This window comes from Novosphingobium chloroacetimidivorans, from assembly GCF_014204535.1.
Classification (GTDB): domain Bacteria; phylum Pseudomonadota; class Alphaproteobacteria; order Sphingomonadales; family Sphingomonadaceae; genus Novosphingobium; species Novosphingobium chloroacetimidivorans.
The window spans coordinates 56,916-111,285 of record NZ_JACHLR010000016.1 but is presented as its reverse complement, the minus strand read 5'-3'; the positions used below and the strand labels follow the sequence as shown (position 1 = coordinate 111,285).

At 68.1% G+C, this 54,370-nt stretch carries 62 protein-coding genes and 2 tRNA genes (2 of these 64 only partly in view); 37 read left to right on the top strand and 27 right to left on the bottom strand.

The window, feature by feature from the left end; all coding sequences use genetic code 11:
- Positions 1-323, top strand: the 3' portion of a protein-coding gene (locus tag HNO88_RS22880) for a DUF2171 domain-containing protein (protein ID WP_184248211.1). Its footprint begins 268 nt before the window's first position; 323 of the gene's 591 nt are visible here — the last part of the coding sequence; its start codon lies off the left edge, out of view; its stop codon occupies positions 321-323.
- A 78-nt stretch (positions 324-401) separates the two neighbouring features.
- Here the strand turns inward: HNO88_RS22880 and HNO88_RS16845 are convergent, their stop codons facing one another.
- Positions 402-776 (bottom strand): DUF4440 domain-containing protein, encoded by a 375-nt coding sequence (locus tag HNO88_RS16845; protein WP_184248208.1) that lies wholly within the window; start codon positions 774-776, stop codon positions 402-404.
- Positions 777-960: 184 nt separating this feature from the next.
- Here HNO88_RS16845 and HNO88_RS16840 point away from each other — a divergent pair, with 184 nt between their 5' ends.
- Positions 961-1,188 carry a DUF2171 domain-containing protein gene (locus HNO88_RS16840; RefSeq protein ID WP_184248205.1) on the top strand — a complete coding sequence of 76 codons (228 nt, stop codon included), beginning with the start codon at positions 961-963 and terminating at the stop codon, positions 1,186-1,188.
- 244 nt (positions 1,189-1,432) lie between these two features.
- Entirely contained in the window at positions 1,433-3,856 is a 2,424-nt protein-coding gene (locus HNO88_RS16835) for a PQQ-dependent dehydrogenase, methanol/ethanol family (protein WP_184248202.1), read from the top strand.
- A gap of 210 nt (positions 3,857-4,066) precedes the next feature.
- Here the strand turns inward: HNO88_RS16835 and HNO88_RS16830 are convergent, their stop codons facing one another.
- The 5 genes from HNO88_RS16830 to HNO88_RS16810 all read right to left on the bottom strand — a co-directional run bounded on the left by HNO88_RS16830 (position 4,067) and on the right by HNO88_RS16810 (position 8,532).
- Entirely contained in the window at positions 4,067-4,246 is a 180-nt protein-coding gene (locus HNO88_RS16830; protein WP_184248199.1) for a hypothetical protein, read from the bottom strand.
- A gap of 39 nt (positions 4,247-4,285) precedes the next feature.
- Entirely contained in the window at positions 4,286-5,368 is a 1,083-nt protein-coding gene (locus HNO88_RS16825; RefSeq protein ID WP_184248196.1) for a DUF1440 domain-containing protein, read from the bottom strand.
- A gap of 190 nt (positions 5,369-5,558) precedes the next feature.
- Positions 5,559-6,368, bottom strand: coding sequence for an SDR family NAD(P)-dependent oxidoreductase (locus HNO88_RS16820; RefSeq protein ID WP_184248193.1), 810 nt, complete (start codon positions 6,366-6,368; stop codon positions 5,559-5,561).
- Between the two features lie 166 nt (positions 6,369-6,534).
- On the bottom strand, positions 6,535-7,287 hold the full coding sequence (locus HNO88_RS16815) for an SDR family oxidoreductase (RefSeq protein ID WP_184248190.1): 753 nt from the start codon (positions 7,285-7,287) through the stop codon (positions 6,535-6,537).
- Between the two features lie 132 nt (positions 7,288-7,419).
- Complete coding sequence (locus HNO88_RS16810; RefSeq protein ID WP_184248187.1) at positions 7,420-8,532, bottom strand: helix-turn-helix transcriptional regulator; 1,113 nt, start codon at positions 8,530-8,532, stop codon at positions 7,420-7,422.
- A gap of 107 nt (positions 8,533-8,639) precedes the next feature.
- Here HNO88_RS16810 and HNO88_RS16805 point away from each other — a divergent pair, with 107 nt between their 5' ends.
- The 6 genes from HNO88_RS16805 (at position 8,640) to HNO88_RS16780 (ending at position 13,583) form a co-directional block, all read left to right on the top strand.
- The gene (locus HNO88_RS16805) at positions 8,640-9,770 is read left to right on the top strand and encodes an LLM class flavin-dependent oxidoreductase (protein ID WP_246381902.1); all 1,131 of its coding nucleotides are present in this window, start codon (positions 8,640-8,642) and stop codon (positions 9,768-9,770) included.
- On the top strand, positions 9,767-10,933 hold the full coding sequence (locus HNO88_RS16800) for a sulfotransferase family protein (protein WP_184248184.1): 1,167 nt from the start codon (positions 9,767-9,769) through the stop codon (positions 10,931-10,933). Before HNO88_RS16805 ends, HNO88_RS16800 begins: the two co-directional genes overlap by 4 nt.
- A 172-nt stretch (positions 10,934-11,105) precedes the next feature.
- On the top strand, positions 11,106-11,912 hold the full coding sequence (locus tag HNO88_RS16795) for a sugar phosphate isomerase/epimerase family protein (RefSeq protein WP_184248181.1): 807 nt from the start codon (positions 11,106-11,108) through the stop codon (positions 11,910-11,912).
- Between the two features lie 2 nt (positions 11,913-11,914).
- Positions 11,915-13,150, top strand: coding sequence for a DUF1214 domain-containing protein (locus HNO88_RS16790; RefSeq protein ID WP_184248178.1), 1,236 nt, complete (start codon positions 11,915-11,917; stop codon positions 13,148-13,150).
- Between the two features lie 82 nt (positions 13,151-13,232).
- A tRNA-Thr gene (locus tag HNO88_RS16785) sits at positions 13,233-13,308 on the top strand.
- A gap of 53 nt (positions 13,309-13,361) precedes the next feature.
- The gene (locus HNO88_RS16780; protein WP_184248174.1) at positions 13,362-13,583 is read left to right on the top strand and encodes a hypothetical protein; all 222 of its coding nucleotides are present in this window, start codon (positions 13,362-13,364) and stop codon (positions 13,581-13,583) included.
- Here the strand turns inward: HNO88_RS16780 and HNO88_RS22875 are convergent.
- The 7 genes from HNO88_RS22875 to HNO88_RS16745 all read right to left on the bottom strand — a co-directional run bounded on the left by HNO88_RS22875 (position 13,580) and on the right by HNO88_RS16745 (position 22,299).
- Positions 13,580-14,731, bottom strand: coding sequence for a sensor histidine kinase (locus HNO88_RS22875; RefSeq protein ID WP_184248171.1), 1,152 nt, complete (start codon positions 14,729-14,731; stop codon positions 13,580-13,582). The two genes, HNO88_RS16780 and HNO88_RS22875, sit on opposite strands and share 4 nt — an antisense overlap.
- Positions 14,728-15,207 (bottom strand): thermonuclease family protein, encoded by a 480-nt coding sequence (locus HNO88_RS16770; protein ID WP_184248168.1) that lies wholly within the window; start codon positions 15,205-15,207, stop codon positions 14,728-14,730. Before HNO88_RS16770 ends, HNO88_RS22875 begins: the two co-directional genes overlap by 4 nt.
- A 246-nt stretch (positions 15,208-15,453) precedes the next feature.
- Positions 15,454-17,205, bottom strand: a complete 1,752-nt coding sequence (locus tag HNO88_RS16765; protein ID WP_184248165.1) for a DEAD/DEAH box helicase — start codon at positions 17,203-17,205, stop codon at positions 15,454-15,456.
- 74 nt (positions 17,206-17,279) lie between these two features.
- Positions 17,280-18,035 (bottom strand): ZIP family metal transporter, encoded by a 756-nt coding sequence (locus HNO88_RS16760; RefSeq protein WP_246381899.1) that lies wholly within the window; start codon positions 18,033-18,035, stop codon positions 17,280-17,282.
- Between the two features lie 43 nt (positions 18,036-18,078).
- Positions 18,079-18,909 carry a glycoside hydrolase family protein gene (locus tag HNO88_RS16755; protein ID WP_221420074.1) on the bottom strand — a complete coding sequence of 277 codons (831 nt, stop codon included), beginning with the start codon at positions 18,907-18,909 and terminating at the stop codon, positions 18,079-18,081.
- A 183-nt stretch (positions 18,910-19,092) separates the two neighbouring features.
- Positions 19,093-21,519, bottom strand: coding sequence for a DUF3772 domain-containing protein (locus tag HNO88_RS16750; RefSeq protein WP_184248160.1), 2,427 nt, complete (start codon positions 21,517-21,519; stop codon positions 19,093-19,095).
- A 60-nt stretch (positions 21,520-21,579) separates the two neighbouring features.
- A complete protein-coding gene (locus tag HNO88_RS16745) occupies positions 21,580-22,299 on the bottom strand; it encodes a Crp/Fnr family transcriptional regulator (protein ID WP_184248157.1) in 720 nt (239 codons plus the stop codon).
- A gap of 308 nt (positions 22,300-22,607) precedes the next feature.
- Here HNO88_RS16745 and HNO88_RS16740 point away from each other — a divergent pair, with 308 nt between their 5' ends.
- The gene (locus HNO88_RS16740) at positions 22,608-23,234 is read left to right on the top strand and encodes a Crp/Fnr family transcriptional regulator (RefSeq protein WP_184248154.1); all 627 of its coding nucleotides are present in this window, start codon (positions 22,608-22,610) and stop codon (positions 23,232-23,234) included.
- Between the two features lie 66 nt (positions 23,235-23,300).
- Positions 23,301-24,077, top strand: a complete 777-nt coding sequence (gene xth, locus HNO88_RS16735; protein WP_184248151.1) for an exodeoxyribonuclease III — start codon at positions 23,301-23,303, stop codon at positions 24,075-24,077.
- A 156-nt stretch (positions 24,078-24,233) separates the two neighbouring features.
- On the opposite strand, the gene HNO88_RS16730 is transcribed toward xth, so the two are convergent.
- Complete coding sequence (locus HNO88_RS16730; RefSeq protein WP_184248148.1) at positions 24,234-24,785, bottom strand: alpha-ketoglutarate-dependent dioxygenase AlkB; 552 nt, start codon at positions 24,783-24,785, stop codon at positions 24,234-24,236.
- 231 nt (positions 24,786-25,016) lie between these two features.
- On the opposite strand from HNO88_RS16730, the gene HNO88_RS16725 reads away from it, so the two are divergent.
- From HNO88_RS16725 to HNO88_RS16710, 4 genes are read left to right on the top strand one after another with little or no spacing between them, the layout of a single operon-like run.
- A complete protein-coding gene (locus HNO88_RS16725; RefSeq protein ID WP_184248145.1) occupies positions 25,017-25,322 on the top strand; it encodes a YggT family protein in 306 nt (101 codons plus the stop codon).
- Positions 25,319-26,224, top strand: coding sequence for a bifunctional methylenetetrahydrofolate dehydrogenase/methenyltetrahydrofolate cyclohydrolase FolD (gene folD / locus HNO88_RS16720; protein ID WP_312857099.1), 906 nt, complete (start codon positions 25,319-25,321; stop codon positions 26,222-26,224). The genes HNO88_RS16725 and folD overlap by 4 nt, the downstream gene beginning before the upstream one ends.
- On the top strand, positions 26,221-26,955 hold the full coding sequence (locus HNO88_RS16715) for a Cif family virulence factor (RefSeq protein WP_312857098.1): 735 nt from the start codon (positions 26,221-26,223) through the stop codon (positions 26,953-26,955). The genes folD and HNO88_RS16715 overlap by 4 nt, the downstream gene beginning before the upstream one ends.
- Entirely contained in the window at positions 26,952-27,602 is a 651-nt protein-coding gene (locus HNO88_RS16710; protein ID WP_184248143.1) for a MarC family protein, read from the top strand. Before HNO88_RS16715 ends, HNO88_RS16710 begins: the two co-directional genes overlap by 4 nt.
- A gap of 40 nt (positions 27,603-27,642) precedes the next feature.
- Here HNO88_RS16710 and HNO88_RS16705 read toward each other — a convergent pair whose 3' ends face one another.
- Entirely contained in the window at positions 27,643-28,257 is a 615-nt protein-coding gene (locus tag HNO88_RS16705) for an LON peptidase substrate-binding domain-containing protein (RefSeq protein ID WP_184248140.1), read from the bottom strand.
- A 4-nt stretch (positions 28,258-28,261) separates the two neighbouring features.
- Entirely contained in the window at positions 28,262-29,161 is a 900-nt protein-coding gene (locus tag HNO88_RS16700) for a tetratricopeptide repeat protein (protein ID WP_184248137.1), read from the bottom strand.
- Between the two features lie 215 nt (positions 29,162-29,376).
- Here HNO88_RS16700 and HNO88_RS16695 point away from each other — a divergent pair.
- Together HNO88_RS16695 and HNO88_RS16690 are read left to right on the top strand one after the other, a co-directional pair.
- Positions 29,377-29,451, top strand: a tRNA-Gly gene (locus HNO88_RS16695).
- Positions 29,452-29,653: 202 nt separating this feature from the next.
- Positions 29,654-29,827, top strand: coding sequence for a hypothetical protein (locus HNO88_RS16690; RefSeq protein WP_184248134.1), 174 nt, complete (start codon positions 29,654-29,656; stop codon positions 29,825-29,827).
- A 32-nt stretch (positions 29,828-29,859) separates the two neighbouring features.
- On the opposite strand, the gene HNO88_RS16685 is transcribed toward HNO88_RS16690, so the two are convergent.
- From HNO88_RS16685 to HNO88_RS16675, 3 genes are all read right to left on the bottom strand, one after another.
- Positions 29,860-30,414 (bottom strand): hypothetical protein, encoded by a 555-nt coding sequence (locus HNO88_RS16685; RefSeq protein ID WP_184248131.1) that lies wholly within the window; start codon positions 30,412-30,414, stop codon positions 29,860-29,862.
- 48 nt (positions 30,415-30,462) lie between these two features.
- Positions 30,463-31,362: an acetylglutamate kinase gene (argB, locus tag HNO88_RS16680; protein ID WP_184248128.1), complete on the bottom strand. Its 900-nt coding sequence runs from the start codon at positions 31,360-31,362 to the stop codon at positions 30,463-30,465.
- An 87-nt stretch (positions 31,363-31,449) separates the two neighbouring features.
- Positions 31,450-32,130 carry a queuosine precursor transporter gene (locus HNO88_RS16675; protein ID WP_184248125.1) on the bottom strand — a complete coding sequence of 227 codons (681 nt, stop codon included), beginning with the start codon at positions 32,128-32,130 and terminating at the stop codon, positions 31,450-31,452.
- Positions 32,131-32,315: 185 nt separating this feature from the next.
- Between HNO88_RS16675 and HNO88_RS16670 the strand changes: the two genes are divergently transcribed.
- Positions 32,316-33,659, top strand: coding sequence for a NupC/NupG family nucleoside CNT transporter (locus tag HNO88_RS16670; RefSeq protein ID WP_184248122.1), 1,344 nt, complete (start codon positions 32,316-32,318; stop codon positions 33,657-33,659).
- Here the strand turns inward: HNO88_RS16670 and HNO88_RS16665 are convergent.
- From HNO88_RS16665 to HNO88_RS16650, 4 genes are all read right to left on the bottom strand, one after another.
- Positions 33,651-34,232: an NADPH-dependent FMN reductase gene (locus HNO88_RS16665; RefSeq protein ID WP_184248119.1), complete on the bottom strand. Its 582-nt coding sequence runs from the start codon at positions 34,230-34,232 to the stop codon at positions 33,651-33,653. The genes HNO88_RS16670 and HNO88_RS16665 overlap by 9 nt on opposite strands.
- A gap of 81 nt (positions 34,233-34,313) precedes the next feature.
- Complete coding sequence (locus HNO88_RS16660; RefSeq protein WP_184248117.1) at positions 34,314-34,583, bottom strand: usg protein; 270 nt, start codon at positions 34,581-34,583, stop codon at positions 34,314-34,316.
- A gap of 69 nt (positions 34,584-34,652) precedes the next feature.
- Positions 34,653-35,183, bottom strand: coding sequence for a nuclear transport factor 2 family protein (locus HNO88_RS16655; RefSeq protein ID WP_184248114.1), 531 nt, complete (start codon positions 35,181-35,183; stop codon positions 34,653-34,655).
- 201 nt (positions 35,184-35,384) lie between these two features.
- Positions 35,385-36,023 (bottom strand): YqaA family protein, encoded by a 639-nt coding sequence (locus HNO88_RS16650; protein ID WP_184248245.1) that lies wholly within the window; start codon positions 36,021-36,023, stop codon positions 35,385-35,387.
- A 192-nt stretch (positions 36,024-36,215) separates the two neighbouring features.
- On the opposite strand from HNO88_RS16650, the gene HNO88_RS16645 reads away from it, so the two are divergent.
- The 19 genes from HNO88_RS16645 (at position 36,216) to HNO88_RS16555 (ending at position 51,566) form a co-directional block, all read left to right on the top strand.
- Complete coding sequence (locus tag HNO88_RS16645; protein ID WP_184248111.1) at positions 36,216-36,692, top strand: hypothetical protein; 477 nt, start codon at positions 36,216-36,218, stop codon at positions 36,690-36,692.
- Positions 36,685-38,010: a DNA-packaging protein gene (locus tag HNO88_RS16640; protein WP_184248107.1), complete on the top strand. Its 1,326-nt coding sequence runs from the start codon at positions 36,685-36,687 to the stop codon at positions 38,008-38,010. Before HNO88_RS16645 ends, HNO88_RS16640 begins: the two co-directional genes overlap by 8 nt.
- A 164-nt stretch (positions 38,011-38,174) precedes the next feature.
- On the top strand, positions 38,175-39,329 hold the full coding sequence (locus tag HNO88_RS16635) for a phage portal protein (RefSeq protein WP_184248104.1): 1,155 nt from the start codon (positions 38,175-38,177) through the stop codon (positions 39,327-39,329).
- Positions 39,323-39,631 carry a DUF6127 family protein gene (locus HNO88_RS16630; protein WP_184248242.1) on the top strand — a complete coding sequence of 103 codons (309 nt, stop codon included), beginning with the start codon at positions 39,323-39,325 and terminating at the stop codon, positions 39,629-39,631. Before HNO88_RS16635 ends, HNO88_RS16630 begins: the two co-directional genes overlap by 7 nt.
- A gap of 2 nt (positions 39,632-39,633) precedes the next feature.
- Positions 39,634-40,029 carry an HK97 family phage prohead protease gene (locus HNO88_RS16625; RefSeq protein WP_184248101.1) on the top strand — a complete coding sequence of 132 codons (396 nt, stop codon included), beginning with the start codon at positions 39,634-39,636 and terminating at the stop codon, positions 40,027-40,029.
- 127 nt (positions 40,030-40,156) lie between these two features.
- Complete coding sequence (locus HNO88_RS16620; RefSeq protein WP_184248098.1) at positions 40,157-41,278, top strand: phage major capsid protein; 1,122 nt, start codon at positions 40,157-40,159, stop codon at positions 41,276-41,278.
- Between the two features lie 156 nt (positions 41,279-41,434).
- Positions 41,435-41,980, top strand: a complete 546-nt coding sequence (locus HNO88_RS16615) for a head-tail connector protein (protein ID WP_184248095.1) — start codon at positions 41,435-41,437, stop codon at positions 41,978-41,980.
- A complete protein-coding gene (locus HNO88_RS16610) occupies positions 41,977-42,132 on the top strand; it encodes a hypothetical protein (protein ID WP_184248092.1) in 156 nt (51 codons plus the stop codon). Before HNO88_RS16615 ends, HNO88_RS16610 begins: the two co-directional genes overlap by 4 nt.
- Before the next feature lie 3 nt (positions 42,133-42,135).
- Positions 42,136-42,525 carry a DUF3168 domain-containing protein gene (locus HNO88_RS16605; RefSeq protein ID WP_184248089.1) on the top strand — a complete coding sequence of 130 codons (390 nt, stop codon included), beginning with the start codon at positions 42,136-42,138 and terminating at the stop codon, positions 42,523-42,525.
- A gap of 28 nt (positions 42,526-42,553) precedes the next feature.
- Complete coding sequence (locus tag HNO88_RS16600) at positions 42,554-42,961, top strand: phage tail tube protein (RefSeq protein ID WP_184248086.1); 408 nt, start codon at positions 42,554-42,556, stop codon at positions 42,959-42,961.
- On the top strand, positions 42,958-43,269 hold the full coding sequence (locus HNO88_RS16595; RefSeq protein ID WP_184248083.1) for a gene transfer agent family protein: 312 nt from the start codon (positions 42,958-42,960) through the stop codon (positions 43,267-43,269). Before HNO88_RS16600 ends, HNO88_RS16595 begins: the two co-directional genes overlap by 4 nt.
- The gene (locus tag HNO88_RS16590; protein WP_184248080.1) at positions 43,266-43,451 is read left to right on the top strand and encodes a phage tail assembly chaperone; all 186 of its coding nucleotides are present in this window, start codon (positions 43,266-43,268) and stop codon (positions 43,449-43,451) included. The genes HNO88_RS16595 and HNO88_RS16590 overlap by 4 nt, the downstream gene beginning before the upstream one ends.
- Positions 43,444-43,992 carry a tail tape measure protein gene (locus HNO88_RS16585; RefSeq protein WP_184248078.1) on the top strand — a complete coding sequence of 183 codons (549 nt, stop codon included), beginning with the start codon at positions 43,444-43,446 and terminating at the stop codon, positions 43,990-43,992. The genes HNO88_RS16590 and HNO88_RS16585 overlap by 8 nt, the downstream gene beginning before the upstream one ends.
- 104 nt (positions 43,993-44,096) lie before the next feature.
- On the top strand, positions 44,097-46,427 hold the full coding sequence (locus HNO88_RS16580; protein ID WP_184248075.1) for a DUF2460 domain-containing protein: 2,331 nt from the start codon (positions 44,097-44,099) through the stop codon (positions 46,425-46,427).
- The gene (locus HNO88_RS16575) at positions 46,424-47,248 is read left to right on the top strand and encodes a phage/gene transfer agent baseplate hub protein (protein ID WP_184248072.1); all 825 of its coding nucleotides are present in this window, start codon (positions 46,424-46,426) and stop codon (positions 47,246-47,248) included. The genes HNO88_RS16580 and HNO88_RS16575 overlap by 4 nt, the downstream gene beginning before the upstream one ends.
- Complete coding sequence (locus HNO88_RS16570) at positions 47,245-47,652, top strand: NlpC/P60 family protein (RefSeq protein WP_184248070.1); 408 nt, start codon at positions 47,245-47,247, stop codon at positions 47,650-47,652. The genes HNO88_RS16575 and HNO88_RS16570 overlap by 4 nt, the downstream gene beginning before the upstream one ends.
- A gap of 12 nt (positions 47,653-47,664) precedes the next feature.
- Complete coding sequence (locus HNO88_RS16565; protein ID WP_184248066.1) at positions 47,665-49,836, top strand: phage tail protein; 2,172 nt, start codon at positions 47,665-47,667, stop codon at positions 49,834-49,836.
- A gap of 23 nt (positions 49,837-49,859) precedes the next feature.
- On the top strand, positions 49,860-50,318 hold the full coding sequence (locus tag HNO88_RS16560) for a DUF2793 domain-containing protein (RefSeq protein WP_184248063.1): 459 nt from the start codon (positions 49,860-49,862) through the stop codon (positions 50,316-50,318).
- A gap of 189 nt (positions 50,319-50,507) precedes the next feature.
- A complete protein-coding gene (locus HNO88_RS16555) occupies positions 50,508-51,566 on the top strand; it encodes an OmpA family protein (RefSeq protein ID WP_184248059.1) in 1,059 nt (352 codons plus the stop codon).
- A 437-nt stretch (positions 51,567-52,003) separates the two neighbouring features.
- Here the strand turns inward: HNO88_RS16555 and queC are convergent, their stop codons facing one another.
- The 4 genes from queC to argF form a co-directional block, all read right to left on the bottom strand.
- Positions 52,004-52,699: a 7-cyano-7-deazaguanine synthase QueC gene (queC, locus tag HNO88_RS16550; RefSeq protein WP_184248056.1), complete on the bottom strand. Its 696-nt coding sequence runs from the start codon at positions 52,697-52,699 to the stop codon at positions 52,004-52,006.
- Between the two features lie 57 nt (positions 52,700-52,756).
- A complete protein-coding gene (locus HNO88_RS16545) occupies positions 52,757-53,173 on the bottom strand; it encodes a DUF3617 domain-containing protein (protein WP_246381894.1) in 417 nt (138 codons plus the stop codon).
- Between the two features lie 134 nt (positions 53,174-53,307).
- Complete coding sequence (gene hslO / locus HNO88_RS16540) at positions 53,308-54,237, bottom strand: Hsp33 family molecular chaperone HslO (RefSeq protein ID WP_184248053.1); 930 nt, start codon at positions 54,235-54,237, stop codon at positions 53,308-53,310.
- A protein-coding gene (argF, locus tag HNO88_RS16535; protein WP_184248050.1) for an ornithine carbamoyltransferase crosses the window boundary here: on the bottom strand, positions 54,216-54,370 show its end. 790 nt of this gene lie beyond the right edge of the window; 155 of the gene's 945 nt are visible here — the last part of the coding sequence; its start codon lies off the right edge, out of view — the gene reads right to left on this strand; its stop codon occupies positions 54,216-54,218. The genes hslO and argF overlap by 22 nt, the downstream gene beginning before the upstream one ends.

Below are 54,370 nucleotides of genomic sequence, written 5' to 3'. Positions count from 1 at the left end.
TCGCGCAGCCCGAGGACGCGCTGGGAGGTCTGGGCCGTCCGACCGAACAGAGCGACAGCGTGGTTGCGGCACCCTCGGACGGTCAGGCATTCCACACCCCATCGGGCACGATCCACGAGGGCATGGCCGTGGTCGACAGCTACGGTCACACGATCGGACTGGTTTCCAGCGTCGATGGCGAGCGCATGCGGCTGTCCTCGACCGATCCGCACGACGACGGTGTCGCCTTTCTGCCGCTCAGCCTGATCGACGGCATCGACGGAGGCCGCGTGCTGCTCGCCGGACGCGGCGATGCCTCTTTCGGAATGCCGTCGGAGAGCTGACCGGCAAGCGCGCAATCCCGATGATCGAGGCCCCGACAGTCCGGTTTCGACCGGCCTGTCGGGGCACTCGCCGGTCGCTCAGGCGTCGGCAGGATCGGCGACGATCACGCCGAGCGGTGTCTGCTGGTGCTGAACTACGTCCCACTCCTCATGGGCCAGGCGCCGCAGCGTGCTGGTGCACACCGCGTGGTAGCTCTTGTCCGCGCGCTTGGCCTGGACGCGATAGGCGATCACGATCAAGCCCTCCTGCGGGCGGCTGACCTGGGTATCGAGGAACTCCACCTCGTCCCACCTGGGCGTATCCTGCACCGCCTTGGTCGCCTGCTCTCCGGTAAAGACGTAAGGCTCGGCAGGTAGACCCATGACGCAGTCCTTGCTGACCCGTTCGCTGTAGACCTGATTTCCACCGGTCCACAGCTCCTTCTCGTACTGCCAGATCCGTGCGTCATCCATGCGATATCTCCGCTTGCGAAAGTACAAGTGCGTCCGAGACAACGTGCCGTGAGCGCCGGCAGGTTCCCTGCCCCCAAGGCCATGCCGCCAGACGTTTTCCAGCTGCGGCAGACACATGGAACGCTGCGCGATGTCGAACCGTTTGTTCGGTGTAGTTAGCAGCAACGAAAGGAGCTTGCAGACAATGTTCGAGAAGCTTCGTGTCAAAGAGCACATGGAAGTGACCGACAATTCCGGTCAGCATGTCGGGACTGTCGACGAGGTCGTCGACGATCGCATCAAGCTGACCAAGTCGGACAGCCAGGATCGGGCGCATCACTTCATCGCGCTCGACCAAATCGACCGGATCGAAGACAACCGTATCTATCTCAAGCAGGGCACCCCCATTCCCCTGGGTGTCGGGTCGGCCTGAGCCACCGATCCGTTCCCCTGCAAGAGCTACCGAGTTTCCTCGCGGCGGTTCCTGCCCCTCCCTGCCGCCGCGCGACGGCCCCGGTGTCCTGACGGATGCCGGGGTTTTCGTTTTGCCTTCCGCTGGTTGGCGGCGTCGGTCTGCCGAGGCGATGTGATACACACCGGCGCGTAAACAGCTTGCCTTCGGCCGTTGGCGCGTTACCGATCGACCCAACACGGTGCGGGGTAGAGGGTCGGTGCATATGGGTGGCAGGATCGGGCGCAAGGTCTGGATCGCTCTGGCGTGCCTGCTTCCGGTGCTCGGCACGGCAGCCTGCAACAAGACGGCGCAGACGATCGAGACCGCCATGGTCGCCGATCCGGACGAGTGGCCCAGCTGGGGCCGTAACGGCTACGAGACGCACTACAGTCCGGTGGACGAGATCACGACCGGCAACGTCGCCGACCTGAAGCTCGCCTGGCACTATGATCTGGAGCCGGGCTTCTCCGCCTCCACTCCGCTGATGGCGGAAGGCAAGGTGTTCATCACCACCGGCCACTCGCACATCCGCGCGTTCGACGCCGCGAGCGGCAAGCCGCTGTGGGAGTACGACGGCGGCACGCGGGAGCGGGCGAAGTCGGCGCTGCAGATGTCCTGGGGCAGCAAGGGCATCGCCTACGACGCCGGCAAGGTGTTCCTGGTCACCACCGACGGCTGGGTCGTCGCGCTCGACGCCAAGACCGGCAAGGAGGCCTGGAAGGTCTACGACTACCCCGACCAGGCGCCGCGCAACTCCAACGGCGCGCCGCGCGTGTTCGGCGGCAAGGTCATCGTCGGCTATGGCGGCGCGGACATCAGCGCGGCGCGCGGCTTCGTCACTGCCTATGACGCCGCGACGGGCAAGCGCGCCTGGCGCTTCTACACGACCCCCGGCGACGAGGTGACCCCGGTCAACCGTCGCGCCGAGGAGATCATGCGCAAGACCTGGCCGAGCGGGTGGAAGAACCCCGACGGCAGCCAGCGCGGCGGCGGCGGCTCGGCCTGGAACGCCTTCAGCTACGATCCGGAGCTGCACCTCGTCTATCTGGGCGTGGGCAACGGCTTTCCCTACAACCAGGACCTGCGCAGCCCTGGCGGCGGCGACAACCTGTTCCTCTCCTCGATCGTCGCGGTCGACGTGAACACCGGCGCCTACAAGTGGCACTATCAGCTCTGCCCCGGCGAGCAGTGGGATTGCACCGCCACCGCGGACATGACGCTGGCCACGCTCAAGATCGACGGCAAGGACCGCAAGGTCCTGATGCAGGCGCCCAAGAACGGGTTCCTCTACGTGCTCGACCGCGCCACCGGAGAGTTCATGTCGGCCGAGAAGATCGCCAAGGTAACTTGGGCCAGCCACATTGACAAGAAGACCGGCCGCCCGGTCGAGAACCCGGGCATCCGCTACAACGGCAAGCCCGGCCTGTTCGAGATGTGGCCGGGGCCGACGGGCGCGCACTCGTGGATGCCGCAGGCCTACAGCCCGCAGACCGGCCTGGTCTATATCCCGGTGCAGGAGCTGCCCGCCCTCATCGGCGAGGGCCAGAAGGGCGGCGGCGAGCTGTCCGCCGGCATGGGCGTGACGCTGATTCCCGAAGTCGAACTGCCCGGCGGCCACAAGAGCTACCTCAAGGCCTGGAACCCGGCGACGCAAAGCGAGGCCTGGAAGGTCGAGCTACCGGGCACCTGGCCCGGTGGCGTGATGGCGACCGCGGGTGGACTGGTCTTCCAGGGCCAGATCGACGGCAGGTTTGTCGCGCGCGATGCCAGGACCGGCAAGGAGCTGTGGTCCTTCAAGGCGCAGAGCCCGATCGTCGGCGCGCCGATCTCGTATCGCGTCAACGGCAAGCAGTACGTGACGGTGATCACCGGCGCCGGCGGCCAGGGCGCAGGAATGCAGACGCTGGGCAACCAGGCCTACCGCACCGACTATCGCTTCCCCCGACATGTGCTGACCTTCGCGATCGGCGGCACGGACACGCTCCCGCCATTCACCCCGCCGGTGCTGACCCCGCCGGCTGACCCGGACTACAAGCCGGATCCCAAGCGCACCCAGGCCGGCTTCATGCTGTTCGCCAGCCGCGCCTGCCTCGTCTGCCACGGCTGGAACGCGGTGGGCGGCGGCGCAGCGCCCGACTTGCGCTACTCGCCGACGATCACCGATGCCGCGACCTTCCGCACGATCATCAAGGACGGCGGGCTGAAGCTGAATGGCATGCCGCCCTTCCCGCAGTTCACCGATACGGAACTGGAAGACCTGCGCTTCTACCTGCGCACCCGCGCGCAGCAGGCGCCGGACGAGCAGCGGGCCTACATGGAGCGCCTGAAGGCCGCCAAGGCGAGCAACGCGAAGCCGCAGGACTTTGCGGGCAAGTGGAACATCGTCATCCAGTCCCCGGTCGGTCCGCAGAAGGCGGTCATGGACCTCAAGGTGCAAGGCAACGTGGTCACCGGCAAGATCACGGCGGAGCAAGGCTCGGTCGATGTCGCGGGCGCGGTCGCCAACGGGCGCGCCAAGTTCAAGGGCAAGGCCAGCATGCCGATGCCGATCACCATCGAGTACGACGTCACGGTCAAGGATGGCGCATTGACGGGCGAGAGCACCAACGGGCCCTTCGGCACCTTCCCGGTAAGCGGCACGCGCTAGAGCGTCGTCACTTACGCCGGCTCCATCTCGCCCTCTCCCCTCAAGGGGAGAGGATAGCGAAGGTTGCCACGCCAGTGGCTACCGCAGCTTGGAGAGGGGTTTCCGACGCTCGAGAGGGCACAAGCCGCTCTGCAACTTCGCCGAGGCTCTCAACGCCAGTCCGGCGCATCCTCTCACCGGCGGCTGAGAGGCCGCCCCACGTCGACCAGCTTAACGGCGCCAGAACGCCAGACGGTCCCGGACCTTGCGCCAGTGGAACACGGCAAAGCCGCCGCCGAACACGCTGCCCGCCATCAGCAGCAGCTTGGCGATGGCGCCGACCGTACCGGTGAGCGCACCGATGGTGACACCCCAGAACAGCTGCGACAGAATGGCGACCAGGGTTCCCATCCCCGCAACATCGGGGAGGAGGCCTGAACAATCAAGGCGTTATGCTGCCAGGGGCAGATCCTGGCGGCTCTGTCGCTGGTTCTCGCGCAGCGCCGCATAGCCAGCCAGTGCCGCCGAACCGAGCAGCGACAAGGCGTCCTCGGCAAAGGCCACCGGGGCATCGCGACCGATCGCGCGGGCCAGCGCGGCTCGGGCCTTGTAGCTGATGTAGGCTCCGGCCAGTGCGCCCGCGGCACCGATCCCGGCTGCCAGCAAGGCACGCCCGGGCCGCGCCGCGGCCGCTCCGGACAAGGCGCCGCCCATGGCGCGGCCGGCGAGGGCTGCGGGGGTGATCCGCGCGGGAATTCCGGGCTGCTTGTCGGCGATGTACTCGCCGATCGCCGCCGCACTCATGATCGCGCCGGTCCACTTGGACGTGAGGAACGACAGCGGCGTGCCTTCCAGGCCAAGGCCGCTGCTCGCCGCCGCCACCGTCACGGCAGCGGGCGGAGTGAACGTGCGCTGGCCATTGGCGAGGCCGAGGAACAGCGGCACCGAGACATCCTCGATCGTGACGCCGGAGCGCTCGCCCCGGCTGTCCAGCACGGCGATCGGGGGCCGGCGGCGCAGGCCCTTGCGCACCGCCTCGGTGACGAGACCGAACACCGCGTGCGAGGCAAAGCCGTAAAGGTGGGTGCGCAAGGTATAGCGCAGCGGCTGGCGGGCGAAGCCGGCGAGCGGCACCGCGATCTGGTCGATCAGCGTGGCGCAGGCGAGGCCGAATGCGAGACCCCGCCACCGGGTCACGCCCGGAGCGGTCTCGGCGAGCGCGCCGTAGGCCGCGCCGACGAGCGTGCCCGTGACATAATGCACCGCCTGGCCACCGACCCGGCGGTCGGCACGGCGCAGATGCACCGAGCCTGCGAGCCGGGCAGCGCTGAGCGCGGCCTGCTCGGTCGCCGGCGGCTTGGATCCCGAAGGCTGGAACAGCGACGCGGAGTAGGTTTGGAACACTTCCATCACCGCCGCACCGGCCAGGCCGGCGAGCGCACCCGCAGCGGCACCATCCGCGACGTCGACGGCGGTGTCGACGGCCGGTCGCGGTTGGGTGAGAGTCTCGCCGGTGCTGGTTTCGAGAAGCATGCGCGTCGTTCCTGTCCTGCCTTGCCGTACGGCTTTCAGGAGAGGGACGTTCGGGATGGACCGCGGGTTCCCGCCATGCGTCGAGACGGCCCATCGGGGCGAGCGTGAGCCGCGGGTGCAGCCCACGCCCAACGCTCCTGCCGGCACCGACCAGGCTCAAGAACCTCGATCGGCCCCGGTGACGAACCCGTCAGCTGCCGTCGGTGTTGACGCTGACGATACCCGGCCGCTCGGCACCCATGCCGGAGAAGCCGATCGAGTAGCCACCGTCCACGGGAAGGATCGTGCCGGTGACATAGGCCGATTCGTCGCTGGCGAAGAACAGCGCGGCATTGGCGATGTCCTGCGCCAGGCCCCAGCGGCCCATCGGGATACCGGCGAGCGTCGGGAAGTCGGCAGGCGGGCGGTCGTGCGTCCTGGATGCCTCGACCAGGCCGGTCCACATCGTGCCGGGCGCGATCGCGTTGATGCGGATGTTCCTGTCCGAATAATCGAGCGCGGCGGTCTTGGTCAGCTGGTTCACGCCGGCCTTGGCGGCGCCATAGACGCTGTGATGCTTCCACCCGACCACGCCCGAGGCCGAAGTGGTGTTCACGATCGAGCCGCCGCCGGTCTTCAACATCGAGAGGATGCCGTACTTCATGCCCAGGAACGCGCCCTTGATGTTGGTCGCGTGCACCGTGTCCCAGGTCTCGACGGTCTGATCCGCCAGCGGCGCCATCGGGCCGCCGAAACCGGCATTGTTGCACAGCACATCGATCTTGCCGAAGGTGTCCTCGGCCTTGGCGATCATCGCCTGCACATCGGCCTCGTTGGAGACGTCGCAGCGGATACCGACCGCGATGTCACCGAGCGAAGCCGCGACTTCGTCCTGCTTGCCCGAGATGTCGGCCAGCACCAGCTTCGCGCCTTCGCGTGCGAACAGCTCCGCCATGGCCTTGCCCATGCCCGATCCGGCGCCGGTGATCACGGCGACTTTGCCTTCCAGCCTTCCGGCCATCGGTCTTCTCCCTTGTCGTTTAGCTACGAGGAAAACTCGTCGTCCCCGCGGAGGCGGGGCCCCCGCTTGTTCTTTGCGCGCATCGCCGTGATCCCAAGAAGCGGGGCCCCCGCCTTCGCGGGGGCGACGGATGATGTGAGTCCGGTCAAGCCGCTGCCACTTGCGCTCAAGCCGTCGTGTCGATCGTCGGGCGGACCGTGATCTCCGAAATGTTCGCGCGGCGTGGCATCGCCATCATGAAGACGATGGTCTCACCGATGTCGCGAGGCTTGACCGCGCCGTCCTTGCTGACGTGCGCGGCGATGGCGGTGCGCCAGTTCGGGTCCTTGATGCCGCCTGCCACTTCGGTCTCGGTCGCGCCGGGCATCAGCGTGGCGACGCGGATGTTCCTGCCGCCCAGTTCCTGGCGCATGCCGTCGGTCATGAAGTTCACCGCGTGCTTGCTGGCCGAGTAGGCGCTGGTCATCGGTCCGCCCTTGCGACCCGCAAGCGAGGAGATGGTGACGATGTCCCCCACTCCTTGCGCCAGCATGTGCGGTACCGCCTCGGCGCAGGTATAGACCGTGCCCATCAGGTTGATGTCCATGACCTGGCGGTAGGTCTCGGTGTCGCAGTTCTCGATCCCGCCGGCCTGCATGATCCCGGCCGAGTTGACGAGGATGTCGATGCGCCCGAACGCCGCGACGGTCCGGGCGACGGCGTTGCGGGCGTCGGCCTCTACCGCCATGTCGCCCGGGATCGCCAGCGCCTTGCCGCCCAGCGCCTCGATCTGCTGCACCAGCCCGGCGAGCCGCTCCGCCCGCCGCGCGGAGATTGCCACAGTCGCGCCTGCCTCGGCCAGGCACAGCGCCGTCGCTTCGCCGATGCCCGAACTGGCCCCGGTGACGAGCGCGACTTTGCCTTCGAGCAGCTTGGACATGGGCAGGTGCATCCTCTCGATTTTTGGCAAGTCGCGTTCGGCGCCTGACCTTTATAAAGTATCCAATCGATGACGTGGCATGCTTAGCGTGTCAATGCTGAGCACGTGTTCAACAGCCCGGCTTGTATACTGTCAGGCGATGGCGAGCACGCTGCGGTGGATGAAGCGCACCAGGTCCGCCTGGCCCCGCGCGCCCGTCTTGGCGTAGATCCGCTTGGAGTAGGTGCGTGCCGACTCCACCGTCAGCCCCAGCTCGCCGGCTGCCTCGGCGATCGACATTCCGCGGCTGAGCGCGAGCGCCAGCCTTGCCTCGCTCGGCGCCAGGTCGAACAGCTGGCCCAGCTGGTCGCAGCGGTCGGCAGAGGACCAGTTGTCGGCATGGACATAAGCGATGATCGCCGGCGCTACGCGCATCGTCCCCATCCGCTCGGCCGAGGCGACCAGCAGCAGGTCCAGCCAGGGCTCGCGACTCAGCACGATCGCCCGTGGCCGCGCCTGGGGGTTGCCGAGCAGGTCGGCGACGGCAGCGACGATCTCCTTGCGAAGCGCCGGGTTGCGCGCGGTCAGCTGCCCGTCCTTGCCCCGCGCCAGCGTCGCGCTCGCCGCAAGCAGCTCGGCGCCGATGTAGTCGGTGTCGAGCACGCGCCCTTCGGCATCGAGCGTGACCCAGCCAAAGCTCATGCGCCGGATCGCCTCGGTCGCCACCGCCGCGCCCATCCGCTCGCGCTCGAGCGCGACATGGCCGCGCATCGCCGCGCGCAGATAGGGCGCAAGATCGACGAGCAGCGCGTCGACGTCGCGGCCGAAATCGCCGGTGCGCCGGGTGATGGTGATCCACCCGCTCACCCCGCCGGGCTCGGCCACGCGGATCATGCGCATGTGGTTCATGCCGCTGGGTTCGAGCAGCTGCGCCAGGAATTCGCGATGCGCCGGATCCTCGAACTGCAGCAGTTCGTCGAGCGCATAGACACTGCCCTCGGCCATGTCGTGATAGGGCATCGGGTCGCGGCGGTAGAGCTCCTCGCGATAATGGCGCGAGACCATCGGCGGCGAAGGTTCGCCGGCATAGAGGTGGATGACGCGCGCCTCGGGCGTGCCGAACGGCAGGGGGCGGAACACCAGGCTGGCATAATCGCCGCGCACCCGTTCCTTCAGCCGCTGCAGGAACACCGACCATGGCGGGCTCTCCACCAGGCCCGCGATCAGCGGCTCCACCAGCGCTGCGGCATCGTCTCCGGAAAGCATGTTCTATCCCCAAATGGGAATTTGCGTTGATGGGGGCCTAGCCCACAACCGGGCCGCGGACAATCGCGCCCGTGAAGAGGTGCGACGACGCAAGAGGATGCCCCACCATGCCGCTGAACATGCCCGTCCAGCCCGCCGCCTTCCTGCGCACCACGCTGCCGCTCGGCATCGACATGGTGGGCGAGTACGATTCCGGCCGCTACCATTCGATCTGGCTGCCCGATCACATGGTCAGCTTCTGGCCGGATTCGATCTGGACGCCCGAGTTCACCGAACTCGCCACGATCAGCCCCAGCCCGCATCGCCATCTGGACGGCATGGCCGTGAGCGCGGCGGCGGCGGTGCTGACGAAGAACACGCCGCTCGCCACCACCGTGATCGACACCGTGCGCCGCCACCCGTCGCTGCTGGCGCAGTCGGCATTGACGATCAGCCATCTGTCCAAGGGCCGGTTCATCCTGGGCCTGGGTTCGGGCGAGCTGGAGAACACGGTGCCCTACGGGTTCGACTTCAAGAAGCCGGTCAGCCGCTTCGAGGAGTCGATCAAGGTCATCAAGCTGCTGTGGCATTCCGACGGCCCGGTCGATTTCGAGGGCGAGTTCTACAGGCTGGAGCACGCCCGCCTCGACACCGAGCTGTATGACGGCAAGGCGCCCGAGATCTGGACAGGTGCGGCAGGGCCCCGCATGCTCGGCATCACCGGACGCGAGGCGGACGGCTGGTGGCCGGCAGGCTCCTACACGCCGGAGGATTTCGCGGCCAAGCTCAAGGCCATCCTCGACGCCGGCGACGCGGTGGGCCGCGACATGAGCCACTTCACCCCGGCGCTGACTCAGATCTGCCTGATCGGCGAAGAGGACGAGATCGACGAGATGCTCACGCAGCCGATGGTCAAGTCGATCATCGCCATGCTCAACGCCAAGGATTTGGCGCAGTTCGGCTACGAGCATCCGATGGGGCCCGACTGGCACGGCATCATGGACTTCGACCCGCATATCCTCACCCGCGAGCGGATGATCCGGTTCTGCAAGGACCTCGACACCCAGATGATCCGCGACATCTTCCCGGTCGGCACCCCCAAGCAGGTCGCCGCCAAGATCAAGGGCTTCATCGACGCCGGCGTGCGCGTCTACAAGCTGATGGAGTACGGCGGCATGGGCGGGCTGCGCTTCAGCGCCAGCTCCGCCGCCAAGGTGCGCGAGACCGAGGACGAGATCCAGAGGCTGGTCGCGGCATGAGCGATCTCGATGCCGCGGCGCTGCTGGCTCGAGCTGAGGCAGACACCGGCTTGTCCGACTGGGCGGACGATACGTTCACGCAGCGCTTCGGGCTAGCGGTGGCGCACATCAACACGATCCCGATGAATGCCGCGGGGCGTGAAGCCGCGGCCGAGAACATCCACTGGCTGCTCACCGATCGGCTCAAGTTCTTTCAGGATCGCAAGGACTACCCGCTCGCCGACGAGGTGATCGAGCGCCCGATGTTCGCCACCGGCGAGCCGCGTTCGGGCACCACGCTGATGCATGCGCTGATGAGCGTCGATCCCGATGCACGCGCGCTGCGCTTCTGGGAAGTCATGCATCCGTCGCCGCCGCCCGGCACCGTGACGGGCGAGGACCCGCGCCGCGCTCTGGCCGACGACGAATGGCGCGAGATCAACACGAAGATGGCCAAGTGGCTGCACTGCCACCCCTACAACGACATGCTCGGCGACGGCCTGCCCGAGGACGAGCGCACCTGGGGCTTCGACTTTCGCGTGATGACGCCGACCGGCTGGTGGCGGGTGCCGATGCAGAACCTCTCGCTGGGCCTGCCGAGCGAGCCGGTGGCGCAATACCGCATCCACAAGGCGATGCTGCAGGCCTTCCAGTACCGGCGACCGAAGAAGTACTGGGTGCTGAAGGGCTTTCACACCATGCGGCTGCAGGCGTTCTTCGACGCCTACCCCGATGCGACGCTGGTGTGGCTGCACCGCGATCCGGTGATGGTCGCGGCGAGTTCGACGATGATGATGTCCGACATCATGGAAGGCATCGTCGGCAAGATCGATCTGGTGAAGGAAGCGCGGCAGCACCTCGATCGCGTCCGCATGTCCAACAAGGTCACCATGAGCAACCCGCTGGTGAACGACCCGCGCATCCACCACGTGCTCTACCATGACTTCGTGCGCGATCCGATCGCCACGGTGCGCGGGTACTACGCGTTCGCCGGCCGCGAGTTCACGCCGCAAGCCGAAGCGGCGATGCGCGACTACCTGGCGAACAACAAGGGCGATCGGCACGGCAAGTTCCACTACTCGACCCAGGTGCTGGTGGATGCAGGCTATGACATCGACGCGCTGAACGAGGAGTTCCGGCCATTCCGCGAGCGGTTCGGCGTGCCGATCGAGGTTCGGACGTGATCCCCTCGTTTGTATCAGCACCGGTAAACCCACACCTCGTCGTCCCCGCGAAGGCGGGGACCCCGCTTGTTCTTTCTGCCCTGTCATGTGGACCAGGAGAAGCGGGGTCCCCGCCTTCGCGGGGACGACGGCAGTTGTGTGCAAAAGGCTTTTACCTCGACAGGCAGCATTGATGCACCCGCGCGTAAGCCTGCACGAAGTCGCCTTCATCGCCGAAGGCACGCGCGCGTTTGCCGAGCACGCGGGCCGCATCGGCGTGCGCAACCTGACGCTCGCAACCGGACCGCTGCTTTCGCTCGGGCCCCCGGCGGTGGCGGCGATCCTCGCGGGAACCGGCACCCGCGCCGCGGCGCTGAACCATGTCTTCGCCGTCCACCCCGACCTGCCGCAGGACCGGGGCGAGGCCGCCCGCCAGCTCACCGCCGCGATCGACGCCGCGGCGCGGCTTGGCGCCGACCGCATCTATCTAATCTCGGGCGGTCGCGGAGTGCTTTCGTGGGAGGCCGCTGCCGAGCGCTTCGCCGAACTGATTGCCCCTTGCGCCGACCACGCTCGGCAGAACGGTGTGACCCTGCTCGTCGAGAACGCCTCGCCGCTCAACGTCGACATCCACCTTGCCCACACGCTGCCCGACGCGATCCGCCTGGCCGAGATCGCCGGCATCGGCGTGTGCATAGAACTCCACGCCTGCTGGATGGAAGGCGCGCTGGACGCCAATCTTGCGCGTGCGATGCCGCTGACCGGCCTCGTGCAAGTGAGCGACTACGTGCTGGGCGACCGCGTCTCGCCCTGCCGGGCGGTGCCGGGCGATGGAGCGATCCCGCTCGAACGCCTGCTCGGCACCGTTCTGGAGTTGGGCTACGAGGGGCTGTTCGACCTCGAACTGGTCGGCCCGCGCATCACTGCGGAGGGCCCGGTAAGCGCCACCACCCGCGCTGCCGAGTACCTGTCCGAACTGCTGACACGATTGGGAGCCTGAGCATGGCCAATGGCGACGGACCTGCCGATGCCGACCTCAAAGCCGCCTGGGAGCGCTTCTGCGACCGGTTGAAGGAGGCCGGCACTTACGCCTTCAAGGACGCCAACCCGCCCGCGCCAATCCACCGCGCCGATGCTTTCCGGTTCCTCACGCAGAACCTGGGCCAGGCCTTCGACCTTGCACTGGAGACGAAGGATCCGGCGTTCCCGCAAGTCCACTACTTCACCACGCCGACGATGAAGCTGGGCGGCGACGTCTCGGACTTCACGTATCGTCAGGCCTGGATCTCGGGCGAGCATACGTATCGCCTGACCGGCCAGCGCGGCACCGCCCGCTGGCTCAACATCACCGTGCAAGGCCCCAAGCCCGACCGGATCCCCGGCACCGACCACCCGCCGCTGCATGAGCCGTTCGGCGACATTCCCGAATGTAACGTGCTCGGCTCGCAATTGGAGACCGACGCGGACGGGTACTTCGAGCTGATCGTCGGTGGTGAGGAAAGACCCGGCAACTGGCTCCCCACCACACCGGGCAGTCGCAAGCTGTTCATCCGCGAGGCCTTCGATGCATGGGGCGAGACGCCGACCCCGCTCACCATCGAACGCCTCGGCATGAAGGAGCCGCGGCCGATGGCCACGCCCGGGCAGATGGTTGACGCTTTCGAATGGGCCGGCGACTTCGTGACCGGACTGATGGCGCAATGGCCCGAGCACTCGTGGATGACCTCTGGCGGCGTCTGCGATCCCAACCAGCGCAACCAGTTTCCCGCCGACAAGTCCGCCGACACCGCCGACGATACCAAGCGCGGCCGCATGGCCGCGCACATGATCTGGCGCCTGCAGCCCGACGAGGCGCTGGTCGTCGAGATGGACTGGCACGACGGCTTCTGGATCTTCGGCATGGGCGGGCCCTTTGTGGGCTCGATGGACTTCCTCCACCGCCCGACCAGCTACACGCCCGCGCGCACCAGGGTGGATGCCGATGGCGTGGTGCGACTGGTGCTGAGCCACGACGATCCCGGTGTGCACAACTGGCTCGACACGCAAGGCTTCAGCGATGGCAACCTGACCTATCGCAACCTGATGAGCCGCAATGCGGCGACGTTCCGGACGAAGCTGGTCCGGCGGTCGGAGCTGATGGCTCACTTGCCCGCGGATACGGCGATGGTCACACCCGAAGAACGCGCGGCCATGCTCCTGGAGCGCTATCGCGCGATCAAGCTGCGCTTCGGGATCTGACCGCCAAGGCGCAGTAAAGTCGCTTGCACAGAATGGCCGGCGCCGGTAAACGCGCCGCCTGCCCCCGGCCCGGCCGAGGCGCGCCGCAGTAGCTCAGCTGGTAGAGCACGACATTCGTAATGTTGGGGTCGGAGGTTCGAGTCCTCTCTGCGGCACCACTTTCTTGGGATTGACGCAACATGGATGTGGCGCAGGTTCGCATGCGGGCCTCGTGACGATCGACCATGCGAACGGCCGGCGAGAGATGATCATGATGACGGCCGACCAGCTTGCCAGTTTCATCGTCGAAAGCATCGACCGGCACGGCCTGCGCGGGCTGATCTACGAGGCGGACGGAATGACCGACGTGGTCGTCCACGGCAAGGTCAACATGCTCGCCGTCGCCCAGGACGTGATCGCCGCGCTGGAGACTCAGTCCCGCCCTGCAAGTTAGGCGGCAGTCGCGATGTGCCTCGCTTGCGAGACAGAGGCAGGCCGCGAAGCCGGTTGCATCTGATCCAGGGGCAGGCGGATGACGGCGCGATAGCCTTCGGTGCAGGGCCCGACCTCGAGCGAGGCGCGCTCGGCGAAGCGGATCGCCAGGCGCTGGCGGATGATGTGCAGGCCGATGCCCTGGCGATCCTGGCTCGTGCGCTCGCCCAAGCTCTCGCCTAGCGAGTTGACCACGCTGAGCACGAGGTCCTCGCTGTCGGCTCGCGCGTCGACCGTCACGCTCGACACACCGCGGCTGCGGGCCACACCGTGCTTGATCGCGTTCTCCACCAGCGGCTGGAGGATGAAGTTGGGCACCGCGACTTGCGCCACCGCCGGGTCCATCGCCACGGACACGCGCAGGTTTTTGCCGAAACGCGCGCTCTCGATGCCGAGGTACGCGCGGATCACTTCGATCTCCTGTGCGACCGGCACGTCGGCCATCGGGTCGGTGCCAAGCGAGCCGCGCAGGAACTCGCACAGGCGCATGATCATCTCCTCGGCCTCGTCCTTGCGGTCGATCAGGACAAGGCTGGAAAGCGAGTTGAGCGCGTTGAACATGAAGTGCGGGTTCAGCTGCAGGCGCAGCGCGGCGGCTTCGGAGCGGGCGGCGGCGGCCTCGGCAGCCGCGGCACGGGCGGCCGCCGAATGCGCGGCGCCGCGCACGTGCATCGCCCAGAGCAGGGTCAGCGACAGGCAGAAGGTCCACAAGTAGAGGATGCCTACGGTCGTGAGCCGCTGCAGGTTGATGTTGAGTGTCCAGACCTGCCACTCCGGGATGAAGTACAGCGAGACCCAGCGCAGCCAATAGAGGTCGAAGGCGGCCTGGACTGCCGTCGCCGCGAGCAGCGCCACCGCTTGCGGCGGCCAGCGTAGCCACGACGGCTGGCGGCGCAGGCGCGCGCGTGCGTAGTGCAACGCCAGCGTCTGCGAGACGCCCAGCGCGAACAGCGGCACGGAGGCGAGCAGGTTCAGCCCCGGCACCGAGCGGCCGAGCAGGTAGGCGATGATGTCGACCAGCAGATAGCCGAAGCCCCAGACCACCAGCACCGGCGCAACGACCGTCCGCTGCAGCGGCGGAGCCTTCCAAGCTGCGGCGCCCCCGCTCACCGGATGACCTTCTTTGGCTGACAGGCGACCAGGCGCCCCTCGGGATCGTACTGCGGCCAGCGCGCGGCCATTCCGCTCTTCAGCATGGCGCAGCTCAGATCGGCACCCTTGGCGTTGCGGCACAAAGCGCCCACCCGCCCGAACGAGGTGGGCCCATAGGACATGCAGTCGAGCCGCCCGGCGGCAAGACGCGTCAGCTCGGCCTTGGCGGCCAGGCCGCTGGCGTCGGGGCACAAGTCGAACTGGTGGCAGGTATCGTCGACCTCGCGCGTCTCGATCCCGCGCAGGCGGATCAGCACCGGCTGGCCGTCACGATCAACTTCGGAGCAGGCGATCGGTCCGTCGCCGTCGTAGACGCTCAGCACGCTGCAGCGGAAACGCTCGCCCGCGGCCGTGTCGACACGCACGGGCGCCATGTCGCGTGCGACATTGAACAGAATGAAAGTAACCGCGCTGACAATGATGACAGCGATCACAACGCCGATGCTGCCAGGACCGCTCGCCGGCCGGGCGCTCCCCACAACAGACACGCGATCACCCCACCTATCGCATTACTTCCCTTGATTGAGCGTATACATGCGCCGGGGTCACGCATCTATAGCGATCAGACAAGCGCGATCAGGTGAGCTTGCACTCTACCGTGGACGAGGGCGCTGTTGCTTTTGCCTGGCCGAGCGCACCGCAAGGCAGAAAGTGCCGCCTTGCCTCAAGTGCAAGGCGCGTCAGCCGCGCTGGCGGGGAGGCCCCTTGCGATGCGGCTTGCCGGAAGCGGGACCACGCGAACCACCGCCGCCACCGTCCCGCGCCGGGCCGCTGCGGTACTGGCGCGCGTTGTGCTTGGCATTCTGGCGCGGCGTCTCGGCCGGACCGCCCTCGGCCTGCTCGATGCGCACGCCGCTCTCGTCCGAGCCATCGGCGCCGGCAGTGCGGGCGACGGCAGCCGCGAACTTGCCGGCCGTGTTGCGCGGGATCTGGAACCAGGTTTCGGTCGCGGCGATGCGGATGGCGCCGATCTCGCCCTTGGTCACGTGGCCGCGGCGGCAGATCAGCGGCAGCACCCAGCGTGGGTCGGCATTCTGGCGGCGACCGATGTCCATGCGGAACCAGACCACGTCCTCGAACCCGGGACGATGCTTGTCGGCTTGCGCGGCCTTGCGCGCCTCGGGCGTGCCTTCGATCAACTCCTCGGGGCTTGGCAGCGCCGAGCGATAGGCACGCACCAGGGCGGCCGCGATATCTTCGGGGCTGCGCTCCGCCAGCAGGCGGGCGCCAAGCTCGCGATCCTCCTCGTCGAACTCGACGGGTGCCAGCAGCGCTTCGAGCGTCCGCTCGCGGTCCTTGGCGCGGATGTCCTCCGGCGTCGGCGCGGAAATCCACTCGGCCTGGACGCGCGCGTCGCGCAGCATGCCTTCGACGCGGCGGCGACGCGGATAGGGCACGATGAGCACGGCGGTGCCCTTCTTGCCCGCGCGTCCGGTGCGGCCCGAGCGGTGCTGCAAAGTCTCGGCATCGCGCGGCAGCTCGACGTGGATCACCAGGCTGAGCGTCGGCAGGTCGATGCCGCGCGCCGCCACGTCGGTGGCGACGCAGACTCGCGCGCGGCGGTCCCGCAAGGCCTGGAGCGCGGCGTTACGCTCGTTCTGGCTGTGCTCGCCCGAGAGCGCGACGGCCTCGAACCCGCGCTCGGTCAGGCTGGCATGGAGGTGGCGCACGTTGTCGCGCGTGGCGCAGAACAGCATCGCCGTGTCCGCTTCGTGCAGGCGCAGCAGGTTGATCGCGGCATGCTCGATGTCGGACGGCGAAACGGTGACCGCCTGATAGGCGATATCGCCGTGGCCACGCTCTTCGCCCACGGTCGAGATGCGCAGGGCGTCGCGCTGGTAGCGCTTGGCGAGTGCGGCGATCGGCTTGGGCATCGTCGCCGAGAACAGCAGCGTGCGGCGCTCGTCCGGAGTGCCGTCCAGGATCTGCTCCAGATCCTCGCGGAAGCCCATGTCGAGCATCTCGTCCGCTTCGTCGAGCACGGCGACGCGCAAGGCCGAGAGGTCGAGCGCGCCACGCTCCAGGTGATCGCGCAGGCGTCCCGGCGTGCCGACGACGACGTGCGCGCCCTGCGCCAGCGCGCGGCGCTCCTTCGAGGGGTCCATGCCGCCGACGCAGAAGGCGATGCGGGCATTGGCGGCGGCATAGAGCCAGCTGAGTTCGCGACTGACCTGCAGCGCCAGTTCGCGCGTAGGGGCGATGATCAGCGCCAGCGGCATGCCCGCAGGCGGCAGCGCGCCATCTGCGAACAGCTGTGCGGCCATGCCCAGGCCAAAGGCGACGGTCTTGCCCGAGCCGGTCTGTGCCGAGACGATGAGGTCACGCCCTTCCGCCTCCGGCTCGAGAACGGCACTCTGGACGGGGGTCAGCGCGGAATAACCGCGCGCGGCGAGCGCTTCGGAAAGAAGCGGGGGAACGGATGATGGTGTCATGAAGAGCGGCTCCATGCGCCTCTAAGCGCCAAGACACAAGGCCCGTGGCCGATTCGACGCTATTCGGGCCTTCCTCAGCCACCCATCTTAGAGAGGATGAACGCCAGCAGGAAGCCCGCCACGGTGATCAGGCCGGAGAATTCGTGCGTCTCTTCGGTCGCCTCGGGAATCATCGTGTCGACGAGCATGGCCAGGATCGCGCCCGCGGCGATCGCGGTCGTGGCGGCGATCACGTCGGGCGTCGCGTCGGCCAGCGTCACGTTGCCGACCAAGGCGGCCAGGCCGGAGAGCACGGCGATGCCGCCCCATACGCCGAAGATGTAGCCCGGCCCATGCCCTGCCCGCTTCATGCCGGCAGCGCTAGACAAGCCTTCGGGCACGTTGGAGAGGAACACTGCGGCAACCGTGACCAGACTGACGCCACCGCCCTCGAGTAGGCTGACGCCGATCACCACCGACTCCGGAATGCCGTCGAGCAGGGCGCCGATGGCGATGGCGAGCCCGGAGCCGCTGTCGGCAGAGGGCTGGCTGCGATCGGGATTGGAGCCGGAGCGCTTGCGGTGCCGAGCACCCGCCCTGGAAACCGCGACATTGGCCAAAGTATAGGCCAGCGCCCCGCCGACGAAGCCCAGCGCCGTCGAATCGAAGCCGCCGCGCTTGTACGCCTCGTCCATCAGATCGAAGGCGACGGCCGAGATCAGCACACCCGATCCGATCGCCATGATCGCGGCGATCAACCGCTGCGGCAGTTGCACGAGGTAGGCGATACCCGCGCCGAGCAACAGCGCCGAGCCGCCGACCATTCCCCAGAAGCCTGCCACCAGCGCCATCGACATCCTGGCGTAAACCGTGGTGCCGCCGATGGCTCCCGCGTCAGCTGCGGCGGATCAGCGCGCGGGCCAGGCGGCGATCCTCCAGCGAGTAGTACAGCCAGATGGCCCCGTCGGCGACCACGACCGATGCAGCGAAGGCGATGTCGGTCGCAGTACGATCGTCGCACGGCGGCGGTGTGATCAGCGGTTCGATCCCGCGCGCGACGACATGCGTGCAGCAGGCATCGAAGGCGACCCAGCCAATCCGCCAGCGCGCATCGCGGGTAGCACCGTTGTAGAACATGACCGGCGTGCTCGGATCGTCGAGCAGCAGCGGCCCGGTCGACAAATGCCAGTCGTCCCAGCTGTTCGCACGGGGCATGAACGGGGTCGGCTGCTCCGTCCAGGGCCCGGCGACATCCTCGCCGACGGCGACGCCGATGCGCGAGGCCTCGTCGGCGGCATATTCGTAGAACAGGCGCCAGCGACCGTCCTCCATCCGCTCGACGGTGGCTTCCTTGGTGTTGCCCTCGGACTTCGACGAGGCCAGCGCGACGCCGCTCTTCGTCAGCCGGTCGAGCGAGGGGCCGGTGGCGTAGGACAGCTCGCCATGCGCATGGTCGGCGAGCACGCCCGAGTAGTAGACGAGGTATCCTTCCTCGCGCCGGACCACCGTGGGATCCTCGACTCCGCCGGCGTCGTGATCGCCGGGGCCGGGTACGATCGAGGGCGCATCGAGCATGGTGAAGGCAAGACCGTCATCGCTCCAGCCGGCCCAGATCACGCCGGTATCGGTGAGCGGCTCGCCCGGCCGCACGACCGCGCGCACCATGATGCCCCAGCGGCCGTCGGGCTCGCGCCAGATGTACGGGCTCATCAAGTCACGGGCCATCAGCGCGGGCGGTCCGCTGAGTGTGACCGTCTCGATCCGCTTGACGTTGAAGTCCAGCTCGACCGGCTGCGCGGCGACGCCCTCCTTCACATGCGGATCGGAAACGGGAGAGCCGTCGATGGTCTGCTGGAGCACCCTGATTTGTTCCTGGGCTTGTAGCTGGTTGCAGCGAGTGAACGCAGGTCAGCCCGGTTTGCTGCCGTCCGGATCGGGCGCGGCGGCGATCCTGTCGAACTCGGCGGGAGCGAGCTCCAACCGTTGCGGCACCGTACCGATGTCGATGTCCTCGCTCCGGAACCGCGCCAGCAGCTTGCGCAGGACGTTGCTGCGCGCGCCGTACGCGTCCCTCGGCGATGCGACATGGGCGAAGCAGTTGAACAGGATGCGCCCATCGGTGATCGCGTCGACGAAAACCTTGGACGCAGGATCGTCTAGAACAGCCGCCTCCTGCGCGAACAGCTCGGTGACGATGGCGATCACGCGCTCGGCGTCGCTCTCCAGCGGCACCGAGAACTGGATCTGGAAGCGGCCCAGCGGGCTCGCCAGCGTCTTGTTGAGCACCGACTTGGTGATCAGCTCCGAGTTGGGAACGATCAGCGTGGAATGGTCCGGCAGCGTAATCTCGGTCGAGCGCACCGAAATGCGCTTCACGTCGCCCTCGTCGGTGCCGACGCGGATCCAGTCGCCGATCTTGATCGGACGCTCGGCCAACAGGATCAGGCCCGAGACGAAGTTCTGGGTGATCGCCTGCAAGCCGAAGCCGATGCCGACCGACAAGGCGGAAAGCAGCAGGGCGATCCGCTCGATGCCGATGCCGAGCGAAGCCAGCGCCCAGATGATCGCCAGCGCCACTCCGACATAGCGCGCCACCAGGCTCACCGAATTGCGGCCGGAGCCATCCAGGTCGGTCGCGGGCAGGTAGCGGTTGTCCAGCCACGACATGAAGGCGCGCACGACGCCAAGCCCGATCGCCAGCACCAGGATCGAGCGCACGATGGCGCCGGGCGAGATCTCGATCCCGCCGACGGCGATCCCTTGCGAGAGCGTACCGAGCCGGCCGAACAGGCTGGTCAGCCCGCCGCCCCCGCCGAACGGCGAAAGCGCCAGGCCGAGCGCCACCAGCACCAGCACCAGCCGCAAGACGAACGAGAGCAGGACGCCGAACTGATCGACCAGGCTGGGCCGCAAGCCGACGCTGCGCACCAGCGTGTTGCCGAGCCGGCTGTTGCGGCTGAACACCGTGGTCGCGACATCGTCGGCACCGTTCATCAGTAGATAGAGCGCAGAGCCTGTCAGCACGATCCAGATGATCAGCCGCGCGACGAACAGGCTGAGCGCGACGTAGCCGATCGCCAGGCCGACCAGCGCCGCCCCGACCAGCAACCAGGCGAGCAGCACCAGCGCGCCCAGGCCCGTGCCGCTGACCGGCGCACCCTCGGCCTCCTCGCGCTCCGCACGGTTCGCGCGCAAGCGGCCAAGGACGCGCAGGAACGTGCCGATCCAGAGCAAGTGCAGCAGGGCCTCGATCACCTCGGCCGCAGTCCAAGCCGCCTGGCTGGCGCCCACCGCATGGTTGAAGGAGTCCACCAGGATGCTGAGGAACGCGATGATCGCCAGCGGCCAGGCGAGCGGGCGCAGGCGGCTGGCCGTCTCGTCCGAGATCGGAGCGACGCGCCAGGTCGGCTGGGTGCGCATCAGCACCGCGCCGGCGACCGCGACGGTGAAGGCGGCGAACCCGCTCGCGAGCACCAGCCCGTCGAGCAAGCCGCTCCAGCGCGCAGGAAGCATCTGCGACCAACGCAGCCCCTGCACCAACGCCACCGCCGCCAGCGTGGGCATGAGGGTGCCGACCAGCAGGCGCCACAAGGCAAAGCCCGAGCGGCGGATGCGGTGGCCCGGCGCCGTCCCGATCAGGTAGCGCTGGCCAAGCTCGCGCAGCTTGATACGCGCCGGGAACAGCAGCACCGCGGCCGCCAGCAGGCCCAGCACCATCGGCCAGGGCACGCCTTCCTGCCAGCGCCCGAACAACTGCGCAGCACCTTGCGAGACGAAGCGGTCGACCCGCCGCACGTCGCGCGGAAGGGCCGAGACCACCGCGCTCCAGAAGTCGGGCATCAGCGGCGAATGGGCCCGGGTGGAGAGCGTCTCGTTCAGCTGCTCGGCGCGGCTGCGGTCGATCTCGTCGATGAGCTGCTGCGCCTCGACATCGACGAGACGCCCGCGCTTGATCGCCGCATCGATCGCAGCCCGGTTCTGCGCGAGGCGCTGACGCTCGCGCAGGATCTCGGGCGCCTCGGTCGTGCCCTTCGCGACCGGGCCGAGACCTTCGATGCGCGCATCCATGATCGCCAGCTGCTGTTCGAGATTGCTGGCGGAGGCCCGCACGGCCTGCTGCGCGGCGAGAGCCTTGGCGCGCAGATCGTCATGCTCGTCGACATCGACGCCGCCGTCGAGCGCGCGATCGACGCTGCGCACCTCGCCTTCGGCCTGGCTGATCTGCGCCGCAGTCTGCGCCAGCGTCTGCGTCTGGGCCTGCGATTGCGCGAATGCCGGCGAGACCGCGCTCAGCAGCAGGACGAACGTGAGGGCGAGGCGGAGCAAGCTGGTCATCGGTGGGTGCATGTAGACCGCCGGGGCCGCGCTGCAACCTTGCGTGAGGCTGTGACGGGCTCAGCGTTCGCGCTTCTGCAGGTAGAGGTAGCGCGGGTCGAACTCCGCTTCGCGCCAGAGCGCCGCCTTGTCGAGAATGTCGGCGCGGCCGCGGCGCAATTCGGCAACGCCCGCCTCGCGCAGCTCGCGGACGGTCCGGTTGACGTGGACATTGGTGAGGCCGGTGCACTCGCCGATCTCGACCTGGGTCAGCGGGAAATCGAAACCTGCATCGTCTCCCAGGCCGACGATGCCCAGCCGCACCTGCAATTCGCTGAGCAGCATGGCGATGCGCGCCCGGGCCTTGCGACGGCCGAGCGAAAGCTCCCACTCGCGATGGATAGCGGCGTCCAGGTTGGTGTTGAACCAGTAGATGCGCGCCAGCGCCGGATAGCGCTCGGTCACCTGCCGCAGGCCCTCATGCGGGAACAGTGCTACTTTGACGGGGGTAAGCGTCATCACGTCTTGATCGAGATACTTGAGCGTGAAGCTGTGCAAGTCGACGAAGTCACCCGGCACATGGACCTGCGTGATCTGCCGCCGCCCGTCGGCGAGATCCTTGTAACGGCACATGAAACCTTCGAGCAGAAGAGTGCTGTGCACTTGCTCGACATAAGCCGGAACGACGATCTGGTCGGCCGCGTAGTCGCGCGTTTCCGAGATCAGTTCGCCCAGAGCCTGCTCGTACTCGGCCAGGACCGGCGCACGGGCCTGAAGCTTCAGGATATGGCGCTCTAACATGGGCGATCTTCCCCTTTGTCACCGATCGTGACGCAGCAGGCGCACGACGCGTTAGTGGACAGCCGGGCCGCCGATCGACACGGCTGCGGGTCGGTCGTCATGCGCGCACAAAGCCGCAGGTTGCCGCATGTTCCGCAAGCCTGCGGCAGGCGCGCCCGCTCTGGCCGCCGGATGGCCAGGCGTACACCGGCTCTCCCTTGCGATAAGGGCCCATCCGACTCTTTTTTTCATCAACTTAACGTGGGTAAATCAGTCCACCGTCGGAAATGCGCCACAGAGCGCGCTCTGGGGTTTTCTGAGGATACTTGATGAAGTCCGGTCTGGGCAAAGAGCCGTTACGCCGTTTCCGGAGGCACGAGCATCTCGCACTGGGTGGCGAGGCACAAGACAGAGTTTACCGCCTGGATGAGGGCTGGGCATGCCGCTACACGCTGCTGCCCGACGGTCGCCGCCAGATCACCGCGCTCTACCTTCCCGGGGACGTCTGCGAGCCGCAGTGGGTGATCTCGAGCAAAGCAGAGCTTTCGATCGTCGCGCTGACCGACGTGATCGCGACCGAGATCCCGCTCGGATCGATCCGCAACGCCAGCGACGAAGGCGTTTCCGAACTGATCGATGCGCTGATGACCAACTTCAACCGGCAGAGCGACTGGATCGTCAGTCTCGGCCGCCGCTCGGCCAACGGCCGCATCACGGCGCTGTTCGCCGAGATCTACAGCCGCCTGCAGCAGAACGGCCGCGTCCGCCAGCCTTGCACGATCCCGCTGACGCAGCAGGACATCGCCGATGTCGTGGGCCTGACCCCGGTCCATGTGAACCGCGTCGTCTCCGAACTGCGACGCCAGGGGCTCGTCCAGTTCAGCGGCAAGACGATCATCGTGCCGCGTCCCGACGAGATCGACCGTCAGCAGGACGGGATGGGCCTGGCTGGCTGACCGCGCCGGCGGGGAACCCGCCGATGGCACCGGCGGTTCTGCGCTGCGAGCCAGGAGCTGCCCGCCGTGAAGATCGCGACCTACAACGTGAACGGCGTCAACGGCCGCCTGCCGGTGCTGCTGCGCTGGCTGGAGAGCTCCGCGCCCGACGTAGTGGTGTTGCAGGAGCTCAAGGCGCCGGACACCAGGTTCCCGGCCGACGCGATCGCCGACGCCGGCTACCAGGCGGTGTGGCACGGGCAGAAGAGCTGGAACGGCGTCGCCATCCTCAGCCGTGTCGGGGAGATCCACGAGACACGGCGCGGGCTGCCGAACGATCCCGACCCGGCGCAGAGCCGCTACATCGAAGCGGCGGTGAACGGCGTGCTGATCGGCGGGCTCTACCTGCCCAACGGCAACCCGCGGCCCGGCCCCAAGTTCGACTACAAGATCGCCTGGTTCGAGGCACTGATCGCCCATGCGGACGGCCTGCTCGCCTCGGGCTTGCCGGTCATGCTGGCGGGCGACTTCAACGTGATGCCGACCGAGCTCGACGTCTACAAGCCCGAGCGCTGGACGGACGACGCGCTGTTCGCGCCCGAGATACGCGCCGCTTACGCCCGCCTGCTGGACCAAGGCTGGACCGACGCCCTGCGCAAGCTGCATCCAGGCGAGACGATCTACACCTTCTGGGACTACTTCCGGAACGCCTACACACGAAATGCCGGCCTCAGGATCGACCACCTGCTGCTCAGTCCGCCGCTGGCGGCGCGGCTGGTCGATGCGCAAGTCGATCGCGAGGTCCGCGGCTGGGAGAAGACCAGCGACCACGCACCGGTTTGGATCGAACTGGCGGATAAGTGACCGGATGCCTTACGAGATCCTCCCCTGCAAGGGGAGGTGGCGCGCCGGCAAGGCGTGACGGAGGGGTGTAGCCCTCTCGGTCGCGCACTCCACCAGCGGTAGCACCCCTCCGTCAGCCGCTACGCGCCTGCCACCTCCCCTTGCAGGGGAGGATCTTCAAGCCAGGCTCCGGAACGTCACCGACCAGCGGCGATGCTCCATCGGCACGATGCTGTGCTCCCAGCCATGCCGCACCTCACCGGACAAGTGGTAGACCGACCGTGCCGGCAGCGGCAGCGACACGCGCTGGAACCCGCCCGCCTTGCGCCGCCGCAGCCGCATGCTCGCCTCCGCGCCGAGTGACACGCCGACGACATGCTCGAACACCGGCCGATCCTTGTGCCAGCCGATGCCGGCTCCCGGATCGTAACGGATCAGCAGGGCTTGCACGAGCGTCGACGCATCGAGCCCGGCGAACGCAGCGGCCCGGGCGCGGATGGAGAGCAGCCATTCGGGGATAGGCGCGGCTTGCGCGAAGCGGCCGTCCTCGAAGTCGTAGGACCAACCGAACGAGTGGGTCAGGCGCTTGCCCTCCCAGCCCTGGAACTTAAACGGCAGCAGCGCCTCCGCATCGATACGGGCGATGAGTTCGGCTTCCTCCACTGGCGTGATGATGTCCGTGGCGCTGGAGAGGCCGGGCACAAGCGGCAGATCGAACAGGTCAAACATGGCCCGCTCCTCCCCGTCCGTGTCGAGCCAAGTCGAGACGCGCTGGCACCGCGCTCGCATGTCTCCACTGCGCTCGGCACGAACAGGGGTGAGATAGAAGCGGTGTGCTCACGCGCTCGATATGGCCACCCTCTCGCCGGATCGCCAGCACCGCGCTTGCCCGGCCCCCGTGCGCTCGGCTATCAGCGGGCTTTGGCAGCGGGCTTTGCCCCCAAGCGAAAGGCTTGATCCTTGATCTTCCTCACCCTGTTCGAGATCGTCGGCTACATCATCTCGGTCATCGTGATGCTGGTGATCGTCCAGTTCGTCCTGAGCCTGCTGATCTCGTTCAACGTGGTCAACATCCACAACGATTTCGTCGCGGCCGTATGGAAGGCCGTGAATGCGCTGCTCGAGCCGCTGTTCCGCCCGATCCGCCGCATCATGCCCAACACCGGATCGATCGACTTCTCGCCGCTGGTGCTGATCGTCGGGCTTGAAATCCTGCGCATCATCCTCAAGAACCTGGCCATGGCCTCGGTCTCGGGGGCGTTGTGAGCGAGGGGCTGCCCGGTAACCGCATCGACGGCAAGGCCTTCGCCGAAAGCCTGCGCCTGCGCGTGGCGGAAGCCGCCGCCCATTTCGAGCGCGCCGCCGGCCGCAGGGCCGGCCTTGCTGTCGTGCTTGTCGGCGAAGACCCGGCAAGCCAGGTCTACGTGCGATCCAAGGGCAAGCAGACCCTCGCCAGCGGCATGGAGAGCTTCGAGCACAAGCTGCCCGCCGACACATCGGAGGCCGACCTGCTGGCGCTGGTCGCCCGCCTGAACGCCGACCAAGCGGTCGACGGCATCCTTGTCCAGCTGCCGCTGCCCGCGCACATCGACGAGCAGAAGGTCATCGCCGCGATCAGCCCCGACAAGGACGTCGATGGCTTCCACGTCATCAACGCCGGACGCCTCGCCGTCGGCCAGCCCGGCTTCGTTCCCTGCACGCCGCTCGGTTGCCTGATGCTGCTGAAGGATCGCCTGGGCTCGCTGTCGGGCCTGGACGCGGTGGTGATCGGGCGCTCCAACATCGTCGGCAAGCCGATGGCGCAGTTGCTGCTGGGCGAAAGCTGCACCGTCACCGTCGCGCACAGCCGCACCAGGGACCTGGCCGAGGTCGTGCGCCGCGCCGACATCGTCGTTGCCGCCGTGGGCCGGGCCGAGATGGTCAAGGCCGACTGGATCAAGCCGGGCGCCACCGTGATCGACGTCGGCATCAATCGCGTGCCCGCCGCCGAGGAAGGCAAGACACGGCTGGTGGGCGATGTCGACTATGCAGGCGTGGCGCAAGTCGCGGGCGCGATCACCCCGGTGCCGGGCGGCGTCGGGCCGATGACAATCGCGGTCCTGCTGCGCAACACGCTGGTTGCCGCGCACCGCAACGCCGGGGTTCCGCTCGCCGCCGAGGCGCTGTGAAGGCCTGGACGCTCGGGCTGGCGATCGTCGCCATGGGCATGGCGGGCGTCGCCACCGCAAAGCCCAGGCGCCCGCAGCTACGGTTCGCGAGCCCGGCCAAGGCCATCGCAGCCGAGATCGCCTTTGCCCGGCTCGCCCAGAGCAAGGGCCAATGGACGGCCTTTCGCCAGACCGCCGCGGACGATGCGGTCATGTTCGTGCCTCAAGCGGTGAACGCGCGCGACTGGCTGAAGCGGCAGAAGAACCCGCCGGCCTCGGTCGCCTGGCAGCCGCACCAGACCTGGCTCAGCTGCGACGGCACGCTTGCGGTCAACATGGGGCCTTGGCAGCGGGCCGACGGCTCGCAGGGCTACTTCACCACCGTATGGCAGCGTCAGGAAAATGGCGAGTACAAGTGGGTGATGGATCAGGGCGATACGCTGGAGACACCGCTCGTCGCCCCCGAGATGATCGCCTCCAGCGTCGCGGGATGTGATCGCAGGCAGGCGCGCCCGCCTGCTCCCGCCGCCTCAGCCGTACCAGCGTCGGCGGTGCCCGCGCCTGCCTTCCCGGCCGGCACGCGCGGCGGGTGGAGCGAGGATCGCACGCTCAGTTGGGCGGTCACCGTCGCGGCCGATTGCAGCCGCGCCTTGACCGTCAGCCTCTATCGCGGGGCCGGCAAGCCGCTCGAACCCGTGCTGGAGAAGCGTGTCGCCGCGCCGCAACCCGCAGCCGTGTGTCCGCCCGCATGATCGGCGGCGATCTCATGGGGCTGTTCGTCTCGGCTTTCGTCACCCTGTTCGTAGTGATCGACCCGCCGGGCTGCGCGCCGATCTTCGCGGGGCTGACCAGCGGCGCCAGCCACGTCCAGGCCCGCGCCATGGCCGTGCGCGCCTGCTTCATCGCCGCGTGCATCCTGTTCGTCTTCGCGCTGTTCGGCGAGAAGCTGCTGGCGGCGCTGCATATCGAACTGAACTCGTTCCGCATCGCCGGCGGCATCATGCTGTTCCTCATCGCACTTGAGATGGTCTTCGAAAAGCGGACCGAGCGCCGCAACCAGCGCGCCGAGAAAGTGCGCGCGCATGGCGAGGAGACGCCAGAGATCCCCGACGTCTCGGTATTCCCGATGGCGATGCCGATGCTCGCGGGGCCAGGCTCGATCGCCACCACCATGCTGCTGATGAGCCGGGCACAAGGCACCGAAGCGACGCTGGTGATCCTCGCCGCGCTCGCCGCGGTGCTGCTCTGCGCGCTGCTGGCGCTGATCGCGGCGCTGCCGCTGATGCGGCTGGTGGGCGATCAGGTGGAAGCAGTGATATCGCGGCTGCTCGGCGTACTGCTGGCAGCGCTCGCGGCGCAGTACGTGATCGACGGCTTGCGCGAGGCGATGGTCGGTTAGTCGAAGTCGTCCCGGGGCGACTTGCGCAGCGAGCGCTTTCCTACTGCAGCGTGACCCCATTCCCGTCATCGCCGTCAGAGCGGCGGCCGAAGAACTGCATCAGTTGCACCAAAAGTTCGCACCGTTCCGAAACGCCGTTCGCTTCCAGCAGCGCCTGTTTGGCGGCGGAATCGAAGGGCGCGATCTGTGAAACGCCGTTGATCAGCGACTGGTCGTCCAGCCGGGAGACCTGGTCCCAGTCGACGCTGTAGCCCTGCGCGTCGGCAAAGCGGCGCGCCTCGCGCTCGAAACTGGCGCGCTCGACCGCGGCGAGCGACTGGTTCTCCGGCTCGGGCAGCAGCTCGGCCTCGACCTGACGGAAGGGGGTAGTGACATCGAGTTCGCGCAGGATGCGAAAGCGCGACTGGCCTTCCAGGATCACGTTGTAGCGCCCGTCCTCCATCGCCTCGACGTCGCCGATGCGACCCAGACACCCGATCTCGAACAACGGAGATCCTTCCACGGGGCGTTGCGGCTGGATCATCCCGATCAGCCGGTCGCGCACCAGGGCGTCGCCGACCAGCGCGCGATAGCGCGGCTCGAAGATGTGGAGCGGCAGCTGCAACCCCGGATAGAGGATCGCGCCGGGCAAGGGGAAGATCGAGACGCGCGCCACCCGCTCAGCCGAACAGGATCGTCGAAAGCTTGCGGCGCGTTGCGGCGACCCAGGGATCCTCAAGGCCGATCGCCTCGAACATCTGCAGCAGCTTGGCCTTGGCAGCGCCCTCGTTCCACTCGCGATCGGCACGGATCATCGCCAGCAGCGTCGCCGCCGCCTCGTCGCGATCACCCGCGGCAAAGGCCGCACCGGCAAAGGCAAGCTGCGCGTCCATGTCGGCGGGACGCTCGGCGGCGGCGGCGCGCAGCGCGGCAAGCTCGCTATCGTCCGGCTTCTCCCGGGCAAGTTCGAGCGCCGCACGGGCCCGTTCCACCTGAGGATCGGCGGCCAGCTTCGGATCGAGTTGCGCGAGCAGGGCCTCCGCCTCGTCGAGGTGCCCCGCCAGGATCAGCGCGCGCAGCAGGCCGGCATGGGCCTCGGGGCTCTCGGGCGCCATGTCGATGATCTGTGCGTAGATGCCAGCCGCGCGTTCGCCGTCGCCGCTGGCGAGGACGTCCTCGCCCATCGCCAGCAGGGGGGCGAGATCGGGCGCAGGCTCATCACCCGGCTGGATCGGCAGCTTGGCGAGCAACTGGTCGAGAAGGCCCTTAAGCTGCGATTCGCTGCGGGCATTGGTCAGGTCCGCGACCGGCTGGCCCTGGAACAGTGCGTAGACCGTCGGGATCGAGCGGACCTGGAACTGCGAGGCGATGAACTGGTCTTCATCGACGTTGACCTTCGCCAGCACGACGCCCTTGTCGGCGTACTCGGCCGCGACCTTCTCCAGCACCGGCGTCAGCGCCTTGCACGGGCCGCACCACTCGGCCCAGAAGTCGAGGATGACGAGCTTGGTCATGGAGGGCTCGGCCACGTTCTGGCGGAACCGGTCCACGGCTTTCTGCTCTTCGAGGTTGAGGCCCATGCTCGCCAAAGTTCCGTGCTCCCACAGAGATCCGTTCTGCGCCCTAGATCGCGATCCGGGGCCGCTTTGTGAAGGGCGAATGCGCGCCAGCCAGCAGCGTTCCAGGCGATCTTCACAGGAGATGCTTTTTTGCCTTGCGGCCTCCGAAAAGCGTTGCTAGTTGCGCGCCTCACCCCGGCCCACCGCCACTCAGGCAGCGGGTCGCGATCGTTCGAGCGGGCGTAGCTCAGGGGTAGAGCACAACCTTGCCAAGGTTGGGGTCGAGGGTTCGAATCCCTTCGCCCGCTCCAACGGATCGCATGCGGTGATCCCGATCAGATATCATATCCGCTTAGCGCGCGGGGCTTGCCGTGCTCGTGCCGCATGGTCGTTCCGCGCCTGCGAAGCGGCCAGGCATCTCGTCGCACCGAGCCTTCCGGTTGCCTCAGAGCCGGGATCGACGATCCTGCTGCCGCATTTGCGAGATGTCTGAACCAATCAAGAGAGTGTTGCTTGAACACCGTCGCTCCTGCCCGCCACGTCGCTCATGCCCATCTCTGGGGGATCAAGGCCGCCTTGGCCGAACTGCCGCTGTCCAGCAATCCGTACCGGACGCCCAAGGACCGCGCCGCATGGGTCGCAGGCTATCACCAGGCGAGCGCGCCCGCGCTGATCGTCAACCGCTAGGGACAGCCGCCAGGGGCAGACGACTTCGGCCGCTACCCCACGATCGAGCTGCGCTCGATCCGCCAGACCAGCTGAAGTTCGCTGGCGCCAGGCACGTCGTTCGCCCGGCGCAGCACGATCGTCCCACGACGCGACTCGCGCCCGTCCTGGAAATCGATGGTGACCGGCACCTCATAGTAGAGCGATCCAGCGGCCGCGCCTGAGTCACCGCGACCCACCGCAACCTTCGGACCAGCCGCGCCGCCGAACTCGGCCTCAAGCTTTTCCGGCGTCATCAAGGCGTCGAGCGCCCAGGCCTTGGCCGCAGAGTTCCAGTCCCCCACCCGCAGCGCATTGGTATAGAACCGCAGCAGCCGTTCCGGATCGCGCCGCTCTTGCAGCGCGCCCATATCGAGCCCGGCGGCGATGCCGCCTTCGCTGCCGGCGGACGCCTCGCCGCTTGGCAGTGTTTCGACGTCGGTCGGCACCACACTTTCGCTCGCCAGCGGTTCGGCAGAAGCGGGAGTCTCGTCTTTCTTGCACGCGGAAAGAGCGGCAAGCGATCCGGCAAGGAGGATCGGCAGCAGTCTAGCAGCTCGGCTTGGCATGATCTCGCATCGGCCCTTCGCTTCGGGGTTCCTCCCCACGGAACGCTTTCAGCCCGCGCGGATGAGCGTGCCGGCGCCTTCCTGTGTGAATATTTCCAGCAACATGGCGTGTGAGACACGCCCGTCAAGCACGACCGCAGCCTCGCACCCGGCTTCCACGGCCATGAGGCAGGTTTCGAGCTTGGGGATCATGCCGCCCGAGATGGTGCCGTCCTGCTGCAGGCGCGCCACGTCGGCGGGCCTCAGGTCCGTCAGCAGCTCGCCCTGCTTGTCGAGCACGCCAGCGACGTCGGTGAGCAGGAACAGCCGCGCGGCCCCCAGGGCCGCGGCGATCGCGCCGGCCATGGTGTCGGCGTTGATGTTGTAGGTCTGCCCGTCGGACCCTGCGGCGATCGGCGCGATCACCGGGATCATGCCGGCTGCGGACACGGTCTCGATCACGCTGGTGTCGATCATGTCCGGCTCACCTACGAAGCCGAGGTCGACCACACGCTCGATGTTGCTGTCCGGGTCCTTGGCGGTCCGCTCCACCTTGCGGGCGGTGACCATGCCGCCGTCCTTGCCCGACAGGCCCATGGCCTTGCCGCCGGCCTGCGCCACCCAGCCGACAATCTCTTTGTTGATGGCCCCGCACAGGACCATCTCGGCCACTTGCGCGGTCTTCGCGTCGGTGACGCGCAAGCCATCTATGAATTGCGATTCGACGCCCATGGTCTTGAGCATCGCGCCGATCTGCGGCCCGCCGCCGTGGACCACCACCGGGTTGATGCCCACTGCCTTCAACAGCACCACGTCCTCGGCGAAATCGCGCGCCAGATCGGGATCGCCCATCGCATGGCCGCCGTACTTCACCACGAATGTGCGGCCGGCATAGCGTTGCATGTAGGGCAGCGCGTCGACGAGCGTGGCGGCCTTGGCGAGCAGGGCGGGGTCGTGGGGCTGAGTCATCGTGGCCGCGGCTTAGGGCGAGGGGCCGCGGAATTGAAGATAAAAAGAGGTTCGCGCACAGGCGCAGAGGCGTGAACCGGCTCTCCTCTATCTCGTGGCGTCCAGCCGCCGCCCCAGCCGCACGAAGAGGTAGATGAAGGGCGGCACCATGATCGTCGAGAGCACCAGCTTGGAGATGATCTGCCCTTCCATGATCGCGCCGATCGGCATCGGCTGGCCGGACGCATCGACCGTGCCCCAGAACGAGAGCGTGATGAAGATCACGGTGTCGACCACCTGGCTCAGCAGGCTGGCGATCCAGGCGCGCACGATCAGCAGCTTGCCCCGCCCGCCGGCCAGCTTGGAAAACAGGTACACGTTCAGGGTTTGCGAGATGCCATAGGAGCACAGGCCCGCGAACTGCATCCGTGCGCCCTGGCCCAGCAGGCGGGCAAAGGCCTCCTGATCGCCCCAGAACGGCGCTGGCGGAACCACGTGGATGACCAGCGAGAGCAGCGTCATCGACACGATCAGCGGGATGAACCCGAAGCGCACCAGCCGGTTGGCCGTCGCCTGGCCGTAGAGTTCCGCCACCGCGCTCGACATCACCACCAGCATGAGGAAGGCGAAGATGCCGCTTTCCACCGCGAGGTCGCCCAGCACCGGCCAGTGACCGAGCGATGCGAGCTTGGTTCCGAGAACGCCGGCCAGCACGACGAGGCCGCCGTAGAGCAGAGAGATGACGAACAGGGCGCGGGGGATGGTGACGGACTTGGGACTGGACTGCATCGCCGGGGTTTAACGGGCGTGGCGCATTCGGGATAGAGGGTTGAGTCGTGGCGCGCTGCCGACGAAGTCGGTGGCGGAGGGGCTGGCAACACTGCGCAGCCATCCGCAGAGAAACCGCTAGCCCTCAGCCCAAGCCCCGCCTAGTTTCCCCGGCAACTTCAATCCGATCCAGGAACCCGCGTTCGATGCATGTAGCCTATAGCCTCCTTGGCATCGGACTGATCATGCTCGCCGCCTTCCTGCTCTCCACCGATCGTCGGGCGATCCGCCTGCGGGTGGTCGGCGCCGCCTTTGCGCTGCAGGCCGGCTTTGCGGCGCTGGTGCTCTACGTGCCGTTCGGCCGCACGGTGCTGGGGGGCGCGGCCGTCGGCGTGGAAAGCCTGCTCGGCTATGCGCATGCCGGCGTCGAATTCCTGTTCGGCAACATCGCAAGTCCCGAGATCGGCGGCACCAGCTTTGCCATTTCGGCGCTGCCGGTGATCATCTTCTTCGCCTCGCTGATCTCGATCCTCTATTACTTGCGCATCATGCCGCTGGTGATCCGCTGGATCGGCGGCGGCCTTGAGAAGATCACCGGGATCAGCAAGATCGAGAGCCTGTCGGCCGCGTCCAACATCTTCGTCGGGCAGAGCGAATCGCCGCTGGTGGTGCGGCCCTACCTTGCCAGCCTGACGCCTTCGCAGCTGTTCTGCCTGATGACGGTCGGCCTCGCCGGTGTCGCCGGCACGATCCTGGCCGCCTATGCCAGCATGGGCATCCGCATCGATTACCTGGTCGCCGCCGCGTTCATGTCGGCGCCGGGCGGCATCTTCATGGCCAAGATGATCATGCCCGATCCCCGCCTGAACGACATCGCCAATGCAGATGCCCTGGTCGATAACGACAGCCCGCCCGCCGGCATGGCCGCAGCGGCCCTCAACCGTGCCGACGTGACCCACCAGCCCGGCGTGCACGAGGTGGACACGCGAAGCGACATCCCGGTCGAAGTCCCGCACGACGAAGAGCGACCCGCGAACATCATCATGGCCGCCGCGCAGGGCGCGCAGACCGGTGTCGGCCTGGCCGTCGCCGTGGGCGCGATGGTGCTGGCCTTCGTGGCGCTGATTGCGCTTGCCAACGGGCTCGTCGGCTGGGTCGCGGGACTTTTCGGCGCCAGCGGCGTGACCTTCCAGCTGCTGCTGGGCTACATCTTCGCGCCCGTCTTCTACCTGCTGGCGACGCCCGACTGGACTGAAGCTTTGCAGGCCGGCGGGCTCTTCGGCACCAAGATCGTGCTCAACGAATTCGTCGCTTTCATCGAGTTGGGCAAGGACACCGGCCTTTCGCCCCGGACGGTCGGCGTCGTGACCTTCGCGTTGTGCGGGTTCGCCAACTTCTCGTCGATCGCGATCCAGATGGCGGTGACAGGTGGCCTCGCCCCCAACCAGCGCCCCGTAATCGCCCGGCTGGGCATGCGGGCGCTGGCGGCGGGCAGCCTGTCCAACCTGATGAGCGCGGCGCTGGCGGGGCTGTTCCTGGGGCTAGGTTGAGGCTGCCGGCTGAGGCGATCCGGCGCCGATCTCCTTCTGCACGAAAGCGAGATAGGCCTTCATCCAGCCGGCCAGGAACTCCTGCGACCGTTCGTGGATCGTGTGGTCCTCGGCGATGAGATCGTCCTTCCACTGGATGTACGCTTCGGGCTGGTCGAGCACCGGCATGTCCAGGTAGGCGAGCACCATGCGCAAGTGCGACTGTCCGATCGCGGTGCCGATTGGGCCGGGCGAGGCGCCGATGACGCCCGCCGGCTTGCCCTTCCACACGCTCTGGCCCCAGGGACGCGAGCCGTGGTCGATGGCGTTCTTGAGCACGCCGGGGATCGAGCGGTTGTACTCCGGCATGGCGAAGAGCACGGCATCGCAGCTCTTCACCAGTTCGCGCAAGGCGACCACGCTCGCAGGGGAATCCTCATCCTGGTCCTGGCTGTACAACGGCAGGCTGCCGATATCGGCATGGACGAATTCGTGCTCGCGTGCTTGCGGGAGGTGGATCAGCGCCTCGGCAAGACGACGGTTGATCGATCCCTCGCGCAGCGAACCGACTAGGACGCAGATCTTGAGCGGCATTATGGTCTCCGGGAGGCAGGTGTCCGATCCCGCACCAACCCGCAGGCCGGCCTTGCGTTCCTTCGCACTCGTACCCTGCGGTCAGTGGATCGCGATGACGCCGTCCACCGCGCGCCACTCGCTCGGTCCGATCAGGTGCTGGTGGGCGATCCGGACGGAATGCAGCGGCCCTTCGATCTCGCGTCGCCAGTGATCGAGGAACTTGCGCAGCTCCGGAAAGCGGGGCGCCAGATCGTATTGCTGAAAGGCGAAAAGCTGCAGGAGCTTAGGATAATCGGGCAGGTAGTAATGCACCTCGACCGTGGTGAGGCCGTAGCCTTCGAGCTGCATGAGGAAGTCGCTTCGCGCCATAACCCTCCTTCGCACCGCTCCGTTATCACGCGGTGCAGCATGGGGATGATGACATATCCGTGAAGGCGGTCAAGCCGGTCGGCGCGGCACCGGTGGGCGGTGGTAGCTCACGTCGTTGCGGTCGCGCGTGGCCTGGCACGGCGCCTCGGGGGTGTAGGCAGTCGACGGATGCGGCGCGATCTCGGCGCGAGGCACGTCGTAGGTGCCTTCGACCAAGGTCACGCGATTGGCGATCCGCCACTCGCCCCCGCGCTTCTGCAGGTGATCGACATAGCGGCCCGTCGACATGAAGTGCGGACCCTCGGCGCTGACGCCGGAGAAGTGGTAGTAGGTTTCGCAGAAAGCGTCGTCGCCCTGCAAGTCGCAGACGTGGTTCAGGATGGCATGCTGGGTTGCCTCGAACATCAGCGTCGTGCCGTCCGCCCAGGTGACGAAAGCGTCGGGTGTGCCGACGAAGTGGCCATGATCCTCGATCGCGTCGTCCCAGTAGCACGAACGGGCGAGCTCGCGGTCGAGCCGGTCCAGCCCGCGGGCGTAGCGCAGCAGGACCTGGTGGATCTCGTGGCGGTCGATCAGTTCGACGAGTGTGGTCTCGTTCATTGGCCCTCTCCTCTGGGGAGAGGTCTGCCCTTGCCGATCCTCCCCTGCAAGGGGAGGTGGCAGACGCGTCAGCGACTGACGGAGGGGTGTCACCGCTGGCGGAGTGCTTGACGGAGAGGGTTACACCCCTCCACCACCAGCTGCGCTGGCGGTCCCCCTCCCCTTGCAGGGGAGGATCTGGTCAGTTCAGCCCAAGCACCCTCAAGCCCGTACCGCGGCCGGATTCGTCTCGCACGCCTCGTTGGTCTTGTCGTCGCCGTGGCCCAGCAGCGCGATGGCGAGGAAGCCGGCGACCACCAGGGCGACGAAGCCGATGGTGACGAGGCCCAGATACTTGTCGATGAACTTCTTGATCGGGGCGCCGAACAGGCGGAACAGGACGCCCACGATCATGAAGCTGATCGAGCGCGAGATCACGCTGGCGCCGATGAACACCGGCAGGCTCATGCCGATGAACCCGGCGGTGATCGTCAGCAGCTTGAACGGGATCGGCGTGGCGCCCTTCACGATGATGATCTCGGCCCCGTACTCGCGCAAGTAGCAGGCGGCCTTGGGGAAGCTTTCTGCCAGGCCCAGCGCGTTCAGCAGCGCCTGTCCGAACGCCTCGTAGGCCAGTGCGCCGATCGCATAGCCGAGCAGCCCGCCCAGCACCGAGCCCAGCGTGGCGATCGCGGCGAAGCGGATCGCCTTCTTCGGTTCGGCCAGGCACATCAGGCCGAGCAGCGGATGCGGCGGGACCGGGAAGAAGCTGGCTTCCATGAAGGCGAACGCCGCCAGCCACCAGGTGGCGTGCGGGTGCGAGGCCTTGGCCAAGGTCCAGTCGTACAGGCGGCGCAGCATGTGGATGTCCCCGATGACCGCCCTCACGCGGTTCCCTGCCCGTGTGCCTAGCAGCAAACCGACACGACGCAACTGCGTAACCGATGTGGTACTTTTTGCTTGACTTCGACACGCTGTGTAGGTACATAACAGGAACACCGCAGCGAACCGCTTCCGCCGGTTCCTTAGCCGCCAAGCCAGGACAAAAGACCCATGCAGGACACGAAAGTGCCGGCGAAGAGCCGTGCGCTCCGCACGCCCGCCGACAAGCGCTGGTACGCCGTGTTCCTGGCGCACCTCGCCACCACCTCCAACGTCGCCGCCTCCGCCCGCGCGGCGGATGTGTCGCCCACCAAGGTCTACGACGCCCGCCGCCGCGACCCTGACTTCTACCGCGCCTGGCAGGAAGCCTTGTGCGAGGGGTACGAGCACCTCGAGATGGCGCTCGTCCAGCGCCTCCGCGATGGCGAGATCAAGCCGGCGAGCGGCGCCAAGCGCGGCACCCGCGTGTTCGACAATGCCACCGCGCTGCGCCTGCTGGTGGCGCATCGGGACTCGGTCGTCCGCCAGCAGGCGCTCCGCGACGTCGAGGACACCGGCGCGATCCTGGAGCGCATCAACGTGCGTATTGACCGTCTGCGCGCCGCGCGGGTTCCCGCCGCCGAAGCACAGGAGAACGCCGATGGCTAACTCCAGGCGGCTGCAGACACTGCTCGACATGGAGCCAAAGGCGCGCCGCGAGGCGCTGGCGCGGATGTCCGAAGAGGAGCGCAAGGAGTTCATCTGGCATTGGGAGCTATGGGCTCGCACGGAGCAGCTTGCTCCCCAAGGCGACTGGCGCACCTGGCTGATCATGGCCGGTCGCGGATTCGGCAAGACCCGCGCCGGCGCCGAATGGGTCCGCGCGGTCGCCGAGGCCGAACCCGCGGCGCGGATCGCCCTGGTCGCGGCATCTCTGCCCGAGGCGCGCGCGGTGATGGTAGAGGGCGAGAGCGGGTTGCTGGCCGTCTGCCCGCCACGCCGCCGACCGCATTACGAACCCTCGCTGCGGCGGGTGACCTGGCCCAACGGGGCGCAGGCGCTGCTGTTCTCGGCCGGCGAGCCGGAGTCCTTGCGCGGCCCCCAGCATAGCCACGCCTGGTGCGACGAAATCGCCAAGTGGGACAATGCCGGCAGTCGCGCGCTTTCGGCCTGGGACAACCTGCTGCTCGGCCTGCGGCTCGGCGAGCATCCGCGGCTGGTCGCCACGACCACGCCTCGGGCGGTGCCACTGCTGCGGCGGCTGCTCGCCGGGCCCGGCGACGAACTCGCGGTCACCCATGGCCGAACCGAGGAGAACCTGGGCAACCTGCCCGACCGTTACTTGCGCGACGTGCGTCGCAGTTTCGGCCGCTCGCTGCTGGGGCGTCAGGAACTCGACGGCGAACTGATCGAGGACTTGCCCGGCGCCTTGTGGACGCGCGCCATGCTGGAGGATTGCCGCGAAACCGCGCGATCCGAGCCGGTGCGCGTGGTGGTCGGCGTCGATCCGCCCGCCTCCAGCGGCGGCGATGCCTGCGGGATCGTGGTCGTTGCCCAAGGCGGCGACGGGATCGCGCGGGTGCTGGCCGATGCCTCGCTGCTGAAGCCCAGCCCCGAGCGCTGGGCCCGCAAGGTCGCGGCGGCGAGCGAAGCCTGGCAGGCCGACCGCGTCGTCGCCGAAGCCAACCAGGGCGGCGAGATGGTGCGATCGGTACTGAACGCCAGCGGCATCGTGCTCCCGGTCAAGCTGGTGCACGCCAGCCGCGCCAAGACCGCGCGGGCGGAGCCGGTCGCCGCGCTCTACGAAGCGGGCCGGGTGCGCCATGCCGGCGTGTTCCCCCTGCTGGAGGACGAGTTGTGCGGCCTGATCGCGGGGGGTGGCTACGAAGGCCCCGGCCGCTCCCCCGACCGGGCCGACGCGCTGGTCTGGGCGCTCAGCGAATTGATGCTGGAACGCCGGCCCGAGCCTCGGGTGCGGATGGCTTAGAGTTCCTCCCCGGAACGGGGAGGGGGACCGCCAGCGCAGCTGGTGGTGGAGGGGTCGGGCGCTCTCGACCGCAAGCAAATTTTTGCCGGAGAGGCCTCGACCCCTCCGTCAGCCCTCCGGGCTGCCACCTCCCCGTTCCGGGGAGGAACCAGGAAAGGGAATACATGTCGTTCGTCCAAGCCATCGTCACCGCCTTCAAGGGCGCGGAGCGCCGGGTGCCGCTGGCGCGCGGGTCGGCCTCGCCCTGGCTCTTCGCCACCGAGCACGGCCGCGCGCCGTTCGAGTACAATGCCGCCGTCCGCCGCGCCTATCTGGAGAACCCGGTCGCCCAGCGCGCCGTGCGGCTGGTGGCGGAGGGGATCGCCGGCGCGCCGCTGCTTCCCGCCGACCCCAAGCTGAGCGCGCTGGTTCGGGCGACCAGCGCCGGGCAGTCGCTGACGGAGACGCTCGCCTCGCACCTGCTGCTGCACGGCAATGCCTTCGTCCAGGTGCTGAAGGATGCGCGCGGCTTCCCCATCGAGCTGTTCGCCCTGCGCCCCGAGCGGATGAGCGTCGTCGCTGGCCCGGATGGTTGGCCCGCCGCCTGGACCTACACCGTCGGCGGTCGACCCGTGACCATCCCGCTGGAAGACGAGGACGGCGCGCCCAACCTGATCCACGTCCGCCACTTCCACCCGGCGGACGATCATCACGGCGCCGGCTGCCTGGTCGCCGCCGAGCAGGCGATCGCCATCCACAATGCCGCGGCGGACTGGAACCGCCAGATCCTGGAGAACTCGGCCAGGCCCTCCGGCGCGCTGGTCTACGACGGCGGTGACGGCGCCACGCTGACGGGCGAACAGTTCGACCGCCTGCGCGACGAACTGGGCCGTACCTTCTCGGGCGCCGCCAATGCCGGAAGGCCGCTGCTGCTGGAAGGCGGGCTGAAATGGCAGGCGATGGCGCTGAGCCCGGCGGACATGGACTTCGCCACGCTGAAGGCCGCCGCCGCGCGCGACATCGCGCTCGCCTTCGGAGTGCCGCCGATGCTGCTCGGCCTGCCGGGCGACGCAACGTACGCCAACTATCGCGAGGCGAACCGGGCGCTGTGGCGGCTCACCCTGCTGCCGCTCGCCGCCAAGCTGCTCGGCGCCCTGGCCGAGGGTCTGGCGCCATGGTTCGCCGACGAGCGCCTCGCCATCGACTTGGATCGCGTGCCCGCGCTGGCCGAGGACCGCGAGCGGTTGTGGTCGCAAGTCAGCGCCGCCGACTTCCTCGATCCGGCGGAGAAGCGGGCGCTGCTGGGCCTGCCGGCAAAAATTGAAGGGAACAAATCATGAACCAGGATATGCTCGCGGGTCTTCTGTCGCAGGCGCGCGGCGAAGGTGCCGATCTCGTGACCCTGCGCGCGATCGTGGAGGAGGCCAGCGAACTGGGCGCCCAGCGCACCCTCGCCTCGATCGGCCTCGACGATGCGCGTGCCTCGCGTGACGTCTCCGAACTGCGCGAGCTGCTGCGCGCCTGGCGCGATGCCAAGGCGAGCGCGCGCAACGCGGCGCTCGGTTGGATCGTGCGCGGCTTGTGTGCGGTGCTGCTGCTGGGCCTGGCGGTGCGGCTCGGCGCGACGGGTCTGCTCAAGTGACCTTGCGCTTTGCCGGCTATGCGGCGCTGTTCGGGCGGCGCGACGGGCATCGCGATGCGATCAGGCCCGGAGCCTTCGCGCGCAGCCTGGCGCACCGGCGCGATCCGCTGCCGCTGTTCTGGCAGCACCGTGCCGACCAGCGCGTCGGCTGGGTCGAGCATGTCGCGGAGGACGCACGCGGGCTGCGCGTGATCGCGGCGATCGACAACGCCGAGGGAATCGCCGGGCTCGCCTTGAAGCGCGGCGCGGTGACGGGATTGAGCTTTGGCTATCATGCCCGGGAGTCCGCGTACTGCGCGGCTGGGCGCGACCTGCTGGCCGTCGAACTGCTGGAGGTCAGCCTCGTCACCCACCCGCTGCAATATGGCTCGCGGGTGCATCTCTTCACTTCGAATTGACCTGCCGTCGTCCCCGCGCAGGCGGGGACCCCGCTGGTGCTTCTGCCGCTCCCCCCTCCGCAAGACGCGGGGCCCCCGCCTCCACGGGGGCGACGAAGATTTTACCTCCAAAGGAAAGTGAGAACCCATGGAAGACACCGCAATCCTCGAAGCCTCGTTCGACCTCGTCGCACGAGCAGACGCCACCGACGCCGCCGTCGATGCCCTGCGCACCGACGTGGAAGACGTGAAGACCCGCCTCGACCGCATGGGCCGCGCCGCGCGTCCACTTATCGGCGGAGCCGCCGCCAGCATCGAAGTGAAGAGCTTCGTCGATGGCTACTTGCGCCAGGGCCGCGAGGCAGAGGTCAAGTCGCTGTCCGGCGCGGTCGCGGCGGATGGCGGCTATGCCGTCCCGCGCGAGATCGACGCGCTGATCGGCGCGCGGCTCAAGGACATCAGCCCGATCCGTTCGATCGCCCAGGTGGTCCAGACCGGCAGCGCCGGCTACCGCAAGCTGGTCACCACGGGCGGCACCGCGTCGGGCTGGGTGAGCGAGACGGCGGCTCGGCCCGAAACGGCGACGCCTTCGTTCGCGGAGATCGCCCCGCCTTCGGGCGAGCTCTACGCCAACCCGGCCGCGAGCCAGGCGATGCTCGACGATGCCGCCTTCGACCTCGAAACCTGGCTGGCCGACGAGATCGCGATGGAGTTCGCCCGCGCGGAAGGCGCCGCATTCGTCAACGGCAATGGCACCAACCGGCCGCGCGGCTTCCTGAACGCACCTTCGGCGGCAACGGACGATGCCACGCGCGCCTTCGGCACGCTGCAGTTCCTCGCCACCGGGGCCGCAGCAGGGCTTGGCGCCGAGCCGGAGAACAAGCTGATCGACCTCGTCCATGCACTCAAGTCCGGGCATCGCCAGGGTGCGAGCTGGGTGATGAACGCGGCGACGCTGGCCGAAGTGCGCAAGCTGAAGACCAGCGACGGCGCCTTCGTATGGCAGCCGGGGCTCGCCGCCGGCCAGCCGGACCGCCTGCTCGGCTATCCGGTGGTCGAAGCCGAGGACATGCCCGACATCGCGGCAGGCACTGTGCCGATCGCCTTCGGCAACTTCCGCGCCGGCTACCTCATCGCCGAGCGCAGCGCGACTTCGATCCTGCGCGATCCGTTCACCAACAAGCCGTTCGTCCACTTCTACGCCACCAAGCGGATCGGCGGCCAGGTGCTCGATAGCGACGCGATCAAGCTGCTGAAGATTTCGGCCTGAGCCTGTCCTCCCCGGATCGGGGAGGTGGCAGCCGCGTGAGCGGCTGACGGAGGGGACTCTCGCCAGCGCACAAGGTCTGGTGAGGCCGCGAGTCCCCTCCACCACCCTTCGGGTGGTCCCCCTCCCCGGACCGGGGAGGACACAATCGGAGACACCATGACCCGCACGATCATCACCCCTGCCGTGCCGCCGGGCTCGGCGCTGGCCGAGCTCAAGCAATGGCTCGGCATCACCATCAATGCCGACGACGCGCCGCTGCGGGCCCTGCTAGCCAGCGCACTGGAGACGGCCGAGAGCTTCACCGGATCGATGCTGCTGGAACAGACTTGCGAGGAACGGCTCCCCTCTCACGCATGCTGGCAGGCGCTGGGCACCCGGCCGGTGCAGGCCATCGTCGCGGTCGACCAGGTCGACGGCGATGGCACCCGCACCCTGCTCGACGCGGACCGCTACGAGATCGACCTGCGTGCGGACGGCACCGGCGCCCTGCGCATCCGCTTCCCGCGAGCCGGCCGGATCGCAGTGCGCTTCGTCGCCGGCCTCGCGCCCGAGTGGGACGGCTTGCCCGAGGCGCTGCGGCATGGCGTCGTCCGCCTGGCCGCGCACCAGCATCGCGAGCGCGAGGGTTCGGGCGCAGCGCCGCTGCCGCCTGCCTCGGTGGTCGCCCTGTGGCGGCCCTGGCGCCGGCTGCGCCTCGCATGATCGCGCAAGTCCCCGGCTTCGCCGCTCTAACCCGGCGCCTCGAAGCCCATGCCGCCGCCCTCGCCCAGGCGCGCGTGGCGGCGCAGCGAACCTCTCGCGCCGGGCGCTGGCGCCACGCCGCGCTGCTCTGGCCCCTGTTCGCGAAAGGATAGACCATGGAAATGCCTGTGCGCGCCGCGCTGCTTGCCTGGATCAAGGCGGACCCGCTGCTCACCGCGCAACTCAACGCCGTGGACGAGGAAGCACCGCAGCGGACCAGCCTGCCCTGGCTGGCGATCGCGGCCAGCGCCAGCACCGACTGGAGCACCAAGACCATCCGCGGACGCGAAGTGCGGGTGGCGCTGGAACTGCATTGCCGCGGCGATGTGCCGGATGCCGGCGCGCAACTTGCGAATGCGATCGAGGCCCGCATCGAGAGCCTGCCTTCAGCGCAGGCCGGCTTCCGGGTGGCTTCCACCCGCTTCCTGCGCGCACGCGCCGAACAGCGGGGCGAGAGCCGCCGCGCCATCCTGCTCGAGTACGCCTTTCGCGTGTTCGCCGCCTGACACCGCCACCCAGACTGGAGACCTGAACATGCCCGCCCAGAAAGGCAGCGCCTTCCTTCTCAAGATCGCCGATGGCGCCGTGCCGCCGGCTTACCAAACCGTCGCCGGCCTGCGCACCACCCAGATGAGCGTGACCAGCGAAACCGTGGTCATCACCAACAAGGCCAGCGCCGGCTGGCGCGAGCTGCTTTCCGGTGCAGGCGTGCGCGCCGTCTCGGTCAGCGCGGCGGGCGTGTTCCTGGGCAGCGCGGCCGAGGCCAAGCTGCGCGCCAATGCGCTCGCCGGCACGTTGGACGACTACGAACTGGCCTTCGAGGACGGCGAGCGGCTGCGCGGGCGCTTCCTGGTCCAGCGGCTGGACTATGCCGGCGATTTCAACGGAGAGCGCAACTACACGCTGCAGCTCGAAAGCTCGGGCCAGGTGGTGCCGGCATGAGCGCCGCCAATCCCTATCGCGGCGAGGCGGCGCTGTCGCTCGCCGGGCGCGAACTGGTGCTGCGCCCCAGCTTCGGCGCGCTGGTGGCGGCCGAGGAAGAGCTTGGGCCCCTGTTCGCGCTGGTCGAGCGTGCGGCGCGGGGCGAGCTGCGCCTTGCCGAACTCGCCGGTCTGTTCTGGCACTGCCTGGCCGACCGGCAGGACCTCTCGCGCGAGGCGTTCGGGGATGCGGTGCTCGCGCTCGGCCTCGCCGCCGCAGCCGCACCCCTGCGCGTGCTGCTGCGGCAGATCCTCGGCGGCGAGCCATGAGCGAGCGGTTCGGTCCGATGGCGTCGGCACTGAGCGGAGTGGCCGCGCGGCGCCTCGGCTGGCGGCCCGACGTGTTCTGGCACGCCACCCTCGCCGAACTGACTGCCGCGCTTGCCCGCGACGCTTCCCCACCGATCGACGCGGCAACCCTGCGACGCCTGATGGAGCAAGATCATGGATGACGCCGTCGACACTCTGCTGGTCGAGGTGCGCGCCGGCACCGAGGGTTTCGCGCGCGACGTCGAGCGCATGCGCGCCAGCGTCGACGGCAACCTCGTGGCCGGCTTCGCCCGCGCCGGGGATGTGCTCGAACGCGGACTGACCGGCGCGATCCGCAAGGGTAGCCTCGGCTTCGACGACCTCAAGCGCGTGGCGCTCGATGCACTGGAAGCGGTCGCGGCACAGTCGCTCAAGGGCCTTATCGGCGGCGGCGGTGCGGGCAGCGGGCTGGACCTATCCGGTATTGCCGGCGCGCTGCTGGGACTGCCCGGGCGCGCGACCGGCGGCAATGTCGCACCGGGACGAGGCTACATGGTCGGCGAGCGCGGGCCGGAGGTATTCGTGCCCACCAGCGCGGGCCGGATCGAGCCCGCAGCGTCGCGGGCACGCGATGTGCGCGTGTCGATCAACCTTGCTGCGCCAGCGGGGTCCAGTGCGCCGCGATCGCTGCAGCGCTCCTCCCGCCAGGTCGCAAGCGCCGTGCGGCGGGCGCTGTCGGGGTAGATCCCTCGGACAATCGTCATTCCCGCGACGAAGACGATGTTCGGGCGGCGAGAGAGCCAAGCCATTCGCACCAATGTCCCACTCCTAACCAACGAGGCAACACCATGGCATTCTGGCTCGCAAGCACGCGCGAGGGGCAGGAGAGCGACTGGATCCAGCGCTTCGACCCGCGATTCTGGACCGTCAACTTCCCGCGCCCGATGATGGCCAGTGTGGTTTCCACCGCACCTGATGCGCTGCGCGTCGACCTGGCGTTCCTGCGCCGCGCCGATCTTGCCGGGCTGATCTGGGACAGCGAGGACCGGCTCGACCATCCGTTGCTCGGCTATGCCAAGCAGGCCAGCTATGCCGGGGCGACGCTCTCGTTCCGCTGGCGCTCGGCAGGGGTGATCGCGCTCGATCAGATCAATGGGCCGACGCTGACGATCGAGGGCCGCGATACCGCCGGCGCGCCGCGGACCTGGTACGTGCGGCTGTGGAACTATGCCCAAGGCACGCCCGACGACGCGCACGTGGTGCTGTCGTTCTCCGCGCTGGTGGGCGGCTTCGCACTGCCGGCCGATGCGGACCCGGTCTGGCCCGGTGCGATCGACCGCCTGTTCGTCTCGCTCGCCCCTCCGGGCTACGACGCAACGAGCAGCGACCCTCTGCCCACCGAGGTCGAGGGCTGGGTCGAATTGTCGCAGATCCGCTGCGAAGGCGCAGCTGCCATGCTGGAGATCGGCACCCTTGCGGTTCCCCCCACCGGCCTCGCCATCGCCACCGGCTTCGACGACGAAGGCGTGCAGACACCGGCGCGGCTGCTGCGCAACGTGCGCCAGCTCGGCTACCGCGGCTCGGTGGTGCACTACGTCGGCATGAGCCACTACTTCCGGCTCGCGCACCGGGATGGCGCGTTCCTGCCGCCCGATGGCGCTGATCCGCTGAACACGCCGACCCGCGTCTGGCACGCCGCGTTCTTCGCCGAATGCAACCGGCTCGGCTTCTCGCCGGTCGCCTCCCTTTCCTACGAGCTCCTGGCGCAGCACTGCCCGCCCGGGTGGATGCAGCGCGACCTTGCCGGAGAGCCGGCGCTGACCGGCTGGGTACCACCCTCGACCTTGCTGTCGCCCGCACATACGGGTGCGATGGCGTGGCTGCAGTCGGTCGCGGCGGCGTTTGCCCAGCTGATGCAGGCGGCAGGTGTCGACGTCCGCTTCCAGGTCGGCGAGCCGTGGTGGTGGACTTACAGCGACGGGCGCATCTGCCTCTACGACCAGGCTGCCACGGGCGCGCTTGGCGGCACGCCGGTGGCGATCCCCGACTTGCGCCAACCGCTCAGTCCCGCGCAGACGGCCTTGCTCGACCAGGCGGGCGCGCTGCTGGCGCAATCGACCGCCGCGCTGGTCGTCGCTGCCCGGGCAGCCGTGGCGCCCGATCCGCTCGAGTCGCTGCTGCTGGTCTTCACGCCCACCATCCTTGCGCCCCACACGCCAGAGGCCCTGCGGGCGAACATGCCGCTTGGCTGGGCCGCGCCGGCGTTCGACAGGCTGCAGGTGGAGGACTACGACTGGCTCACCGCCGGTGCTGACGCCCATCGCCGCGATGCCTATGCGCTGGTGAACACCCGGCTTGGCTACCCACCTGCCGAGCAGGATTACTTCGCCGGCTTCGTACTCAACGCCGGCAACGACCCGGCTTGGCGGGCGATCGATGCCGGGATCGACGAAGCGCTGACCCGCGCCCCGCATGAGATCGTCGTCTGGGCATTGCCGCAAGTGGCGCGCGACGGGTTCTTGCGCCTTCCCCCCTCAGGAGAGCCTCCGATGCAGGACTTCGACGATGTGCCCTACCCGCTGGCGCTGGGCCAGGATGCCAGCGCCAGCCCCGAGTTCTCGACCACCGTCGCGGTGACCGCCTCGGGCTTCGAGCGCCGCAATGCACTGTGGTCAGACGCCAGGCTGCGCTTCGATGTCGGCCCGGGTGTCCGGTCCGAAGCGGAGATCGGCACGCTGATCGCCTTCTTCCGCGCGCGGCGAGGACCGGCGCGCGGGTTCCGCTTACGTGATCCCTACGACTTCAGCTCCCGTGCGATGACCGGCACGCCGACGATGCTCGATCAGGCGATCGGCACCGGCGATGGCACGCGCGGCACCTTCCCCCTGGTGAAGCGCTACGGCGAGGGCGACGAGGCGCAAGTGCGGCGCATCACCCGACCGGTGGCGAGCTCCGTGCGCGTCAGCGTGGATGGCGTTATCGCCACGGGCTGGAGCCTGGCAGCCGGCGGCACGATCGTCTTCGCCGCGCCGGTTCCGGACGGTGCGAAGGTGTGCGCGGGCTTCCTGTTCGACGTGCCGGTGCGCTTCGCCGAGGATCGCCTCGACGTGTCGGGCGCCGCCTTCGCCGCCGGAGAAGCGCCGAGCGTGCCCCTCGTCGAAGTGCGGGAAGCGGCATGAGCCGCGCCTGGTTCGCCCGGCCGCTGGAGACGGTCGCCACCTACTGGCGCATCCTGCGGCGCGACGGGGTGACGTTGGGCTTCACCTCGCACGATCGCGACTTGTGGTTCGAGGGCGTGCTGCATCGCGCCTCGCCCGGCATGGTGCCCTCGGCCGTCCGCCGCAGCGCGGGCCTCGACGAAGACAGCGCCGAAGTGGCGGGCGCGCTCAGCCACGACGCGATCAGCGCGGCCGACCTCGCCGCCGGCCGCTACGATGCAGCGCGCGTGCGCATCGGCCTGATCGACTGGGAGACCGGCCAACACGAACCCGTGTGGACGGGGACGCTCGGCACGGTGAGCGAGGAGGACGGCGGCTTCACCGCCGAACTCGTCTCGCGCAAGGCCGACCTGCTGCGCAGCGCCGTCCCGCGCACCAGCCCGGCCTGCCGCGCCGCGTTCTGCGGGCCCGGGTGCAACCTCAGCCCGGCCTTCTTCATGCACGAGGCCAGCGTCACCGGCAGCGATCGGACGACCGGATCGGTGACTCTGGCATGCGACACCCCGGTCGCCGATCTCGTGGGCGGAACGCTCCAGTGGCTCGACGGGTCGGGAGCCGGCACGACGGTGTTGATCCGCGGCGCGGATCGACACGGCGCCGTGGTGCTCGACCGATTGCCGGAGCCGCTCATCCCCGTCGGCGCGCGGGCCCTGGTACGCGAAGGCTGCGACCATACGCTGGAAACCTGCGCCACCCGTTTCGGCAACGCCGCCAACTTTCGCGGAGAGCCGTTCCTGCCGGGCAACGACTTGCTCGCCCGCTACCCCTCGCCGCTCGCATGATCGGCACCGAATTCGCCAAAGCCGCAGAGGCGCTCGCGGGCACACGCTTTCGCCTGCACGGACGCGATCCGGCGACCGGGCTCGACTGCCTGGGGCTGGTCGTTGCCGCTCTGGCCGCGACGGGCAGAAGCGTCGCGCTGCCTCGCCCCTTCGGCTTGCGCCGGCTCGGGCTCGCCGCTGCGGATGAGGTGGCCGCGAGCCTGGGCCTAGCCGTGGTCACGGGTGAAACGATCGCCGGTGACGTGCTCCTCGCCCAGTGCTCGCCGATCCAGCCGCATCTCGCCGTGGCGCTCGCCAGCGGGCGCATCGTCCACGCCCATGCCGGGCTCGGCCGCGTCGTCGTCGGCTCTGGCGATCCGACCTGGACCATCGCGCGCCACTGGCGCTTCCCACCCGCTTTCTGAGGACTCACCTTCATGGCCACCATCGTCTTCAGTGCCCTTGGCAACGCGCTCGCCGGACCGGCGGGCGGCGCCATCGGCGCGCTCGCGGGCCGCCAGTTCGAGGATGCGCTGCTCGGCACCGGACGCCGCCGCGGACCGCGCCTGCGCGAACTGGAAGTCTCGCTCTCCAGCTATGGTCTGGCGATCCCGCGCGTGCACGGGCGCATGCGCGTACCCGGCGCGATCGTCTGGGCGACCGAGCTGCAGGAGCACTCCGAAGTGATCGGCGCCAAGGGTCAGCCGGCCACCACCACCTACAGCTATGCCGCCAACCTCGCCATCGTCCTGTCGAGCCGGCCCATCCGGTCGCTCGGCCGCGTCTGGGCCGACGGCAAGCTGCTGCGCGGCGCTGCGGGCGATCTCAAGGTCGGCGGCGCCCTGCGCGTGTATCTTGGCAGCGAGGACCAGCCCCTCGACCCGCTGATCGCCGCCAGCGAAGGCGAAGCCCGCTGCCCGGCATTCCGCGGCCTGGCCTATGTCGTGTTCGAGGCGCTCGAGCTCGCAAGCTTCGGCAACCGCGTGCCCGCGCTCACTTTCGAGGTCGTGGCCGACGATGGCGTAAGCCTGGGGGCGCTTGTCGACGAAACAGTCAGCGACGCGACGGTGACGGCCGACCTCACCGGCTTTGCCGGCGTGCTTGTCGAGGACGATCTCGCCTCCTGCCTCTCGACGCTGGCAGACGTCCTGCCCCTGGCCCTGGATGCCAGCGGCGAAGGCCTGCGCTTGCGCCTGGCTGACACCGCCACCGAGCTCCTGTTGCTCGAGCCGCCCGCCACAGCGGTAGAAGACGATGCCTTCGCGCCTTCCGGAGGCATGGTCCGCCGGCGTTCGCCCGCCGCGGCGCAGCCTGCCGCCGTCCTGCGCTACCTCGACGTCGCGCGCGACTTCCAGCCCGGCACCCAGCACGCGAGCGGCCGTGCCGCACCTGGTCAGCCCGACATGCTCGAACTGCCGGCAGCGCTGGAGAGCGCCGAGGCGCGCAGGCTCGTCGAACGCATGGCGCAACGGCGGGAGAGCGCACGCGAGCGGGTCGCCTGGCGCAGCTGCACGCTCGACAGCGCGGTGGCGCCTGGCACGCTGGTGCGGTTGCCCGATCGCAGCGGCACCTGGCGCGTCGAAACCTGGGAGTGGCGGGAGAGCGGAGTCGAACTCGAGCTCGCCCGCGTGGACACGCTCGACCTGGAACCGCCACCAGCGCCCTCGACCAACTTCCCCGCGCCTGCCGACCTGCCGCCAGCGCAGACGCGGCTGGTCGCACTCGAACTGCCCTGGGATCCAGCAGCCCAAACGGGACAGGCCTCGCAGGCCGTCGCATTCGTCGGCGCGACCGGCGCGAGCTGGAGCGGCGCCGCGCTCTATGCCGATGGGCGTGACGGCGAGTTGCGACCGCTCGGTCCCGCCGCGCGGGCCCGCTCCGTGATCGGACGGCTGGAAATGCCGCTCGCCCCGGCAAACCCGTTGCTACTCGATCGCACCTCCCTGGCGATCGTGGCGCTCTCCGATCCCGACGCGGTCCTCGCACCGGCCAGTCTCGACCAGCTCGCGATGGGCGCCAATCTCGCGCTGATCGGCGAGGAGCTGGTCCAGTTCGCCCAAGTCGAACCGCTCGGCAGCGGCAGGTGGCGCCTTGCCCACTTCCTGCGGGGGCTTGGCGGAACCGAGGCCGCGATCGCCTCCCATGTCGAGGCGGAGGCCTTCGCGTTGATCGATGCGCGCGGCACGCCGCTGCCCTCGCTGGTCGAGGGCGAAGACACGGTGCTGGCGCTAGGGCGCGGAGACGCCGCACCGACAAGCTCGCCGTTGCACCTCGCCGGCATCGCTCGTCGGCCGCTGGCGCCCGTGCATGGCCGATCTCGCCGGCGTGCGGACGGCAGCCTCGACTTGCGCTGGACGCGGCGTGCTCGCGGACGATGGCGGTGGAGCGATGGCGTCGACGTGCCGCTGATCGAGGAGGCCGAGCGCTATCTCGTCACCTGCGAAGGCGCAGGCTCCACGTTGCGCTCCTGGGAGACGCAGGCGCCGGCACTCGAACTCTCGCCATCGCAGGCCGCCGAACTCGAGAGCCTCGGCCCGTGCACCCTGCAGGTCCGCCAGCAGGGCACCCATGCCCTCTCGCTCCCGCTGCCACTCGCCCGCCTTCCCTGATTCGCATCCTTCGGAGACCGACCATGCCCGATGCTCTCGATTTCACCGCCACCACGGCCCGCCACGGCTTGCCGCTGCTGTTCGCCGCGCAGGCGCAGAAGGAAGTATTCCACAACGAGGCACTGGCGCGGATCGATGCACTGATGCATGCTGCCATCGAGGGCGAGAGCACCGAGCCGCCGACGATCGCCCCCGACGGACAATCATGGCTGGTCGCCCCCGCCGCCACCGGTGAATGGGCAGGTCATGATCATGCGATCGCGATGCGCCAGGCCGGCCAATGGCTGTTCGCCGCGCCGGTCCCGGGCATGCGCGTCTATGACCAGACGAGCGGGCAATTCGCCCTATTTTCCGATGGCTGGCAAAAAGCTGCGGCCATTCCGGAACCATCAGGAGGTTTGATGGTTGATAGCGAGGCTCGGGCCGCTATCGGAGCGCTGCTCTTGGCTCTCCGGGCTTCTGGTCTTCTACCCCCTGCTTGACGGCAGTGGCAACCAACAGGGATCGATTGTGTTGTTCGCTCAGCAACATAGCCTTTGCGAACGGCTCTCGACCTCAGTCGGCGTGATGTTATTGCAACAGTCACGGTCACTGTGCGCTTGCGCAGAGTCTACGGAGGGGGTAGATGCTCGATTACTCGGTGGCTCCAAATCTCTGAATAGGGGAATAATATGAGGAAACTCGTTATTGGCTTGGCGCTGGCTTCTACGGCCATCGCCACGCCTTCTTTTGCGCGCGACGACGCGTGGTACATCGAAGGTGGCTTCGGCGCCATGATCGTCGAAGATTCGAACTTCGACATCGCCGGCATCAACAACGCCTCGTCGCTCGATTCGAAGTACGGCTTCGATGGCGGCGTCTCGATCGGTTACGACTTCGGTCCTTTCCGCCTTGAGACCGAAGGCAGCTACCGTCGTGCGAAGAACGACGAATACACCACCGCTCTGGGTACGTTCGACGCGTCGGGCCATGCCAGCGCGCTGTCGTTCATGGTCAACGGCCTGCTCGACTTCGGTGCCGATGACGGCATCCAGGGCTTCGCCGGCGGCGGCGTGGGCGTTGCTCGCGTCCACTACAACGCCACGATCCCGGGCGTGACCCCGTTCGACGACAACGACACCGGCTTCGCCTGGCAGCTGCTCGCGGGCGTTCGCGCTCCGATCACGGAGAACATCGACCTCGGCCTGAAGTATCGTTTCTTCAACGCCGACAACGTCGACCTGGTCGGATCGTTCGGCGCTCCGATCGAGACGCGCTTCCGTTCGCACTCGCTGCTCGGCACGATCGGCTACAACTTCGGTGGTGCAGAGCCGGTTGCTCCCCCGCCGCCGCCGCCGCCGCCGCCGCCGCCTCCTCCGCCCCCGCCGCCGGCTCCGGTCTGCAACAAGGGTCCGTACATCGTGTTCTTCGACTGGGATAAGTCGGACATCACGCCTGAGGCTGCGACCATTCTCGACAGCGCCGTCAGCGCTTACGCGAACTGCGAGAGCGTGCCGATCATGCTGGCCGGCTACACCGACCGTTCGGGTTCGACCCAGTACAACCAGGGTCTGTCCGAGCGTCGTAACGCCTCTGTGCGTTCGTACCTCACCAGCCACGGCATTGCCGACGGTTCGATCTCGAGCCAGGCCTTCGGTGAAAGCAACCCGCGCGTCCCGACTGCGGACGGTGTGCGCGAGCTGCAGAACCGTCGCGTCGAGATCACTTACGGTCCGGGTTCGGGCATGTAAGCGACCGGCAACGGTACAAAGACAAGGGGGTCGGAGAAATCCGGCCCCTTTTCTTTTGTCCGATGCAGATGGAGTGCTGAGCGGCTCGACTGCGGCAGGTCGTTCACATCGTCCGCAAGAGCAGATCGCCAACTGGCGCCGGGCGCGACGGACCGTCCGCTCAATATGGTTCACGACAAGGCAGCGGATCCCGCCGGATACTTGCCTTGCCCAGGATCCCGCCTCAACGACGCTCGATCAGGTGCGGCGCCGGTCCCCGCCAACCCGCCGGGTCCCTCGAAATCTGCGTGCCTGGAGATTGGATCGAAGGCGGTCTGTTGACGCATCCCACCTCAGGGCAGATCCCACGAGCGGAAGGCGCGCGCGAACGGCTACCAAATCGCGCGCGGGTATATGGAGTAATCGTTAGAACCCGGCCTCTGCCGTCAACACCCGCATCACGCCGCGTAGACGGTACCATCGATGACACCCGCCTCGGCAAAACCAGCCTTGCGCAAGCGACAGCTGTCACACAGCCCACAGGCCAGACCCTCCGGCGTGGGATCGTAGCACGACCAGCTCATCGCCGGCTCAAGGCCAAGCCGATCCGCCTCCGCCGCGATCTGCGCCTTGCCCAGGAATTGCAGAGGCGCGTGGACTGTAAACGCCGATCCCTGCGCGCCGGCCTTGGTCGCAAGCTCCGCCAGTTGCTGGAAGCCCGCGATGAACTCGGGTCGGCAATCCGGATAACCGGAATAATCCAGCGCGTTGACCCCGATGAAGATGTCGCGCGCGCCCAGCGCCTCGGCCCAGGCGAGCGTCAGCGACAGGAACACCAGGTTGCGCGCGGGTACGTAAGTGACCGGAATGTCGTCGCCCAAGCCATCCTTCGGCACGGCGATGTCATCCGTAAGGGCTGACCCTCCAAATTGCCGCAAGTCGAGCGGAAGCACCACATGGCGGACGGCGCCGATCTTCTCGGCAATGGTCCGTGCCGCGTCGATCTCGCGCCGGTGCCGCTGATTGTAGTCGATCGTCAGCGCGTGGACCTGGTAGCCGGCCTCGCGCGCAAGGCCGGCCACGACCATGGAGTCGAGGCCGCCGGAAAGAAGCACTACGGCCGCGCGGCCGGTCGGATTGGCGATGTCTGGCATGCGCGGCCATGTAGGCCTTCGGCCCGGCTGGCGAAAGCCCCCGGCGGCTGCAGGCGGTCAGCTCGTGCAGGCGCCCACCCGCCGGGCCTCGGCGGCAAAGGCGAACGGCAACCCCTCAGCGATCCCCTGCGTGTCGATTTGCACCAGACTGTCGGACTCGCGCCGGATCTGAGTGCGGCCATAGCCGTGACCACGGCACGTGTACTGCACCGTCACTTGGCTTTCGGTATCCTCGACGGTGATGCGGCTGCAACTCTGCCCGGGGTGACGCAACTGGATGAGCCGGCGCGCATCGCGAAGGCAGATGCGGCGCGGGACCGAGGCCTCGTCATGCAGCCGCAGTTCCCAGTCTCCCTGCTCCAGCTTATCGAGCATCGCCAGGGAGCGCACTTGCGCGACGACCGAGCCGGACGCGATTGCGGCACCCGCACAGATCACGGCAGCAGCACAGGTCAGGGCGGTCTTGGCCTTCATCCTTGTCATGGTCCTGGATAGTCGCGGCGGTTGCTGGACGTCCCTGTCGCGCGGGTACCATCTACCACGCGCGCAACTCTCGTCCAAGCGCCCGATTTCATCGACGAACGGCTGGTCGCTGATCCGCGCCGAGCTTACACCGGGACGCGGATGATCTTCGAACAGAATGCGCAGTCGACCGGGATCGTTCCATCCGGATCGCGCATCTCAGCGCGCTGGTCCTCGGGAAACCGCGACAAGATCGACTGGTAGTGCTCCACCGTGCAGCGGCAGCCGCGTGACAGTGTCGAGAGCGGCTCGACGCGCACCTCGCGCTCTTCATGGAAGAGGCGGATCAGCAGATCCTCGAGAGACAGCGAAGGGTCGACAAGCTCATCATGCCGAGTGCTGCCGGCCATGATCGCCACATGCTCCCACTCCGGATGGTCTTCCTTGGCGTGGAGCCGCTCGCGTCCTTCCTCGCCTTCGGGAAAGTGCTGCACCAGAAGCCCGCCCGCGACGCAATGCGCGCCTTCGGAACGAATGCCGACCCGCAGCAACGTCGGCACCTGCTCCGACTGCGCGAAGTAGGCTTCACATGCGCGGGTCAGCGAATCGCCTTCGAGCGGCACGATGCCCTGGTAACGCTCGCCACTGCTGGCAAGATCGAACGTGATCGCCAGATAGCCTTCGCCGAACAGCGTCTCCAGCCGCGGACTGGTGCCGACCACCTTGCACTTCTCGGGATCGTGGCTGACGTAGCCACGAAGAGCGCCGCCCAGATAATCGCACACCAGCAGGTCAACGGCCCCACCTTGCGCCTGTGCCTGCAGGGTGAGTTGTCCGTCCTCTTCCTTCATCAGCGATCCCATCAGGGCGGTCAGCATCAAGGCTTCGGCCAGCAGATGCTTGATCGCGGGCGGGTAATCGTGCGCGGACAGGATCGTTTCCAGCGTTGGCCCGAGCCGCAGCACGCGCCCGCGCGCATGGCGGTCCGCAATGGTGAAGCCCAGCACCTGGTCGAAGCCGATACGCTCCGACCGAACCCTATCCTCGTGTGCGCTCACAGCTGGCCCAAGGCCCATCGCAGGATCGATTTCTGCGCGTGGATGCGGTTCTCGGCCTCGTCCCAGATCGCCGACTGCGGACCGTCGATCACCTCTGCGGTCACCTCCTCGCCGCGATGCGCGGGAAGGCAGTGCAGGAACACCGCGCCAG

Coding starts and splice junctions, on each gene's coding strand:
- HNO88_RS16845 (WP_184248208.1), bottom strand. CDS start 776: ATGGATGACGCACGGATCTGGCAGTACGAGAAGGAGCTGTGGACCGGT.
- HNO88_RS16840 (WP_184248205.1), top strand. CDS start 961: ATGTTCGAGAAGCTTCGTGTCAAAGAGCACATGGAAGTGACCGACAAT.
- HNO88_RS16835 (WP_184248202.1), top strand. CDS start 1,433: ATGGGTGGCAGGATCGGGCGCAAGGTCTGGATCGCTCTGGCGTGCCTG.
- HNO88_RS16830 (WP_184248199.1), bottom strand. CDS start 4,246: ATGGGAACCCTGGTCGCCATTCTGTCGCAGCTGTTCTGGGGTGTCACC.
- HNO88_RS16825 (WP_184248196.1), bottom strand. CDS start 5,368: ATGCTTCTCGAAACCAGCACCGGCGAGACTCTCACCCAACCGCGACCG.
- HNO88_RS16820 (WP_184248193.1), bottom strand. CDS start 6,368: ATGGCCGGAAGGCTGGAAGGCAAAGTCGCCGTGATCACCGGCGCCGGA.
- HNO88_RS16815 (WP_184248190.1), bottom strand. CDS start 7,287: ATGTCCAAGCTGCTCGAAGGCAAAGTCGCGCTCGTCACCGGGGCCAGT.
- HNO88_RS16810 (WP_184248187.1), bottom strand. CDS start 8,532: ATGCTTTCCGGAGACGATGCCGCAGCGCTGGTGGAGCCGCTGATCGCG.
- HNO88_RS16805 (WP_246381902.1), top strand. CDS start 8,640: ATGCCGCTGAACATGCCCGTCCAGCCCGCCGCCTTCCTGCGCACCACG.
- HNO88_RS16800 (WP_184248184.1), top strand. CDS start 9,767: ATGAGCGATCTCGATGCCGCGGCGCTGCTGGCTCGAGCTGAGGCAGAC.
- HNO88_RS16795 (WP_184248181.1), top strand. CDS start 11,106: ATGCACCCGCGCGTAAGCCTGCACGAAGTCGCCTTCATCGCCGAAGGC.
- HNO88_RS16790 (WP_184248178.1), top strand. CDS start 11,915: ATGGCCAATGGCGACGGACCTGCCGATGCCGACCTCAAAGCCGCCTGG.
- HNO88_RS16765 (WP_184248165.1), bottom strand. CDS start 17,205: ATGACACCATCATCCGTTCCCCCGCTTCTTTCCGAAGCGCTCGCCGCG.
- HNO88_RS16760 (WP_246381899.1), bottom strand. CDS start 18,035: ATGGCGCTGGTGGCAGGCTTCTGGGGAATGGTCGGCGGCTCGGCGCTG.
- HNO88_RS16755 (WP_221420074.1), bottom strand. CDS start 18,909: ATGGCCCGTGACTTGATGAGCCCGTACATCTGGCGCGAGCCCGACGGC.
- HNO88_RS16750 (WP_184248160.1), bottom strand. CDS start 21,519: ATGACCAGCTTGCTCCGCCTCGCCCTCACGTTCGTCCTGCTGCTGAGC.
- HNO88_RS16745 (WP_184248157.1), bottom strand. CDS start 22,299: ATGTTAGAGCGCCATATCCTGAAGCTTCAGGCCCGTGCGCCGGTCCTG.
- HNO88_RS16740 (WP_184248154.1), top strand. CDS start 22,608: ATGAAGTCCGGTCTGGGCAAAGAGCCGTTACGCCGTTTCCGGAGGCAC.
- HNO88_RS16730 (WP_184248148.1), bottom strand. CDS start 24,785: ATGTTTGACCTGTTCGATCTGCCGCTTGTGCCCGGCCTCTCCAGCGCC.
- HNO88_RS16710 (WP_184248143.1), top strand. CDS start 26,952: ATGATCGGCGGCGATCTCATGGGGCTGTTCGTCTCGGCTTTCGTCACC.
- HNO88_RS16700 (WP_184248137.1), bottom strand. CDS start 29,161: ATGGGCCTCAACCTCGAAGAGCAGAAAGCCGTGGACCGGTTCCGCCAG.
- HNO88_RS16685 (WP_184248131.1), bottom strand. CDS start 30,414: ATGCCAAGCCGAGCTGCTAGACTGCTGCCGATCCTCCTTGCCGGATCG.
- argB (WP_184248128.1), bottom strand. CDS start 31,362: ATGACTCAGCCCCACGACCCCGCCCTGCTCGCCAAGGCCGCCACGCTC.
- HNO88_RS16675 (WP_184248125.1), bottom strand. CDS start 32,130: ATGCAGTCCAGTCCCAAGTCCGTCACCATCCCCCGCGCCCTGTTCGTC.
- HNO88_RS16670 (WP_184248122.1), top strand. CDS start 32,316: ATGCATGTAGCCTATAGCCTCCTTGGCATCGGACTGATCATGCTCGCC.
- HNO88_RS16665 (WP_184248119.1), bottom strand. CDS start 34,232: ATGCCGCTCAAGATCTGCGTCCTAGTCGGTTCGCTGCGCGAGGGATCG.
- HNO88_RS16660 (WP_184248117.1), bottom strand. CDS start 34,583: ATGGCGCGAAGCGACTTCCTCATGCAGCTCGAAGGCTACGGCCTCACC.
- HNO88_RS16655 (WP_184248114.1), bottom strand. CDS start 35,183: ATGAACGAGACCACACTCGTCGAACTGATCGACCGCCACGAGATCCAC.
- HNO88_RS16650 (WP_184248245.1), bottom strand. CDS start 36,023: ATGCTGCGCCGCCTGTACGACTGGACCTTGGCCAAGGCCTCGCACCCG.
- HNO88_RS16645 (WP_184248111.1), top strand. CDS start 36,216: ATGCAGGACACGAAAGTGCCGGCGAAGAGCCGTGCGCTCCGCACGCCC.
- HNO88_RS16640 (WP_184248107.1), top strand. CDS start 36,685: ATGGCTAACTCCAGGCGGCTGCAGACACTGCTCGACATGGAGCCAAAG.
- HNO88_RS16635 (WP_184248104.1), top strand. CDS start 38,175: ATGTCGTTCGTCCAAGCCATCGTCACCGCCTTCAAGGGCGCGGAGCGC.
- HNO88_RS16620 (WP_184248098.1), top strand. CDS start 40,157: ATGGAAGACACCGCAATCCTCGAAGCCTCGTTCGACCTCGTCGCACGA.
- HNO88_RS16615 (WP_184248095.1), top strand. CDS start 41,435: ATGACCCGCACGATCATCACCCCTGCCGTGCCGCCGGGCTCGGCGCTG.
- HNO88_RS16610 (WP_184248092.1), top strand. CDS start 41,977: ATGATCGCGCAAGTCCCCGGCTTCGCCGCTCTAACCCGGCGCCTCGAA.
- HNO88_RS16605 (WP_184248089.1), top strand. CDS start 42,136: ATGGAAATGCCTGTGCGCGCCGCGCTGCTTGCCTGGATCAAGGCGGAC.
- HNO88_RS16600 (WP_184248086.1), top strand. CDS start 42,554: ATGCCCGCCCAGAAAGGCAGCGCCTTCCTTCTCAAGATCGCCGATGGC.
- HNO88_RS16595 (WP_184248083.1), top strand. CDS start 42,958: ATGAGCGCCGCCAATCCCTATCGCGGCGAGGCGGCGCTGTCGCTCGCC.
- HNO88_RS16590 (WP_184248080.1), top strand. CDS start 43,266: ATGAGCGAGCGGTTCGGTCCGATGGCGTCGGCACTGAGCGGAGTGGCC.
- HNO88_RS16585 (WP_184248078.1), top strand. CDS start 43,444: ATGGATGACGCCGTCGACACTCTGCTGGTCGAGGTGCGCGCCGGCACC.
- HNO88_RS16580 (WP_184248075.1), top strand. CDS start 44,097: ATGGCATTCTGGCTCGCAAGCACGCGCGAGGGGCAGGAGAGCGACTGG.
- HNO88_RS16575 (WP_184248072.1), top strand. CDS start 46,424: ATGAGCCGCGCCTGGTTCGCCCGGCCGCTGGAGACGGTCGCCACCTAC.
- HNO88_RS16570 (WP_184248070.1), top strand. CDS start 47,245: ATGATCGGCACCGAATTCGCCAAAGCCGCAGAGGCGCTCGCGGGCACA.
- HNO88_RS16565 (WP_184248066.1), top strand. CDS start 47,665: ATGGCCACCATCGTCTTCAGTGCCCTTGGCAACGCGCTCGCCGGACCG.
- HNO88_RS16560 (WP_184248063.1), top strand. CDS start 49,860: ATGCCCGATGCTCTCGATTTCACCGCCACCACGGCCCGCCACGGCTTG.
- HNO88_RS16555 (WP_184248059.1), top strand. CDS start 50,508: ATGAGGAAACTCGTTATTGGCTTGGCGCTGGCTTCTACGGCCATCGCC.
- queC (WP_184248056.1), bottom strand. CDS start 52,699: ATGCCAGACATCGCCAATCCGACCGGCCGCGCGGCCGTAGTGCTTCTT.
- HNO88_RS16545 (WP_246381894.1), bottom strand. CDS start 53,173: ATGAAGGCCAAGACCGCCCTGACCTGTGCTGCTGCCGTGATCTGTGCG.
- hslO (WP_184248053.1), bottom strand. CDS start 54,237: ATGGGCCTTGGGCCAGCTGTGAGCGCACACGAGGATAGGGTTCGGTCG.